This is a genomic window from Butyrivibrio sp. INlla16 (genome assembly GCF_900104155.1).
Classification (GTDB): domain Bacteria; phylum Bacillota; class Clostridia; order Lachnospirales; family Lachnospiraceae; genus Butyrivibrio.
Map to the genome: position 1 here is coordinate 1 of NZ_FMYB01000004.1, position 56707 is coordinate 56707.

Annotated in this window: 63 protein-coding genes; 2 read left to right on the top strand and 61 right to left on the bottom strand. The window is 41.2% G+C overall.

Annotated features, from left to right (window positions below; all coding sequences use genetic code 11):
* Positions 1 to 521: 521 nt before the first annotated feature.
* From BLR42_RS02785 to BLR42_RS24200, 40 genes are all read right to left on the bottom strand, one after another.
* The gene (locus BLR42_RS02785) at positions 522 to 836 is read right to left on the bottom strand and encodes a BrnA antitoxin family protein (protein WP_091866464.1); all 315 of its coding nucleotides are present in this window, start codon (positions 834 to 836) and stop codon (positions 522 to 524) included.
* Positions 826 to 1092 carry a BrnT family toxin gene (locus tag BLR42_RS02790; protein ID WP_091866467.1) on the bottom strand — a complete coding sequence of 89 codons (267 nt, stop codon included), beginning with the start codon at positions 1090 to 1092 and terminating at the stop codon, positions 826 to 828. The genes BLR42_RS02785 and BLR42_RS02790 overlap by 11 nt, the downstream gene beginning before the upstream one ends.
* 60 nt (positions 1093 to 1152) lie before the next feature.
* A complete protein-coding gene (locus BLR42_RS02795) occupies positions 1153 to 3087 on the bottom strand; it encodes a zinc-ribbon domain-containing protein (RefSeq protein WP_091866469.1) in 1935 nt (644 codons plus the stop codon).
* Positions 3080 to 3823 carry a hypothetical protein gene (locus tag BLR42_RS02800; protein ID WP_091866471.1) on the bottom strand — a complete coding sequence of 248 codons (744 nt, stop codon included), beginning with the start codon at positions 3821 to 3823 and terminating at the stop codon, positions 3080 to 3082. The genes BLR42_RS02795 and BLR42_RS02800 overlap by 8 nt, the downstream gene beginning before the upstream one ends.
* Positions 3823 to 5388 (bottom strand): site-specific integrase, encoded by a 1566-nt coding sequence (locus BLR42_RS02805; RefSeq protein ID WP_091866473.1) that lies wholly within the window; start codon positions 5386 to 5388, stop codon positions 3823 to 3825. Before BLR42_RS02805 ends, BLR42_RS02800 begins: the two co-directional genes overlap by 1 nt.
* Entirely contained in the window at positions 5360 to 7234 is a 1875-nt protein-coding gene (locus BLR42_RS02810; protein ID WP_091866477.1) for a hypothetical protein, read from the bottom strand. Before BLR42_RS02810 ends, BLR42_RS02805 begins: the two co-directional genes overlap by 29 nt.
* Positions 7221 to 8531 (bottom strand): site-specific integrase, encoded by a 1311-nt coding sequence (locus tag BLR42_RS02815; protein WP_091866479.1) that lies wholly within the window; start codon positions 8529 to 8531, stop codon positions 7221 to 7223. Before BLR42_RS02815 ends, BLR42_RS02810 begins: the two co-directional genes overlap by 14 nt.
* Before the next feature lie 209 nt (positions 8532 to 8740).
* Complete coding sequence (locus BLR42_RS22600) at positions 8741 to 8902, bottom strand: hypothetical protein (RefSeq protein WP_170832615.1); 162 nt, start codon at positions 8900 to 8902, stop codon at positions 8741 to 8743.
* 239 nt (positions 8903 to 9141) lie between these two features.
* Positions 9142 to 10887 (bottom strand): VirD4-like conjugal transfer protein, CD1115 family, encoded by a 1746-nt coding sequence (locus tag BLR42_RS02820; RefSeq protein WP_091866481.1) that lies wholly within the window; start codon positions 10885 to 10887, stop codon positions 9142 to 9144.
* Positions 10884 to 11360: a PcfB family protein gene (locus tag BLR42_RS02825; RefSeq protein WP_091866483.1), complete on the bottom strand. Its 477-nt coding sequence runs from the start codon at positions 11358 to 11360 to the stop codon at positions 10884 to 10886. Before BLR42_RS02825 ends, BLR42_RS02820 begins: the two co-directional genes overlap by 4 nt.
* 25 nt (positions 11361 to 11385) lie before the next feature.
* The gene (locus tag BLR42_RS02830) at positions 11386 to 12360 is read right to left on the bottom strand and encodes a ParB/RepB/Spo0J family partition protein (RefSeq protein ID WP_091866485.1); all 975 of its coding nucleotides are present in this window, start codon (positions 12358 to 12360) and stop codon (positions 11386 to 11388) included.
* Positions 12320 to 13141, bottom strand: a complete 822-nt coding sequence (locus tag BLR42_RS02835; RefSeq protein WP_091866488.1) for a ParA family protein — start codon at positions 13139 to 13141, stop codon at positions 12320 to 12322. The genes BLR42_RS02830 and BLR42_RS02835 overlap by 41 nt, the downstream gene beginning before the upstream one ends.
* Positions 13089 to 14159, bottom strand: coding sequence for a DUF6017 domain-containing protein (locus BLR42_RS02840; RefSeq protein ID WP_091866490.1), 1071 nt, complete (start codon positions 14157 to 14159; stop codon positions 13089 to 13091). Before BLR42_RS02840 ends, BLR42_RS02835 begins: the two co-directional genes overlap by 53 nt.
* A 1-nt stretch (position 14160) precedes the next feature.
* Positions 14161 to 14376 (bottom strand): hypothetical protein, encoded by a 216-nt coding sequence (locus BLR42_RS02845; protein WP_091866492.1) that lies wholly within the window; start codon positions 14374 to 14376, stop codon positions 14161 to 14163.
* Complete coding sequence (locus BLR42_RS02850; protein ID WP_091866494.1) at positions 14376 to 15395, bottom strand: DUF5688 family protein; 1020 nt, start codon at positions 15393 to 15395, stop codon at positions 14376 to 14378. The genes BLR42_RS02845 and BLR42_RS02850 overlap by 1 nt, the downstream gene beginning before the upstream one ends.
* A gap of 658 nt (positions 15396 to 16053) precedes the next feature.
* Positions 16054 to 17295 (bottom strand): site-specific integrase, encoded by a 1242-nt coding sequence (locus tag BLR42_RS02855; RefSeq protein WP_091866496.1) that lies wholly within the window; start codon positions 17293 to 17295, stop codon positions 16054 to 16056.
* A 13-nt stretch (positions 17296 to 17308) separates the two neighbouring features.
* The gene (locus tag BLR42_RS02860; protein ID WP_026495897.1) at positions 17309 to 17521 is read right to left on the bottom strand and encodes a DUF6462 family protein; all 213 of its coding nucleotides are present in this window, start codon (positions 17519 to 17521) and stop codon (positions 17309 to 17311) included.
* A gap of 146 nt (positions 17522 to 17667) precedes the next feature.
* The gene (locus BLR42_RS02865) at positions 17668 to 17880 is read right to left on the bottom strand and encodes a hypothetical protein (protein WP_022763306.1); all 213 of its coding nucleotides are present in this window, start codon (positions 17878 to 17880) and stop codon (positions 17668 to 17670) included.
* Between the two features lie 3 nt (positions 17881 to 17883).
* Complete coding sequence (locus BLR42_RS02870) at positions 17884 to 18471, bottom strand: hypothetical protein (protein ID WP_091866498.1); 588 nt, start codon at positions 18469 to 18471, stop codon at positions 17884 to 17886.
* Between the two features lie 127 nt (positions 18472 to 18598).
* Positions 18599 to 18823, bottom strand: a complete 225-nt coding sequence (locus BLR42_RS02875; protein WP_170832616.1) for a helix-turn-helix domain-containing protein — start codon at positions 18821 to 18823, stop codon at positions 18599 to 18601.
* Between the two features lie 309 nt (positions 18824 to 19132).
* Positions 19133 to 19690 (bottom strand): hypothetical protein, encoded by a 558-nt coding sequence (locus BLR42_RS02880; protein ID WP_091866503.1) that lies wholly within the window; start codon positions 19688 to 19690, stop codon positions 19133 to 19135.
* Between the two features lie 215 nt (positions 19691 to 19905).
* A complete protein-coding gene (locus BLR42_RS02885; protein WP_091866505.1) occupies positions 19906 to 20367 on the bottom strand; it encodes a helix-turn-helix domain-containing protein in 462 nt (153 codons plus the stop codon).
* Between the two features lie 199 nt (positions 20368 to 20566).
* Positions 20567 to 20785, bottom strand: coding sequence for a helix-turn-helix domain-containing protein (locus tag BLR42_RS24195; protein WP_091866507.1), 219 nt, complete (start codon positions 20783 to 20785; stop codon positions 20567 to 20569).
* 376 nt (positions 20786 to 21161) lie between these two features.
* Positions 21162 to 21830, bottom strand: a complete 669-nt coding sequence (locus tag BLR42_RS02895) for a hypothetical protein (RefSeq protein WP_091866509.1) — start codon at positions 21828 to 21830, stop codon at positions 21162 to 21164.
* Between the two features lie 23 nt (positions 21831 to 21853).
* The gene (locus BLR42_RS02900; protein WP_091866511.1) at positions 21854 to 22297 is read right to left on the bottom strand and encodes a very short patch repair endonuclease; all 444 of its coding nucleotides are present in this window, start codon (positions 22295 to 22297) and stop codon (positions 21854 to 21856) included.
* A 31-nt stretch (positions 22298 to 22328) separates the two neighbouring features.
* The gene (locus tag BLR42_RS02905) at positions 22329 to 23837 is read right to left on the bottom strand and encodes an LlaJI family restriction endonuclease (RefSeq protein WP_091866513.1); all 1509 of its coding nucleotides are present in this window, start codon (positions 23835 to 23837) and stop codon (positions 22329 to 22331) included.
* The gene (locus BLR42_RS23455; RefSeq protein WP_242879163.1) at positions 23834 to 27016 is read right to left on the bottom strand and encodes an AAA family ATPase; all 3183 of its coding nucleotides are present in this window, start codon (positions 27014 to 27016) and stop codon (positions 23834 to 23836) included. Before BLR42_RS23455 ends, BLR42_RS02905 begins: the two co-directional genes overlap by 4 nt.
* 12 nt (positions 27017 to 27028) lie before the next feature.
* The gene (locus BLR42_RS02915; RefSeq protein WP_091866515.1) at positions 27029 to 28069 is read right to left on the bottom strand and encodes a DNA cytosine methyltransferase; all 1041 of its coding nucleotides are present in this window, start codon (positions 28067 to 28069) and stop codon (positions 27029 to 27031) included.
* Positions 28056 to 29372 (bottom strand): DNA cytosine methyltransferase, encoded by a 1317-nt coding sequence (locus BLR42_RS02920; RefSeq protein WP_091866518.1) that lies wholly within the window; start codon positions 29370 to 29372, stop codon positions 28056 to 28058. The genes BLR42_RS02915 and BLR42_RS02920 overlap by 14 nt, the downstream gene beginning before the upstream one ends.
* Positions 29369 to 29569 (bottom strand): MerR family transcriptional regulator, encoded by a 201-nt coding sequence (locus tag BLR42_RS02925; RefSeq protein ID WP_091866520.1) that lies wholly within the window; start codon positions 29567 to 29569, stop codon positions 29369 to 29371. The genes BLR42_RS02920 and BLR42_RS02925 overlap by 4 nt, the downstream gene beginning before the upstream one ends.
* 309 nt (positions 29570 to 29878) lie before the next feature.
* Positions 29879 to 30496, bottom strand: a complete 618-nt coding sequence (locus BLR42_RS02930) for an MT-A70 family methyltransferase (RefSeq protein ID WP_091866521.1) — start codon at positions 30494 to 30496, stop codon at positions 29879 to 29881.
* Positions 30497 to 30750: 254 nt separating this feature from the next.
* Positions 30751 to 32163, bottom strand: coding sequence for a relaxase/mobilization nuclease domain-containing protein (locus BLR42_RS02935; protein WP_091866523.1), 1413 nt, complete (start codon positions 32161 to 32163; stop codon positions 30751 to 30753).
* A gap of 77 nt (positions 32164 to 32240) precedes the next feature.
* Positions 32241 to 32642 carry a hypothetical protein gene (locus BLR42_RS02940; protein ID WP_091866525.1) on the bottom strand — a complete coding sequence of 134 codons (402 nt, stop codon included), beginning with the start codon at positions 32640 to 32642 and terminating at the stop codon, positions 32241 to 32243.
* The gene (locus tag BLR42_RS02945; RefSeq protein WP_091866528.1) at positions 32626 to 32829 is read right to left on the bottom strand and encodes a hypothetical protein; all 204 of its coding nucleotides are present in this window, start codon (positions 32827 to 32829) and stop codon (positions 32626 to 32628) included. Before BLR42_RS02945 ends, BLR42_RS02940 begins: the two co-directional genes overlap by 17 nt.
* A 134-nt stretch (positions 32830 to 32963) precedes the next feature.
* Positions 32964 to 34208, bottom strand: a complete 1245-nt coding sequence (locus BLR42_RS02950; protein WP_091866530.1) for a hypothetical protein — start codon at positions 34206 to 34208, stop codon at positions 32964 to 32966.
* Between the two features lie 5 nt (positions 34209 to 34213).
* On the bottom strand, positions 34214 to 34564 hold the full coding sequence (locus BLR42_RS02955) for a hypothetical protein (protein WP_091866533.1): 351 nt from the start codon (positions 34562 to 34564) through the stop codon (positions 34214 to 34216).
* Positions 34565 to 34578: 14 nt separating this feature from the next.
* Positions 34579 to 34938: a hypothetical protein gene (locus tag BLR42_RS02960; RefSeq protein WP_091866535.1), complete on the bottom strand. Its 360-nt coding sequence runs from the start codon at positions 34936 to 34938 to the stop codon at positions 34579 to 34581.
* 23 nt (positions 34939 to 34961) lie between these two features.
* Complete coding sequence (locus tag BLR42_RS02965) at positions 34962 to 35228, bottom strand: hypothetical protein (protein WP_091866537.1); 267 nt, start codon at positions 35226 to 35228, stop codon at positions 34962 to 34964.
* A gap of 33 nt (positions 35229 to 35261) precedes the next feature.
* Positions 35262 to 35657 (bottom strand): hypothetical protein, encoded by a 396-nt coding sequence (locus BLR42_RS02970; RefSeq protein ID WP_091866539.1) that lies wholly within the window; start codon positions 35655 to 35657, stop codon positions 35262 to 35264.
* A 246-nt stretch (positions 35658 to 35903) separates the two neighbouring features.
* Positions 35904 to 36179, bottom strand: coding sequence for a contact-dependent growth inhibition system immunity protein (locus BLR42_RS24200; RefSeq protein ID WP_170832618.1), 276 nt, complete (start codon positions 36177 to 36179; stop codon positions 35904 to 35906).
* A gap of 442 nt (positions 36180 to 36621) precedes the next feature.
* Here BLR42_RS24200 and BLR42_RS02980 point away from each other — a divergent pair, with 442 nt between their 5' ends.
* Positions 36622 to 37131: a hypothetical protein gene (locus tag BLR42_RS02980; RefSeq protein ID WP_139165096.1), complete on the top strand. Its 510-nt coding sequence runs from the start codon at positions 36622 to 36624 to the stop codon at positions 37129 to 37131.
* A gap of 161 nt (positions 37132 to 37292) precedes the next feature.
* On the opposite strand, the gene BLR42_RS02985 is transcribed toward BLR42_RS02980, so the two are convergent.
* The 20 genes from BLR42_RS02985 to BLR42_RS03080 form a co-directional block, all read right to left on the bottom strand.
* Positions 37293 to 38261: a hypothetical protein gene (locus BLR42_RS02985; RefSeq protein ID WP_242879164.1), complete on the bottom strand. Its 969-nt coding sequence runs from the start codon at positions 38259 to 38261 to the stop codon at positions 37293 to 37295.
* A 332-nt stretch (positions 38262 to 38593) separates the two neighbouring features.
* The gene (locus BLR42_RS02990; RefSeq protein ID WP_170832619.1) at positions 38594 to 39274 is read right to left on the bottom strand and encodes a nucleotidyltransferase domain-containing protein; all 681 of its coding nucleotides are present in this window, start codon (positions 39272 to 39274) and stop codon (positions 38594 to 38596) included.
* 65 nt (positions 39275 to 39339) lie between these two features.
* Positions 39340 to 39672, bottom strand: a complete 333-nt coding sequence (locus BLR42_RS02995) for a hypothetical protein (RefSeq protein ID WP_091866548.1) — start codon at positions 39670 to 39672, stop codon at positions 39340 to 39342.
* 114 nt (positions 39673 to 39786) lie between these two features.
* Complete coding sequence (locus BLR42_RS03000; protein WP_091866550.1) at positions 39787 to 40122, bottom strand: plasmid mobilization protein; 336 nt, start codon at positions 40120 to 40122, stop codon at positions 39787 to 39789.
* A 1-nt stretch (position 40123) separates the two neighbouring features.
* Positions 40124 to 40726: a helix-turn-helix domain-containing protein gene (locus BLR42_RS23885; protein WP_330387259.1), complete on the bottom strand. Its 603-nt coding sequence runs from the start codon at positions 40724 to 40726 to the stop codon at positions 40124 to 40126.
* 7 nt (positions 40727 to 40733) lie between these two features.
* Complete coding sequence (locus tag BLR42_RS03010) at positions 40734 to 41147, bottom strand: hypothetical protein (RefSeq protein WP_091866552.1); 414 nt, start codon at positions 41145 to 41147, stop codon at positions 40734 to 40736.
* Positions 41147 to 42748, bottom strand: coding sequence for an ArdC-like ssDNA-binding domain-containing protein (locus BLR42_RS03015; protein WP_091866554.1), 1602 nt, complete (start codon positions 42746 to 42748; stop codon positions 41147 to 41149). Before BLR42_RS03015 ends, BLR42_RS03010 begins: the two co-directional genes overlap by 1 nt.
* A gap of 127 nt (positions 42749 to 42875) precedes the next feature.
* The gene (locus tag BLR42_RS03020; RefSeq protein ID WP_242879165.1) at positions 42876 to 43676 is read right to left on the bottom strand and encodes a DUF4366 domain-containing protein; all 801 of its coding nucleotides are present in this window, start codon (positions 43674 to 43676) and stop codon (positions 42876 to 42878) included.
* Positions 43663 to 44004: a DUF4315 family protein gene (locus tag BLR42_RS03025; protein WP_091866556.1), complete on the bottom strand. Its 342-nt coding sequence runs from the start codon at positions 44002 to 44004 to the stop codon at positions 43663 to 43665. Before BLR42_RS03025 ends, BLR42_RS03020 begins: the two co-directional genes overlap by 14 nt.
* Before the next feature lie 12 nt (positions 44005 to 44016).
* Positions 44017 to 45771, bottom strand: a complete 1755-nt coding sequence (locus BLR42_RS03030; protein WP_091866558.1) for a C40 family peptidase — start codon at positions 45769 to 45771, stop codon at positions 44017 to 44019.
* Positions 45772 to 45789: 18 nt separating this feature from the next.
* The gene (locus tag BLR42_RS03035) at positions 45790 to 48177 is read right to left on the bottom strand and encodes a VirB4-like conjugal transfer ATPase, CD1110 family (RefSeq protein ID WP_026494174.1); all 2388 of its coding nucleotides are present in this window, start codon (positions 48175 to 48177) and stop codon (positions 45790 to 45792) included.
* Positions 48178 to 48193: 16 nt separating this feature from the next.
* Complete coding sequence (locus tag BLR42_RS03040; protein ID WP_091866560.1) at positions 48194 to 48583, bottom strand: PrgI family protein; 390 nt, start codon at positions 48581 to 48583, stop codon at positions 48194 to 48196.
* A gap of 18 nt (positions 48584 to 48601) precedes the next feature.
* Positions 48602 to 49468 carry a VirB6/TrbL-like conjugal transfer protein, CD1112 family gene (locus BLR42_RS03045; RefSeq protein WP_091866562.1) on the bottom strand — a complete coding sequence of 289 codons (867 nt, stop codon included), beginning with the start codon at positions 49466 to 49468 and terminating at the stop codon, positions 48602 to 48604.
* A 156-nt stretch (positions 49469 to 49624) separates the two neighbouring features.
* Entirely contained in the window at positions 49625 to 49834 is a 210-nt protein-coding gene (locus BLR42_RS03050) for a hypothetical protein (RefSeq protein WP_091866564.1), read from the bottom strand.
* Between the two features lie 53 nt (positions 49835 to 49887).
* On the bottom strand, positions 49888 to 50100 hold the full coding sequence (locus BLR42_RS03055; protein WP_026494173.1) for a Maff2 family mobile element protein: 213 nt from the start codon (positions 50098 to 50100) through the stop codon (positions 49888 to 49890).
* Positions 50101 to 50347: 247 nt separating this feature from the next.
* Positions 50348 to 52111: a VirD4-like conjugal transfer protein, CD1115 family gene (locus BLR42_RS03060; protein ID WP_091866567.1), complete on the bottom strand. Its 1764-nt coding sequence runs from the start codon at positions 52109 to 52111 to the stop codon at positions 50348 to 50350.
* Positions 52108 to 52587 (bottom strand): PcfB family protein, encoded by a 480-nt coding sequence (locus BLR42_RS03065; protein ID WP_091866569.1) that lies wholly within the window; start codon positions 52585 to 52587, stop codon positions 52108 to 52110. The genes BLR42_RS03060 and BLR42_RS03065 overlap by 4 nt, the downstream gene beginning before the upstream one ends.
* Positions 52588 to 52598: 11 nt before the next feature.
* Positions 52599 to 53045, bottom strand: coding sequence for a hypothetical protein (locus BLR42_RS03070; RefSeq protein WP_091866571.1), 447 nt, complete (start codon positions 53043 to 53045; stop codon positions 52599 to 52601).
* A 2-nt stretch (positions 53046 to 53047) separates the two neighbouring features.
* Positions 53048 to 53275: a hypothetical protein gene (locus tag BLR42_RS03075; RefSeq protein ID WP_022766320.1), complete on the bottom strand. Its 228-nt coding sequence runs from the start codon at positions 53273 to 53275 to the stop codon at positions 53048 to 53050.
* Positions 53276 to 53382: 107 nt separating this feature from the next.
* Entirely contained in the window at positions 53383 to 54465 is a 1083-nt protein-coding gene (locus tag BLR42_RS03080; protein ID WP_091866574.1) for a DUF5688 family protein, read from the bottom strand.
* Between the two features lie 476 nt (positions 54466 to 54941).
* On the opposite strand from BLR42_RS03080, the gene BLR42_RS03085 reads away from it, so the two are divergent.
* Positions 54942 to 55340 (top strand): hypothetical protein, encoded by a 399-nt coding sequence (locus tag BLR42_RS03085; RefSeq protein WP_091866576.1) that lies wholly within the window; start codon positions 54942 to 54944, stop codon positions 55338 to 55340.
* Positions 55341 to 55556: 216 nt separating this feature from the next.
* Here the strand turns inward: BLR42_RS03085 and BLR42_RS03090 are convergent, their stop codons facing one another.
* Positions 55557 to 56606 (bottom strand): GTPase family protein, encoded by a 1050-nt coding sequence (locus BLR42_RS03090; RefSeq protein WP_091866578.1) that lies wholly within the window; start codon positions 56604 to 56606, stop codon positions 55557 to 55559.
* Positions 56607 to 56707: the final 101 nt, after the last annotated feature.

Sequence of the window (56707 nt, forward strand, 5' to 3'; positions counted from 1 at the left end):
GAAACCAAAAACGCAGATTGCTGTTTTTTTGTCGTTTTTTGTATTTTTGTACGAAACCCAAATATAAAAAGAGCCGAATTTTGTCTCAAAATTCCACCCTTTCTAACTGCGTTTTTGGCCATCCTCCTTATTCTCAAATGAATTATTTGGGTCTCGCAGTTTCTTTGAGTTTCCATATCTGTCCCTTTCCCGTGTTATAATTTGTACGAGTCTTTGGACTCCCTGCATCCGGTGCTCATAGTTTGCCGACCATCTGCGCCGGGTGCGCTTTTATGGAACTCATTCCAGTATTCAGTTGTCATGCCACATTCCCCTTAACATTGAAATCTCATAGATTCCATTCGTATGCAGCGGGATTCGCCGGTAGGTGCTCTTATCCTCTTCATATTTACCTCCATACAAAAAGGACTGCTATATTTTGCAGTCCTTCATTAACAAAAACTATATTTACTTATCATGTATCTTCAGTGTTTATTAAAGCGGATCACCAGGAATGTTCTTCCTGACAATCCGCTCATTGATTACAAATGACTCTCTATGACCTGGGGATCATCCAACGCATCCTCCAGTATTCTGGAAAGGACACTGGTATACCCTTTGCCAAGAGATTTTGCCTTACGAAGCGCTCTGGGTGTAAGTCTTAACGTGACCGTTCCTTTTCTGCGATCCTCATTCTTTTCCTCGGAAATCCTGCGAAAACGCTTAAGCTGGTCAGGCGTCAGTTCCGGAGAATCCTCATCAAAGGTCACCGGCAGATTTTTTGCTGCCTTTATCATCTCCGTCTGTTTTTTTGTTGGTTTCTTTTTAACATCAATGTTGACCTTCTTAATTGCCATAGTATTCCTCCTGTTCCGCCCTTGTGGCTAATCTGGCAGATATGATGCGATATGTATCAGTCCTCATGGTGTATACGACTGTCAGCACATCATCGACCAACCCAATGGTAATATATCTGTCTTCATAAAGGCTGTGTTCTTCGTCATAGAATTCGATCCTGTCATCATCACCAAATACAAGTGCTGCTGTTGAAAAATCAATTCCATGCTTGATTATGTTTTTCTGTTCTTTTTCCTCGTCCCACTCAAAATCCATATGTCTACCTCTGATTCAATTATCCTATAATGTAAGACAATTTGCAATACTTTTTGTGTTTCATGGAACGAGTCTCGTCCTTGAAGGCAACAGTCCGTAGCAATACGGACATCCATGCCCTTTATTCCTGGCGTTAAGGTTGCTCCTGTAATGATGGCCGTTACTGCACTTCCACCATATCTTGCGATTGCTGAATGGCAGGATCTCCTTGGGGCTTATATCCTGATTTCTTTCAAAATCCCATTCTTTTACAAGTTCCGGCGACACAGTAGCAAGATCATTAAAGCCGCCCAGCGCCTTCCTTCCACCGCAATAAGGACATCCTACCCCTTTATGCCTGCTGTAGACGCTCAGCTTATATGAGTGCCCTTTTCTGCATTTCCAGTTACATACTCTGCCTGTCATATATGTGACATCTTCAGGTCTGAGACCTTCATTTGCCTCATAGTCCCATTCCTCTGCGATATCAGGATGTATGCTCAGAAGATCGTTGCAGCCTGCCATTGCACGTCTATTGCTGCATACAGGGCAGCCGTTTCTTATGACATCTCCGGGTCTTGAATCCCAGACATGACCTTTTTCACAATGCCACCATACCTTTAATCCTGAATTCGAAGCTATCTGAGACGGCATTATATCTTTATTCCTGTCATAATCCCATCTTTCCTGTATAACTTCAGGATACAAAGTCTTCAAGTCATTAAATCCCGGAAGTATCTCTTTTCCTGCACAATAGGGGCAGCCTGTCTTGCTTCTATCCCTTGCTGCAACTGAAGCCTTCCAGCTGTGGCCCTTAGAACATCTCCACCAGACACGCCTTGATGAGCCTGACGTTATCTGCACAGGACTGAATTCATTCTTTTGTATGTCCCACTCATCTGCCAGTGAGGGATTTACTGTTACAAGGTCGTTTACTCCAATAACAACCTTTTTCCCTGCACATACAGGGCATCCATTTCCTCTCACACGGCTTGATATCGCAGCCTTCCATGAATGACCTCTACTGCATTTCCACCATGCAACCTTTGAGCTTCCGGCTGCGACCTGTTCAGGAGACTTATCACTATTTTGCTCATAATCCCACTCAGCAAGAAGATCGGGTCTTACACCTGCAAGGTCATTGACACCGGGAATCAGGATATTACCTGCGCATACAGGGCATCCGCTTCCGGCTTTTCTGGCATATACATATGCATTCCAGCTGTGGCCCTTACTGCACCTCCACCAGACCTTAAGATCTCTGCCTGCAGTCACATCCTTTGGTGTAAGATCATCATTTCTGTCATAGTCCCATTCAGCTGCTACTTCCGGCATTGTAGTTGCCAGATCATTAAAACCCTGCCAGACCTTCTGTCCTGCACAATACGGGCATCCCTGACCTCTGAACATTCTGGCATTTATCGACCTTTGCCATGTATGACCAAGACTGCATTTCCACCATACCACCTGACCGGAGGCGTATGAAAGCTCATCCGGTTCAAACGTATTCTTATCATGATCCCATTCCTGTGCAAGATCCGGTCTGACAGATGCAAGGTCATTTACTCCCTTACGGACAAGCATTGTCAGATTTGCACACTCAGGACATCCATGTCCTTCCTTTCTCTGATATACAGCAGTTTTCCAATGATGCCCCCGTTTGCAGATCCACCAGACTCGTTTATCGCTTCCGCTCAATACGTCATCCGGCTTCAGGTCACCATTTCTTTCGAAGTCCCATTCAGCCGCAACCTCCGGCATTGTCGTTGCAAGGTCATTAAAGCCCGGCCATGCCTTTCTTCCTTCGCAATACGGGCACCCATACCCTCTGACAGCCCTTGTATTAATAACGACCTGCCAGCTGTGGCCAAGACTGCATTTCCACCACGCTCTTTTGCCGGATCCCGGCATCACCATGTCAGGTGTCAGTCCATCATTCTTTTCATAATCCCACTCCGATGCGAGAACGGGGTCAAGCGTTTTCAGGTCATTTACTCCCTGTATCAGCTTACTCAATGGAGTCCACCTGCCCTTCCAGCTCTTTCATGATATTCGTAAGCCTTGTTGCAGGCTTTTTTATCTCTTCCTGCACCCCATCGAATGCCTGCGGTCTTGCAGACTCAAGGAGCTTCTTAAATGCTTCGGGTCTGATGATCTTATCTTCCTTTTCATCAACCTTGATGTTATGATCTCTAAGGAGCTTATTTACCACTTCCGGATATACATTCTCTCTTATGAAGCGCCTGAGCCAGACATTCTGCTGCTTCTCTCTTCCAAGCTCTTTTTTGATATCGGCAAGCTGGTCTCTTGCCTCCTTAAGCTCATCCCTGCACCTTGCCACTTCATCGCGTTCGCTCTGCCTTTCCTTGACCATCCTGCTGTATGATTTCGACATATCCGCAAGTTCGAGATACGACTTCTTCCAGTAGGCATCTATATCTCTCAGATGCTGCTTCAGCTCTCCAAGAGTTGTGCACTGTCTTATAATTCCATCAACATCAAGGCTCTTATAATAGACGATCCCTTTATCTTCCAGTGAATTCGAAAGGCTTTCCTTTAATTCCTCGATCCTTCTTTTGACATCCGGATCTCTGCGAAAATGATAACCCTCTGCATCAATCCCTTTCCCTGATGCGTAATCCGCAATCTTGTTATACATGAGTTTCCTGGGATTTCCATTAACCTCATTTTCAAAGTATTCCTCAACTATCCTGATAAGTTCAGCTGTCTCTGTTTTCCTGGGTCTGCCCATTACCTGTATCCTCCCTTGTATTTGCGTTTAAGAAGATCTCCATAAAGTTCTGCATCTGCATGGAGCTTCAACATAGCAGAAGCAATATCTTCCTGATAGCCCTGTCCCTTTCTGACAAGCTCTATCATCTGCATCAGATATTCACAGTCTGCATCAACTGCCTTTTTCCGCTCATTTATGATCCTGAGCTTAATTCCCTGCTTCTCGGGATAAAAATGTCTGCAGCCCATACAGCTTCCTATAACGTCCTCTCCATCGAAGTCTTTAAAGCAATCCCTGACGCTGCCCGAAATCATGCTTTCCGAATCGCACCATCCTCCCTCTACGGGTATCGTCTTATCCGGGAGCGTCGCATAATACTTCTCAGACCCGGAGAACTCTGTGTCATCACCCCATCCGTTATATTTCTCGTATATAATGCTTTCTACAATTCCCGATAGATTTCCGTAGTAATGAGAACTCATATCTATGCTTTCATGCCCTGCCAGTTCTTTGCAGATCACCGGTGAACCGCCTGAAAGGATCAGGTTGATCATGGCAAGATGTCTCGTATCTCCAAGATGGATCGGATAGTCCTCATCATTCATGACCTCTGCGCACAGGCTTCTGAGCCTGAGTCTGGCCATACCATAGCAGAAATATCCGCTTAAGGGATTTGCAGACGTAAGAAACAGCGTATCAAGTTCAGGTCTCCTATAGCCATGTGCCTCTGCATCATCATGAATCCCCTGATACCATCTGATATCGTTATAGATTCTCTCCGGGATCTCATACTGCATTTTTTCATAATCCGAGGGAACCTTGTATGAAACTCTGTGTCTGCCCTTTTTCATCTTTGTCCTGCGTATCGTAAGATAGAATCTTCCGTTCTTTTCTTCTATGCAGTCATACGGTGTCAGAAGGAATTCGGTTACCCGAAGCGGCAGAATTGCAGTAACCTCCCACCACAGATACATCGGAAAGAAATATATTTTTCTCTCCTCCGGACAGCCCCTCCAATATTTCCCAAGCTCTCTGTCAAAACGGAGATAATACTTAAATTCAGCAAGCGTCCGCCTTTCTGTCGATGCAATACGCAAGCGCTCTCTTTCAAGACTTTCAATCACTTCATCACGAAGCGGGCTTCCGCCTGGCATCATTTTTATCAGTTCCAGCACATATGGTATGTCCTCAGCAGGCAGTTCCAGAACGTCCCCATAGTCCATTTCTGTAAGCCGCCTGTAAAGTGTTGTCATTGTCAAAAGTGTGGATCTTGCCAGAACCCCAAGATTCAATGCTATATATGCCTTTACTGATTCCCTGTATACCTCAAAGCTGCATCCGAGCCATGCTCCGGCATGCCGATCATACACGTCTTCATCCATGGAAAATGCCAGTTCACTGACATGGAGATCATCTGACAATGTCCATACATCCGAGTCATAGATGCCCCCACGTATCACCCCATTTATCCTGAAGCGCCCAAAGTTCGCCCTTGCCGCTTTGATGGTCTTCTTATCAAGGCTTACCAGCTTCAGGGTTTTGGAAAATCCATCCCTATTTTCTTCCGTTATCGCTATCTGCATTTTTCAGTCCCCTTTCTGCTATCTGATATATAGGCTCCATATCCGCATCGGGATAAAGCATCTGAACGCTTGACATCATTTCAGATATCCCCGAAAGCACACCTTCTTTTAAGATGTTTCTGATGCGGTTCTTTTCCTCAGGCGCTGCGGATTTCATTCTTTCACACAGCTTCGCATAGTTATTCATAAGCATCTGCATGGATGTTTTGGTATATATTTCATATCTGCACCCAAAACATCCGCTTCTGGAGCGCTCCGGGCATCCAAGGTCGGCAGCTGTCATCAGGCACAGGAATTTATCGCTTTTCGCAGGAGCTGCGCCTGCAGCGATACGCTGGATCACTTTCCCGATATGATTCCTGTCCTTTCCTTCCATGACTGCCGCAACAACCTCTCCTGCCCTGCTATAAGACCGTGTAACCGTCTCTGTTATCTCTTCAAGCTGAAACGCAGAAAGCCCAATCTCTTTTATAAGCCTTGTCTGATCTGTAACACCGATCCTCTTAAAGTCCTCTCCTGCATACATTTTCAAAAGGAGTACAGGAATAAAGCCAAAAATGCCCCTTTCATACATCTCCATCAATATGAATTCCGGAGTATATCCTGTAAATGCAGCATCTTTCAGATATACCTGTGTGACATCAGATAAGCCTCCGATACTGCACTTATGGCTCCTTGCCAGGGATGCAAGCATATATCCCTTTGGTCTTCCCGGTTCATTGTTCCCTTCTGCATCAATTCCCTGAAGATATGACTTATTAGCTCTTCTTGACAGTATTTTTCCATTCACAGCTTCAGCCAGCTCTTTTCCAAAGAAATCCGTTACATCCCTTGGATCGCTTTCTGTTCCCACAAAAGGATCTCCTTCTTCTCTGTAAGAAAGCGAAACTGACAGGATAATGCCAAGTGTTTCCCGAAGACTGAATGGAATCTGGATCTTAAGATCAGCAATACTCCTGTGTTTACTGCTTTTATGCGGTCTCTTCGGCCGCATTCTTATCCTGAAGATAAGGTCATCTGTTACATCCTGTGCTTCCTGGGCAGTATACTCACCTGCCAGAATCTTCCGTCTGACCTCATCACCGTCGTAAGGCAGTGATGGTATCGGAAGCCTGGAAAAATCTCCTTTCCTCACTGCTCCCATAAAATGCATCGCTGTAAACAGCCATAAGTCAGCAAATCTTCTCCTTGAACATGCCTTTGCTATGAGATCATGCACATCCCAATAACGCTGGTCGAACACAGCATATGAAATAGCCGCAAACTGATTCAAAGTATACGCTGCCCTGTTCTGTGGTACTGTCTGACGTGACTCAAATGTATAACTCCAGTGACTGATTGGATTTCCTTCATAAGAAAAGTCAAGGAATGAATTCAGGAGTTTCATAACAGTCAGATCCATCTCTTTATTTCCGGCTTCTATAATCGCGTCAAGTTCTTCCTGCGAATACAGGATCATGTCCCTGGTAATTGAAGACAGTATAAAATCCGTCATCTTGTATGCTGAAGGAGTCCCCGAAAGCTGATTTGCTTCAAAAAATGCATTGAGACGTCCGCATGTATCCGGATAAGTCTCCTTGTATGCATCAAGCATCAGTCCTATTTTTTCTTCCCTGCTCTTCTTATACGCTTTAAGCCACAAGATTAGCTGGGGTCTGAACTGACTCATAGAATCCACCCAGACATCCCCATCTCTGAACTCAGGCGTCATGCCGAACCATCCGTTCATATCCATAAATTCGAGAAGACTATCTCTGCCGGGAATGGTATCCCTGTAAAGCGAACAGCACTCCTTTGCAGTATTTATAACTTCTCTGTAAAGCGCATACTTATTATTCGAGCCCATACATCTCACCTCCGATCTCCAGAAGTGATGATATGAGCTTTTCCGATGTTATCTCCAGTTCTCTTACGAGGTCGCCCTTGTTCTGAAGATATGTAAAAGCACTTTCCGGATTCTTGTCTCCGCGCCAGAACTGGACTTCTGCAACTTCGCATCCTCTGAGAACCAGCTGTACAGTATACCAGTGTCTGAGCGAATGAGTGCTAAGACTGTTCTCGTATAAGAGCTGCCCGTAACGTCTGAAATCAGGATCCGTACTGCTTATAAGCCATGTACGAAGATGGTCATTGATAAGCACCTTGAACTTGCGCCTGTAGGTCTCATATGACATGGCAAGACCATTGGAATTGACGAACATAGGTGCAAAATCCGCTTCATAATCTACCGTCTTCAGATATGCCTTATGCAGTTCATAGGCTCTCATAAAAGCCTTTATGAAATCAGGGTATACCTGCTGAAAACGTTCTTTTTTGATCTTTCCAACCTCAGCACCATCATTTCTGAGCCTGTATTCGTGTTTCAGATCAATCCTGATTCTCCTGACTGCACCACCTGCTTCTTCAAAGAGAAGCCCTGCTCCGTACTTGCTGGATTCCTGCCTGACATTGCACACCTCTCCGGCTCTGAGACCGGCAAAGGCCTGGAGAGCAATACCAAAAGCAATATCAGGCGCATACTTAAATGCCATCGGCAGAAGCTGTTCCATTACTTTTGCGGGCATATCCCTGAACGGTCCGTCACTCTCATCAAACAGCCCGGTTGCCTGAAACTTGGGGATTTTTCTTACTTTGAGTTTTCCTGTGTGGAGCCTTATCGTTGTTTCATAATAAAGCTCTTCCTTTGTGACTTTAACAAAGCCACCGTACCTACGAGATATCGCATCCATGAAAAAAGTACAGCAGGAAATGCACCTCTCCACCGTCCCCTCTGAATGATACGTACCATCTGAATTGGCAGACATGGCATAATAGTCAAAAAACTCCTGCATCATATCCTTTGTGATGTCAAAGACATGCCTGATCCCAAATCTGCCTCCATTCTCTACCAGTATGTAATTCAGCATCTTACATATGTAGTAGAGCTTTGGCTCCGGGTTGGACTGAAGCGGCTTGTATGTCCGGTATGTGTAAATACCTGCATAATCCTGCAGTCTGGTGAACCGTTCGATTATCCCATACTCGTTCTTGAGTACAATGAATGATCTGTCAAAGCTCTCACCATTCTCTATGCAGTTCCTGACAGTAAAAACAGCATACTTCAGCCTCCTCTCCTCCAACTGATTTTCTCTTACAGTTTCCATTTTTCTCCTTTCCGGCCTATGGCCTAAAGGAGTATTATATGGTAGGCTGTCTTATGAAAAAAAGACAAAACCATTTCGTCTCTTTTTTATTCCGAACAGTTTTGTCTCTATAATGTTTTGTCTCTTTTTTACATCAGCGACAAAACTCAATAAAGCCTGTATTTTCAATGTTTAAGAGGGATTGGGAGGTTTCGTCCTCCGAGAGTTGGTTACGATCTCACCGGGTTACCTTTTATAATAGCTATAGCGAAGGCTAGTGCTACCAGGTGATAAGCTGCGGCATATAGCCTTGCAGCATCACTTAACCCTCCACTGTCTTGCTCTATAGGTAATCCCACGCCCGAAACCTGCACCTCATACTCTACCTTCATACTCTATACTTCATCCATATCACACACTTCATATACCTACCTTCATCCAAAAACTGCGCAAGTTTTCGGACTACTCTCCTTTCTCAAAATAAAATCTGGTTGATAGTTTCGTTATGCCCTTATCCATGTGCACCTGATTTTGGACATAGAAATAGACCAGTAAGTATCGGACGTCTCCGACCTTTGCTGGCCTATGTAAAAATGCCTCCAACTGCTAAAGCTGGAGGCTTCATAATTCATTATGCTTCCACGACATAATACAAGTCGTCATCTTTCAGCGACATCTTGGGATTGAGATTCTTCACAATATCATATGCGTTCTTAGGATCATACTCTGCTGTTTCCTTATAGTGTGGATGCTGAGTTACATCATACTTATCAGAGAAAAACGGTCTCACACCTCGAAGCTGTAGGATGCACTTTCCACCATCCATAACTGCAATCTCATCCATGGTCATAAGATCCTTTCCTGTCTTCTGATAGTTCATGGAATATGAAGGATTATTACCTTTACTCTCACCGGTGTTGTACATGTCTATGGTTTCCTTACCCAAAATTTGATTCAGATCTTTAAGGGTAGTCTGCTCGGTACCACCAAGAAACAGCTGTGAATCCATGTTACCGACAATGGTATCTGCGTTATCTTTGTATATAGCCTTGAGCTGCGATTTTGCCTGCAGAAACAGACATGCGCTTATCTCTCTACTACGAATAGTTGCAACCAGCTTTTCCAAATTTGGAATCTGTCCAATATTGGCTGTTTCATCCACAAGACAGCGCACATGGATCGGAAGTTTCCCGCCATAGACATCATCAGCTCTTTCGCATAGCAGATTAAACATCTGGCTATAGATAAGTGCTATAAGGAAATTGAATGTGCTGTCCGTATCACTCATGATAAGAAATAGCGCTGATTTCTTGTCTCCAAGCAAATCCAGATCAAGCTCATCATAAGCAGTAATCTCACGAAGCTCTGCAATATCAAAAGCCGCAAGTCTTGCACCACAGCTTATGAGCACAGATTTCATCGTCTTGCCTGCAGCTATCTTGAATTTTTTATATTGCCTTACCGCGAAGTGATTAGGCTCTTTCCTCTCAAGATCCCTGAAAAGCATATCCACCGGACTCATATAATCTTCATCATCTTCCCTGACATCAGAAGCATTGAGCAGTTCCAAAAGCGTATTGAAGTTCTGCTCCTCATAAGGTGCCACATAATAGATATATCCGATATATGCGGTATAGAGAAGCGTCTCCGCTTTGGTCCAAAATTCATCCCCTGACTTTCCTTCACCTTTAGTATTTGTGATAAGCGCATTCACCAACTTCAGGATATCCTTTTCAGAGTGGATATAATGCAGCGGATTATAATGCATGCTCTTGGAAAAGTTTATGGTATTGAAAACCTTAATATCATAACCATGCTTTTTCAGGACATTACCGGTCTTAACGATGAGATCTCCTTTGGGATCAGTTATTACATATGAACTGTGCATCTGCAAAAGATTTGGCAATAGAAAAAATCTCGTTTTACCTGAACCGGAGCCACCGACAACCAGAACATTTTTATTCCTGGCATACTTTGGAATCTTCGGTCTGCTATTTAACATAAGCCGTTCTGTCTGTGTGAGTATTACATTATCCTCAAACTTTGGAGCCATGAAAGGTTCTATGTCCTGAGGCTTTCCCCATCTGGCACTTCCGTATTCTTCCCCATGTCTGTATTTCTTGGCGTTTTTACCTTTGAGATATACAGCCAATCTAAATAGACCTGCAAATATTATGCCGATGAGTATATCAAAAGGGTGAATACTTGGCAGAATATCCGCCAGCGCTATGGGCAACGTTCTCATCAGCGAGTTTATCCGTTCAGTAGCATTCGTTCCTAAAGAAAGTCTCCATGCTTCTCCCAGGTTCGTTGCAATAAGTCCTATAAATACATACGGGAGATTCAAAAGAATAATACGCTTTTGTTTTCGCGTCATCTGATCATCTCCTTTACACGGATTTTTGCTTTTACTATCTGCTCCTTGGCCTTTTCTTTATAAATGCCGAGCTGATGCAAAACGCTGGGATGCTCTTTTTTGAATGCCTTCACTTTTTCAAACTCATCCATCACAGCTTCCAAAGCATCCATATCCTTTGCCTTGAAAAACACTGTATATTTCGGCGGATCTACAGCGCTGTCCTTTGTTACTGCAAAATCCACACCATAACGTTTTGCTATTCTCTCAAAATCTTTAATTCCCTCATCACCTACCACCATGCTGGTAGCACCCTGATCCTGACTAAGGAGCTGCTTTACCGTTTGCTTACCTCTGTATCGCTTTGGTCCCATCATCTGTTTTCGTCTTTTATGATTTATGAACGCCCTGACTGCGCCAATAATCACTCTCCATGAAAGCTTTGTCGTTGTTACAGCCAGGTTTATCGTTTTCTGTTCTACCTCCTCCTGCATAAGAAATACCCCCTTTCAAAAAGGATTAACCGAGATGTTGCTCATGCATTCGTTTTTTCTGCCACTGATCAAGCAGCTTCACAATTGTATCCTCCATCTGCTTTGGTGTATAAGACTTTGGAAAATACTTCTTGAGCACATCATTTTTTAACGTAACTCTGTCTACATCTGACTTTTTCTCTTCTGACATGATAACGTTCATATCCTCCTGAGTTATTCCTTCATTCAGCGCCAGTTTCTTTATACGCTGTGCCTGCGATAGTGATGGTGTGGACTGAGAGAAATCCATTGCATCCAGCAACTGCTTCTGCTGATTTTCATCAAGATATGAAAGCTCAACAGCTGGATTGAAGCCTATCTGTTTGTTATCCACCATATCCAATATTTCTGGAAGAAGGTTGGTGAGACGGATATAGCGTTGAACCTGCTTAACACTTTCACCGGCTTCCTGGGCTACAATAGCGTTTGACCTGACACCTTTTAAATTCGGGTCAACTTGGCCCGCATTTTCTAAAGATGGTCTCCCAGCTTTTCTCTTTACAGCATCAAGCTTCATCTTCAAAGCCTTTGCCCTCTCACTCGGAAGAACCTTCTCTCTTTGCATGTTGGCATCCACCATCAAAATAGTAGCGGCATCATCATCCAAATCCCTGATTATACATGGCAATGTTTCTTTCCCAGCAATCTCCGAAGCATGACATCTTCTATGCCCCGACACAATTTCATACCCTCCTTCACTTCTTGGACGAACAATTGCCGGGGTGAGTACGCCGTACTCCTTGATGCTCTCAACAGTTTTAGCCATCTCCTCGTCATCCAGAACTTTAAAGGGATGGTCCTTAAACGGATATAGATCAGATAGGGCAATATCTGTAACTTTCTCCTTACCGGCATCATCGGTTTCTCCCATCCCACTATTATCGCTCCTAGTTTCATCAGCTCCGAGACCGAAAATGTCATCATAACTCGTGAGCTGAACGTTTCCGTGCGATTTCTGCATTTTTCAGCACCTCCTTCGTAAGTTTTCTGTATGCCTCAGCAACTTTTCCCTTGGGATCATGCAGATAAATACTCTTTCCTGCAGCACTGATTTCAGCAGCTCTCACCGAGTGCGGTATCTCCGTTTCGTAAACCTTTATCTTGCCGCCATACACATTTCTTACGAGTTCACTAATCTCCTTGGAGTAGTTGGTTCTTCCATCAACCATAGTCAGAAGAATTCCATCGATCTTTAATCCCGGATTCATCTGTCTTTTCACCTTGCTCACAGTCTGAAGAAGTGCTTCCAATCCCTTTGCGGATAAATACTGCGCCTGCATGGGAACTATAAGTCTGTCTGCAGCTGTCATCGCATTGATTGTCAGCATTCCAAGCGAGGGATTACAGTCAATCAGGACAGCATCGTAATCATGCTTAACTCCGTCGATATACTCTTTCAGGATTCTTTCCCTGCCAAGGGCATTTACAAGCGATACCTCCATACCAGCAAGGGATATATTTGCCGGGAGCAAATCAATTCCTTCGCTATGATGGATTATTCCTTCACCCTGCTCAATTGGAATCTCCTGCAATATATTGCTCATGATGTCCGTTACCGTAACAGGGATATCATCAGTCATCGGATATCCCAGACTGATTGTCAGAGAAGCCTGCGGATCCAGATCCACCACAAGCACCTTCTTTCCCTCATTCGCAAGACCAATTCCTATATTCTCCGTACTTTGTGTTTTACCTGTCCCACCCTTTTGGTTGACCAGTGCATATACTGTTCCTTTGCTCATCTTCATTCTCCTTGGTATCAAAAAAGATGCCCCTCGACATGTCGTGATTTACTTCCGACTCGTAGTGGGCATCTATGGTTAATGGTGCGTTATAAAGTGCAGCTATAAGATACTGCCTTATATTGCGAACTTTTGTGGTATTGCTTTTCAGCGAATCTATCACATAAGCCACATGACTGTAATCGAGGTTCTTGAACTGATCCTTAACCAGTTCAGGATTCTTCCTGGCTCCTCCGATGACGTAATAATCCACATCATCAGATATGACATCTACCATCAGTTTTGTAATCTGATCAATAAGAGGTTGGTTATAGGGAAATCTCTGTTTAAGTCCTTCTACATCGATCTTCTCAGTAACACTCTCCATGACTTTTGTTATTTCAGACAGCTTATCTTTGTCCTTCTCATCTTTTCTCGTCTCATCGCCTTTGTATTCAGGTGGATATATCTTGATAAGATTAGATGAGATAGAGTTATTTTCAGTATTAATAAAATCAGTATTAGTTTTCTCAGTATTAATACATTCCGGTTTCTGGAATTCTTGAGTTCCTGTAACAGTAATTCTAGGGCTCTCATTCTGAGAATTCTCATTTTCAGAATTCTGACTTTCGGAATCCTGAGTTGGAGATGGTTTTCTCGTAGTATCTTTTACTCTTGGCTTTGAGTAATCCGAAAGGATCTTCTTCACATATAACAGCTGTGCTTTTCCCTGCCCTTTGTTTATTTTCTCGACCAGGCCGGCATCCACAAGCTGCTGCAACGTGTTACATGCCTTAGTGTTCGCACATCCAAGCGTATTGATAATCTCTGCAATAGTGAAAATGATATAGACTCTCCCATAAGCATCAAACCAGTTACTTTCAACAGACAAACTCATCCTATCAAGCAAAAATCCATATAAAATCTTCGCATCATTAGACACACTCCTAAACCTGCTATCCGTAAACAAAAGCTTAGGTACCCTTATAAAACTAAACAGATCAGCTTCCTGACCATAGAAATATTCAAATTCAGCCATTTTAATTCATTCCCTCTTCCTTTTCCAAAATCTTACGTGTACACCAGCCGATACACGGCTGGCCTACACTGTAAGGACAATTCTCTTTGCACTTATAACGCGGTTTTTTCTTAGGAGTTACAAGGTAATAACACACATCCCTTGTGCATTCTCCCTTCTTTGTTCCCCAGTAGCAGAACTTGCAGCTCCAGGGCTTATCTTCCGCGTATTTTTCCATCAGATAGCTTCGCCTCCACGATCCTTATGAGGCTTAGGTAATTCCTTGGTCTCCGCGTCCTTAGAAATATCCTTATACTTTGCTGCAACTCTCTCCTCGAACTTTTCAGCAAGTTCAAAGACTTTTGCCTCTGCATCATAGTGATAAACGTGATCTGTGAGCTGATCCTTAATATCTACTGTTGTAGCGTTTACCTCCTTGACCATGTTCTCGAGGCTCTTTGTGTCGAAGCATCCATTATCCGGAATTATAAGTACCTCATGAATACTGCTGGGTAAAATAAAGAAGCTTCCCCTAGCCCTTTCTGCAGCCTGATCCATGAAGTTCTGATAGGCAAGAACACCGGCTCCGTGTACATTACCCTCAACAGAAGCTACAAACATCTGCTCCTGCTCCGGAGGAATATTTAAGCCAAGCAGATCCAGGTCATCAACGCCCATCTGCTTTGCCAGGACTTCAGCCATACCCTCAATAACGAGAGGTCTGATTTCCGGTGCATTCTTAAGCGCATCCTCATGAAGTTTGTCTGCTGAAATGCCATAGTTATCGAGCATCTGATTTGTTACGAGAATTGAACCAACGCCATTATCTGTCCCACCAAGCACAAATCTGTAAACAACTGCCATATCCTCAATTTCTCTATGAGGAACAGTTTCAAGAAGCTCCTTATTTCTCTCTGCTGACACCACCTCTATTGCGAGTGTGTCCTTCATAGTGTCGTAGTCCTTGAACTCCGTGATATCAAACTGCGGTGTATTCTGAAGTGCGTCCGATGCAATATCTGCAGCCTTTGAAACAAGAACACCGTAGTCCGCGCCATCATCGAGTTCCTTATAAAGGCTATCCAGATTAAGATTCACCCCTATAATCTGATCCTGCTGTTTCACTGTAAGAGCCTCATAAGATTCGTTCATCTTATCAACTTTTCTGGTCTCAACCTCATAGGCCTCACCGCTTCTTCGCTCCAATGTGTCCTTTACGTCTGTCGCAAAGGTGTCTTTGAATTCTTCGAAATTCATCTTTTTTCCTCCTGTGATTGAATACTGGTTGTACCCGTTTTCGGGCAAGAAAAAAAGAGCAATTGTCCATTGCTGGATAATTGCTCTATGTAAAAATCATTATTCAATTCTGAAGGAAATCGCCTTATATTATCTTCACGTATCTTCTTATCAGTACTCATGATAAAAAGGCTACATTTTTGGAGCGATTTTCACGTTTCAAAACTAATATGTGGTTTGTAAGAGTATATAAATTCTTACTCCCGATTACGACCTCTCTGAAAAGTTCTTCTAAAACGGGTGTAATTTGGGTGTGTTGGCACCCCGCATGGTTACTGCATCCTCAGATTTTATCGGATAATTATTTGTCTAAGGACTTAAGCGTCGGGATTTTTTCGACCGCTTAAGCATATGGAAGCATTTGAGATCATATACGAGCATCTATCTTCATTACTGTACTTTTGGGGTTACGCATTTGAGAACATCTACGTTCATTTGACTTCCCCACAGATTTGTCAGCTGTTTGTCAAAGGCTATATCAGTCACGATATTTCGTACTTGTTTCAGCGTATACTTTCCGTAGCCTTTTGCGCTTTTCCTTTGACTAATTATGCTCGTTTGTCAGTATGTTGTTTTGTCAATTTTGGTTTGTCAGAAAAATTCTTTTCGGAGTACCATTTTAGAAAACGCCATTAAGCTTTGCTGCAAGCTTATTGATTGATTCTTTGTTTCTCCGATCTGACGAATCAGCATAGATTTCATATGTAGTAGAAATCTGTCTGTGTCCCATCACTGCCTGGATCACTTTTGGATTGTCTTCCACCTCACAGAGCCTTGTAGCAAATGTACGTCTCAGATAGTGACACGTGAAATGCGGAAGTATTATCGGTTCCCTATCTTCCCTAACAGCATCAATCTCTTCCTCATGATTGTAATCATTGTAGATTCTTTTAATTGCTTTATTAACTGAGGCAGCGCTCATTACTGAGCCATACTTGTTTTGGAAAATGAATCCCGAATATCCGTCTACTACAGTCTGATTGTACCCCTTGCCTGCAAGTTGGTTTTCCTTTTCAAATTGGAATGCTTCTTTAACAGCATCCATCATAGGGATTATTCTACAACCTGCTTTGGTCTTAGGTGTTGAGATCCTTAGCTTTGATGTGCGTGAACCCTTCTGAGGGTAGTACGACAGTGTATGATTAACATCTATCCATCCCTCTTTCAGATCGATGTCCTGCCAACGAAGGCCAGTGCATTCTCCAATTCGCATTCCCGTTCCAAGAAGTACAGTAAAAAGCGGCCACCAATGATAATACACCGGGCTCATAGCAACATATTCCATAAAGGCTTTTTGTTGCTCTGGAGTAAGTGCCTGCCTTTCCGTTTCCGTCTTAGGAAGTCTCTTTGCAAGTTCTCTCTTTGCTCCTTCGGTCGGGTTCTTTCTTATTATATCATCTCTTACAGCCAACTCGAATGTCGGATGCAACAATCCATCTACAGATTCAATAGTAGAAAATGAAAGATGCCTTTCCGAATGTAAAAAGGTGTAGAACTGCAACACATCGGAATACTTTACATCAACAAGTTTCTTTTTTCCGAAGTCATCTCTGACATAACGCTCGTAAGTATATTCGTAGTTGCTCTGTGTCGAATCCTTCAAGTCTATTCTTGTTGAAATGTATCTGTCATATGTCGAATTGATGGTTGCAAGGCCTGCAGCATAGATATCAAGTCCATCCAGCTGATCCTTTTTTAATTTGTCCTCTCTCCGTCTAAGTTCTAACAGATTATCTGCATATATGTATTTCTTCCTGCCGATAGGATCAATGTAGATATACATATAACGCTTGTCTGATTTTCTCTGATGTTCTCCGCGGAAGAGGGTGTTACCTTTCAAGTCTTTTCTTGAATTTGCCATTCTTCCTCCATAACTACCGTTTTTTCGCGGTTCGTAAATACTCCTCTACAAGTTCCGGATCCACAAAAACAAGCGTCTTACTATGTGGATAATAAGCTCCGCAGGCTTCTGCCAACTTTTTCATAGTTGCTCTGCCGACCTTAAAATACTCCGAAGCTTCTTTGAGTCGCATCAGTCTTGTTGCCTTTGCTTTAGTCTCTTTTACTGTAGCAATGTCATTGCCCATTTGATTCCTTTCTGCAAAGTTAAAGACGTTTTATGAAATTAGACTTGGCTGTAATTCATGAAAAGTACTTCAGCACAATATTATTATGACTCTATTCGAGCGCTGTAGCAAGAACTAATCTGAATCTGCCAAGTCTTATTCATACGTTACCGATTCTTATGTGACAAAATAAATTCTTCCAATATTGGATAATCAATATACACTGTAGCCCTGTTTATATAGTGGTATGCACCACATGCTTCGGCCATCTTTCTTATTGTTCTCTTATCCCCTGCAATAAGATGTGATATCTCTTCATATGTATATAGACGCTTCGTATTTCCACGCGTCTTCTTTACCATCTCCAACTGATTACTCATTTCTTATGCTCCTTTTTGTTCCAAATATGAGTAAGGTCTCTGCTCCTTAAGCCACTTAAGAGAGTTATCTACCACATCTTTCCTTAAGATTCCAAATCTCTTCTTCATTGCCTCAGAGGTGACCCCCTCAGTACCAGCAATGGCAGCAAGTTTGAACTCACGCTTGAGGTATCTTTTGAATACATCTTTTTCATCACCGAGAGAACCAATTTGCTCTTCTACAAGCCCGTAGATCTCTCTCATGTCCTTCAGCAAAAGAATCTCCCACTTATGTGTTTCAAACTTATCAGCACCACGAAGTGCAGTGATATAGTCTCCAGCTCTGACTGCCTGGCGAACTATCATGTCCTCATCGCCTTCGCTGGATGTAGGGTTTCCAATGTTAGAAGTCTGGACTCTCACACCGGGATCCCCAAGGGCAACTCGTCTGTTATATTCCCGTTCTGCTTTTATAGTTCTGATAAGCCCCGCTTCATAAGCATTTACATATGGCATGAAACTAGAATAATGATCAAGGACTATCTTTATCCTTTTTTCATCAGTAGCTTTCCTATAGTTATCGAGAATACTTGCGTTCATTCTTGCTCCCATTACTGTTTCCCCCTTTTGAAACCGCAGAACTTTTTTCTACATTATTAATTGTAAGTCCTGCAGTATCAAAGGTCATTTTACAATCTGTATAAAACTTATAAGATTTGTATAGTGTGAAGACATACTGCTAACATGCATCACCCTTCAGGATCCAGTCTGTAGATACTGCAAACTTATCTGAGTATGCAACGACTATATCTGTTGGAAGTGGTCTTCTATCATTTTCATAAAATGAAACCACTCCAGCGTTAGCAAGTTTAAAGTCTTTAGCTAAATCTTCCTGCCGGATTCCGGCACTTTCCCTTAGTATCCTTATTCTTTCCCCAACGGTTCTTCCGTACAATTTCTCCATGATAATTTCCTTTCCAAAAGAAGACATTATTATATAGAAGAAACAGAGTCATGGCGGACCGCAAACATAGTAAAAGATTAGTCCCAACAAGGCTTTTCTACCTCCTTCCCTTGAACAATGGCAATGATAGCATCAAAACCGTACTTACGAGTTCGCAGTAAATACGCACCAAGTTCGCGGTCAGTTCAGATTAAATTCGCACCAAGTTCGCACCTAGTTCGCGGCCAGTTCGCAGTCAGTTCGCAATTGTGTACACAATTTTTGAGCAAAATAAAAAGACTGCCGAAGCAGTCCCTACCTTGTTTTGCCTTAATCTATAAGCTCTCCATTTTCATCTATGATGCCTTTATCTTTGTCTTCCTGGTCTCTGCGTTTGCAGTATTTCCAGATCAGCAATCCATACAAGACTATCGCATCCTTTTTTACCGAAAAATACTTTGTGCGCCCCATGTAAAGCTCAATCAGCATTGCATCATTCGTTTTAGTCGTATTCTTTCCTTTCATGTATACCGAATCAATGATATGTGCCAGAATATCGCCACCTTCCACAAAGGCTTTCATCTGCTCCAGTACCAGCCCACTCTTATCGCCATACCATTTCTCACATGCAACTTTCCATGCAAAAGATCTTTTTTCTTTCTGGGAGTATTTCCGTGGCTCTGCAACTATCCGCAGGAACTTAGTCCTGTATGGGATCTTCTTTGACATATTATTTAGCCAGTTTATTCCCATACGTTTTGCAAAAGCTTTTCCATCATTGAATTTTATCAACAATTCTCTAATAACTTTGTACATCTCTTCATAGTCTATCCCCGCTGCGATGCACTCGTTCACGATAATCTCATGTGTTGTAACTCCTATAATCATCCTTATCTCTTCCCTCTATAACAAGAACCGCAAACATCAGTTACGCCCCTCCAACATACACTTTTTGACAAAAGAAAAACTGGTCGGAATAAAGAGCATTCCAGCACCAGTATTTAAGCCTTGATAATTATGTCAAACTGAAGAACCCCAAATAAAAACACGTTTTTAGCAGTAGCATGAAAGCTTCCGGCTCCCGACTGCTTAACGTCAATAAACTATTTCTTATCCCTGCCTTCCGGCCTCATGAGATAAGCAATCATTTTGCCAAACTCCGAATACATATATAATATCTTTTCTGCTCTCTCATCATAGCTGTCTGTATTCTGGATATCCATGATGATATCACTTATCGCAGTACTGAAATCAAACTCATTATCCTCGCTGTGCCTTAGCACATCATAGTTATTATCATTTCCGATAAGCCTGTGAAGATCAGCATTAAGATTGTAGTATAGTATTGACAGCTTTTCCGGACTGATAGCTATTTCCCCACTAACCATTCTGTCATAGCTGCTTGTTCCAACTCCGAGAAGTGCTGCCATCTGAACATTAGTCCAATCGACTTTATCTTGCAAAGTCTTAAGATTAGTACCTGCAACTTTATTGAACTTTTTCCCCTTTAAGCTGTCAGGCCTTTTATCTCTTGTGTCTCTATGCTTTGATTTTTTATATGCCATATTGCTACCTCGAATTATAATCTACACAAAATTACGCGATACCTATACTGCGTAATACGCTTTTATAGCCGCGTAATACGCGGTATTTTCATTGCAGATTAAGCAGTTTTCGAGAACCGGAAGACACAAAAAGGCTTAAAGCACAATAAAGGACTGCAGCCAAGCTACAGTCCCGTCAGATACATCTATTAAATTACAATCAATCTTCGTCCATTGTTATGGGATTTCTTTTACACTCAACAATTTCTTCAATATCACATTCAAGTATGGTACATAGTTTGTCTATTGTTTCCATGTTTACTGACTCGTTTCTTTTAAGACGTGTCAATGTTGAATGACTGATTCCAGAATTCATCAGCTTGTATTGCGTTATGTTATTCTCTTGTATATATTTCCAAAATCTGTCGTATGAAATCATATCCCTCGCCCATCATTAACAGTATTTCATAATAAAATAATGCCTCAGTTACCCTTTTCAGGGTAGTAGCTTAAATGCGGTATTACCCTTATTGGGGATATATTCATAACACAGATATCGAGACAGATTAAAAAAATGGCAATAAAAAAGAACGGCATCACAGAGATGGCGTCCTTCCTTATTTTCCAACTAATTCCGGGTAAAAAACCTTTTGAAGAAACTTTTCTTTTTTTATCAACAGTGGGATGTAATCCTTGAGGCACTGCATTATTTCTTCAGCATATCCGTGATACTGCTCATACCAATCCCACTTCTTTCTAAACTCTTAATTATAAAACAGCTCAATATCTCCTTCTGTCAAATCGGGATTTCTTGATCAGACAAATAAATCCGGGCAATCTCTCCTAAACTTTTCGCTTGGTGAACAATCTCCAAAATCAGGCAATAAACCATCTCCACTACTAATTGGATGTGGTAAATATTTGCATCTAAAATACACACAAGGAAAAGTAAAAATGATCTCCATGTTCCCAAATATTTCATGCATAATATATAGATTAATAATATATAAAGAGCCCAGCGCCATTATGGCATTTTGAAGCGTCGCTGATTGAATTGATAAAGCTTCATCATGCTTTATTGCATTATACGCAAACCACCAATCAAGTCCCTGGACTTTACGATTATTCCCGTTATTTACAACACTTACTTTCCATTCTTGTAAAGGAGTATTAATCCAAAAAGGTGTACTAACCTCAAAAGTTATTATCTTAGGATACTGATTCAGTATAGCATCGCTAATATCTACTATCTGTTTGACTTGCTGTCCATGCAAAGCACATAATGCCTTGCTCATAATTTCAAACTCAGATGCGGCCAATACAATAATCTGCTTAAAAACATCTGAATAGACTTTTCCATGTACTAATTCGATTTCACCATCATGTTCAATTAGTCCATGATCAATGTAATGTTTTGTTTCATCCAACCGCTCCGCTAAAGAGCAGAAGTAATTCCAATGTTGTATTAATTCTGTCTTATCCATCAAAACCTCTAAAAAAAAACAAATTACTCTTCTATATCATCTATTCTGCTATCGAATATAGCTTCCTCTATAACCTTTATACACTCTTCAGGCTTTTTCTTAATATCCGTTCCCCAAAACCGAATGACAGTCCATCCCTCAAATAAAAGCCTCTTGTTTATATCGTTGTCACGCTCACGGTTTCTGGAGATCTTACTGATCCAAAATTCACTATTATTGCTCTTTTCAAGCCTTGGTCTTAATACTTCCCAATCTTTCCCATGAAAAAATTCGCCATCACAAAAAATAGCAATTTTATACTTTGTGATGACGATATCTGGATGTCCCGGAAGCCTATCATAATTCTTTCTATACCGGTATCCTCTTTTCCATAATTCTTTGCGCAGAATAACCTCTATTTTAGTGTCCTTACCCTTAATGTGCTGCATGTTTTTTCTGCGCTGCTCTGGTGTCAAAACATCTGCCATGTCAGCCTCACACTTATGCTTCACAGCATTATTACAATTCTAACAATCCTATATCCATTTTCTGATTTGCAAGATACATTTCCGCAACTTTATCTCCGGGGAGGAGCCTGATCTGTATATTTTCCAGTCCAATCTGCTCAAGTATTGGCATTCTTACCTTGCCATATTTTATGATTTCATCTCCTTCTGTCGGCATAAGAAAGCAGTTTCTTACTTTATTAAATCCAAATACATCTATAAATTCTCTGTATGCCAAGTGATACAGATACTGTTTTGTAACATCACCTACTCCGGGATTTCCCTTGATCACATCACTCCCGTGTCGTTTTTCCAACGTTATGTTATAGTACTTCGCATCGAAGATGATAAACTGCTTTTCACCATCCTTCTCATAGAAAGTAATAAGATCCGGAATAAGTGTCTCCTGTGCCGGAACACTTATTTCTTTTTCCTCATTTTCCCAAATAGGCTTTCCTATAACCTCAATCAGCTGACCATCTATCATGTAATCAACTTTTGGTCTTGGTTGAGCAGTATGTAGCTTAATCAGTTGTAACTGCCTCAATGTCTTATGCAGCTTATTGTCAAAAATCTCTGCACACATTTTTTCCCAGACAGCATGATAGGCGGTAGTACCATACATGCTAAATCCGGAATTATCATCAAACAGTTTCTTATCCTGGGATATGTACGCATATATTGTCTTTAAAAGAATCTGTTTACGGGTATTGTACTGAACATTGAGCTCTTTGAAGATTCTTTCAAGAATATATTCCTTATCACCAAAATCATCCATTTCAGCATCGGATATTTCTGCAGTTTCCAGCCCAAACAGTTCGGTCAGTTCTGCTTCTTTAAGCTGCTTTGAGCATTCTGTAATGACATATTCATGTAGGCGCTTGAAATAATCCATATCATCATCAACTGTCTTCCTCGTATACAGTTCCATGTAATATGGCTTGTTCTCAGATAGCAATGCAAAGCTTTCATCTATAGTTTTTCCCCATAGAATATCGCCCTCTCCATTTACCTCAATTATTTCTTCGCTGTTGGTATATACTCCATACTCAAAATAATCTTTAAGAAGAAAGAGTATAACTGCAAGCAGATTAAAGCTTTTATTATCTCCGTCACCATTATATATGTTTATTATCTGCTCTTCTGAATTACTGTACCGTTCTAGAACCTTTACTATACGGCGCATTTTATCTATTTTTTCTTCTTCAGAATACTTTGATAGTAGATATTTGGGATATACCTTTATTATTCTTCTTCCACATGTGATAACACCAACATACACAAAAACATACAGGCAAACGCCACTCTGTTCAGAGCCATCTGTTATCTCTATATCTTCATCAGCAATATCAGACATTTCCTGTTGTACATCGGTATTTCTTACACTCTTAAGCACACCAAATGTCTTAAGTGTGCGGATAAATCTTTCCAGTGCTTCTTCACTATCAAATTCGAATCTCTTCTTTAATTCATCCTTTGTATATCGTCTCTGTTCCCTGACGAATCTGGAAATCATCCTCATTCAGCATCGTCCCTTTTTTGCTCATAATAACTGCTTATGAAATTAGCTCCGAATATGTTCATTCCTATCTCATCAAAAGCATCACATACAGATGAATACTTGCTGCTATCACACCCATCGAAGAATTTTCTCTTGCTCTGCTTAACAGCATCTTCATAAAGATACATAATCACTTTACTCTTGAATGCATCCATGAATTTCTCAGGATCCTTGATCATTCCATTTTCATCAGAATCCAGTACCTTCTTTGACAGGAAGAATGGTCCCATAAGCTTATCTTCATTGATGTTAAAGTCTTTAGACATCTTAGTATTAATTGCCTTACGAAGTCTGTTCCAAACAACAGGCTCATCATATTTAGCAATATTTACTTTTCCGATATTCTCTATATCTTTTTCTTTCTCATCAATTCCAAGATACTCAAAATTCCATCTTCTCTTGAAAGCAGTATCCATAGGATAAACCCCCTGGTCCGCACTGTTCATTGTTGCCCAGATGAACATATTATTGGGAATTCTGATTTTCTTATACTTTTCTTCTGTACCACCTAATTCTTTTGCCAGATATCTTCTGATATCCTCAGATGCCTGAATCTCATATTCACTGACACCATCGGCATCTCTATCAAGAAGCTGGAATACATCACCAAATACTGCAGCTACTTTAGCTCTGTTGATTTCCTCTATAAGGAGCAAATGTGGCTGCGGAGCCTCTGTGCGGGCACTTTTAAGAGCATCCACATAAACTCTCATAAATGGTCCTGGCACAAAATCATATCGGATACTTCTTCCATCTGAGTCCATTACCGGCTTATATGTTCCAACAAATTGCGAATATGTATAGTCCGGGTGGAATGTAACTCGTTCATATGTACCAACAGTATCATCCAAAAGCCTGTCACAGTCCTGCTTTAGCAAGAAGCTCTTTCCTGTTCCAGGAGCACCAAAGACAATTCTGTTCCTTTCGTATTTTGCTTTTATATTTGTCTTGAATACAACGCTCATATCACTTTCTCCTGTATCGATCACATACTGCAGATACTTTTTTACCGCGCTTCTCTGTGTATTATTCTTTTTCTCTGCGCTGTCTAATTCTGATATAGTCTTCTGAATCAGCTTTATATCCGTAGTGAAAAATACACTCTTTTCGGACATAGAATAAAGAGGAGTATTCGCAATATTGCTCACATACTGATCAATTGAATTGGAACTGTAGGCCTCTCCCGCATCAGAATCTCCTTCTGGCTTAACCTGCCTTTCCATCCAGGATCTGAACATCTTCTTGTTGTATTCTTCCGGATCATTATCATCAACCAGGTCTTGATCGAAATCTTCCGGATAATAATATTTCTTATACAAATAAAGCAGATTGTCTTCATCGCTTATTTCAAAGCACGACGTAAGTTTTCCTTCCGATGGATTCGGAAGATGTTCTCCATTTGCAAATCCCACACACCATCTTCCGGGCTTAATATGTGCAAACTCATCTGAAGAATCATATTTGTACGGCCCAATATTATCAACAAGCCCTTTTAACTCTTGACCTTTGACAGCAACAAAAACAGTATTATCACCTGTATTATAAAATCTTGCCAGCTCTCCTGCCTTTCTGGTAGATGTACTATCATCTCCAGGATAATATTTTTCTTTTAATGCTTCCGCAAGTCCTTGCTTATCAATTCCCTGAGATGTCTCGTACTCCGTCAACGAACCAGTCTGCCCCCATCCAATAGCTACCATGGATTTTTCCTTCCAATCAGAAGCAAAACTTTCTTCACCACTTGAGTTCGTTGTTCCTATTCTTACGAATTGCTTACTCTCACCAAATTTATCCCTTATAGCGTCGATAAATTCCCTGTATCTTAAGCCAGCATAGTTCTGAATCATAGCAATCTGACCGCTTCTTGTATAATATTTTTCACTAGGTCTTATGCAAAAGCACCGAAGAACATGCTTTTGCCACTCATTATTATGAAACGAACTCAGTTTCTCGTTAAAAATAATGCTGTAATATTTATGAAACCATGCCCAATTGTAGAAACGTTCTCCAACCTCATCCTTAAGGTGATCATCTAGTGCCTCATAATCTTCAAGAGAGTTTAATTCTGTTTTTTCTATAATCCTTGCTCCTTTTATAAGCGCCTCAACAATCTCTTTTCCTAAATCCAAAGCTTCCTGTTCAGATAATTCTTTTGGTTTCTGAGGACTACCTGTTGTCCATAACCCTGTATCTTTCTTCTGAAAAAGGCCAAATTTGTACGCAGATCCACCAGAAATGCTTCCAAAATAATTCCTGCATTCTTTATTCATTTCCAAATAGCAACACAATGAATATGTATTATCCCCAGCTGAATAAAACACATTATTTAACAATTCATTTTCAGAAAGTGCTTCTAATATACTCGGAGAAAATCGGCTCAAAAACTCTTGTCTTGCATTCTCAATTTCCGCCCTTGTAGCAGTAAACTCTAATCCCGATTCTGATATATGCTGACTTATGATGCTGGCAGCACGCTGGTATTCATCATTTTCATTTTCACTTTCATTGCTTGCTTTGATCGTAACCTCAAACACAGTTCCATCATTTGCAGCCGTTCCTGATGAATACATATTCTTTCCACTGCCAAGATCAATATTACTCTTTACTCCAAAAGCTTCATATGCTGCAATTTTCTTCCTTTTAGTTATTACTAAATAATCATCCACCTCCAGTAATTCTCGAAGGGGAAGCAAATCATTCCCATAACAAATCTGCAAATTAGGATTACCCTTGCCTGTTTCATCCTGATTAAGTATACGCCGTCTAATCTGAATGGAATCCCCTATCCATTCTTTGCTATCAGAACTTTTACCGCCAATTCTTGCAATGTTTTGACGATTAATACGAACCGGAAGTGATAGTCTCCATCCTTTAAATGACGAGTTTAATGTAAAAGTAGGAAAGAAATCCTCAGTTTTACTAGTCCCGTTTTCGGGTTCTTTTTCACCAGTTAGCTGTATTTGCGTTGCATGACTGGCGTTCTGCTCCTTTTTATTCAAGCTGTCCGTATTTTTGAGTTGAATAATCAGAACACTTATCACATCATCCCACGAAAAAGAATTATCCTCTACGTATGATAATTCTTCCTTGAGAATATCAATATATTTCTGAAAATCGTCATTCAATGTATTTGCAGCCATTATCTTTTACTCCTATGAAATATAACTATCCAAAAAGTGTTTTATAACCGAATATGCCAAATCTACAGGCAAAGCATTTCCTATGAGCTTGTATTGAGCCGAATATGATATTCCTAAATTCTTAGCAATCTCTGCATATTCATCAGGAAATCCTTGTAATCTATATCCTTCCAATGGTGTTATTCTACGGATAGGTTCTGAAGCAAGGTCAACTTCGGGACGTAAATATGGATCCACCCCTTTAATATAACTATCGCTAAAATAATTATCCTGATTTGCTCTATGCCACTTAGACATTGTAGCGGTCAAAGGTCTTGCAATAACATTGTCAATGTCCACATTGCCCTGCCAATTATCTGGCTTAGTAAGAATTGTCTTCCTTGAGCCCTGTGGAATAAAATGTCGTTTGTCCACTTCTCCTTTTTCCAACAAGTGCCATGTTGTTGGATATTTTGCTTTCTTTAAGTCCACTTTGGGAGGCTCTCCAATATCCTTAACATCTGCAATATCTTTTCTAATGCCACAAAAGAATATTCTGTTTCTTCTTTGAGGAAGACCATAATCAGAAGCCATTAAGTCCCACGTATGTAATACATATCCTGGTCCTATATTTGATAATGCAATTTTCATTTCATCTAATAGCGAACCGCCCTTGATGGTATGTATCTTCTGAACATTTTCCAGAACAAAATACTTAGGCTGATAGTAATCCAACATATCAAGAATATAAAAAAACAACTGCCCTCTCGGATCATCGAACCCTTTTCTATATCCTACATTTGAAAATGATTGGCATGGAAATCCGGCAAATAAAATATCGAAATTTGTAACCTCTTCACCTTTAGGGTTCTTTTTTGTCTTAACATTTTCTACGTTGTCAATTCTCTGAACTTGTTCCCCACTGCATGCCTTTTCATATAGCATTTGCGCATTTTTTTCAAATTCACAGTATGCAACATGCTCAAATTTGTAAGCGGAGCTTTTTATTCTCATTGCTCCTTGATAAAAGCCCCCTATCCCCGCAAAGCAATCAAAAAACTTAATTGTCTCCATCTGCATATATCCTTCTTAATACTTTATTCAAAGATTTGGCCAAAACCCTTGCCATCAACGGACTTACCGCATTACCTATCTGTCTATACCATTCATTCGGAGATCCAAGGAAAAAATAATCATCTGGAAATCCTTGAACTCGTGCAGCTTCCCTTGGTGTAAGCCCTCTTGCTTGATTGGGATGTATATACATATTACAGTCATAATACATATGCGCAGTTATCGCTTTACATGGTTCATTTGCCACAAGTTTATCAAATTTATCTCTAAAAATATCTGCCCTGTTTTTATATGGATTAATCTCCTGTATACTTTCAGCATCAGATTTTTCCCCCTGCTGAAGTAATCCATATATCTCGATATCCCTCGCGTTATTATATTTTGATTTATGATTTAAAACAGGTACATCAATCTCAATATCATAATTTATCTTTTTACTATAATCAGAGGATACTATTGGCGTTCCAGAAATAGTGTATCCCCATTTTGCATTTTCTAACCAAGTGCTGTTCTTTTGAGTTTTTGCTTCCAATTTTGGCAAGTCCCCAATAGCATCCCATAGGGTATATTTCTTGTCGCCTTTCTCAGACTCTATTGAGCTTTTAAACAACTCATAATACTCACTCGCCTTAGACTTATATTCATCTTTTATTCCTAAGATAAAGGCTCGCTTTCTGCTCTGAGGAAATCCAAAATCTTTAGGGCTAAGTATTAGAGGCTCACAGGCAGAATATCCTATATTAGCAAAATCACTTTTTATTGCATCGTAAACTTTTAAAATCCCTTCAACATTTTCCATTAGAAATATCTCTGGTTTAGCCTGCTCAACTGCATGTACATAAAACTTATAAAGCTCGTTTCTTTCATCGTGCTCTTTCTTTTGCTTATTAACCACGCTGAATCCTTGACAAGGTGGCCCTCCTACCACAAGTGGCACATGCGGAAATGTATACGAGCTCACAAGCTTTCTGATATCTTCATTTATTATGTTTTCCGATTTCATCCATGGGCGATTAAATCTGTATGTAGATAAAGCAGCCTGGTCCTTATCAACTGCAACGACAGGCCTAAAACCAGCTTGTTCCAGTCCAACAGACAATCCACCCGCTCCGCAAAAAAGATCTATAAAGTCATATTCAAATTTGTCTAAATCATAAGAATCAAATTTTAATTCATAATATTTTAATAGGCGGTCTTTAACATTTTCATTATCTATAGATTTGTCAGTAACATTTGTTTTTTTAGAAACCGCGTTCACCTGCTGATTAATATAAGATAAATCTATTACTTCTTTCTTTTTCATTGGTTCACATTCTCTCTTTTTACATATTTTCCTGTTTTTATCCTAGCATCATGAGGTTTTGTAGCATCACAAGGAATGGCCCATTCATTTCCAAACTTGACCACTCCATCAACTCTGCCAGATACACAAATGGCCTGCACCCGTCTCACAGATATTCCCCATTTTTCAGCGGTTTCTTTGATTGTCATATAATCCATTTCAAATCTCCAAAATCACATAATTTATTATTTTAATTATATTCGTCAATGCGTCATATATCAAATCATTAAAGCAAGGCCTAATGTTAATCATTACCCTAATCACCACTCTTGTTGTACTGCCAGTTGCCTGTTGTACTAATCTTACAAAATAAAGAGTCCAATAATCACACCAACTATATAATATTGGTTAAGGGACATATCAATACCCTTTGATAATTTTTATTATTTACGTTGAACTGATTGGTAGCCTCAAACAAAAAAAGCCGGAGAGCACACTGGTGTTTATACCAATGTCTCTCCGATTTTTTATGCTGCAAGCTCCAGATCATTTTCAAGTTCATTCCCCCAGGAATCCCATCCCAGAGTCTTTTGTCTTGCGAAGAGTTCCACCCGAGGGACATCACCTACAAGTTTTACGATCCGATCTCTTGTCTCTGCTGGCTTCTTACTATGTTCTTCAATGTGACTGATGATAACCTGATGGACTGCTGAGTCGATTCGCTTCGGATGACCTTTGGTTGCAAGTAGGCACACCTCAGCGTTGGATCTTGTCCAATAACCCATGCCCCAGAAAAGTGAATCCGATTTTTTATTTTGTTTCACCCAGACGAAGGCCACGGTCTTGTAATCGAATCCCCAGGCATCGATCACATCAAACGCCTCTTTCAGATTCGGAAACGTTGCCCACATGAAAAGAATCGAATCGTCTGCAGCAATTTCTTTTACCGGAAGCTTGCAGATGTCCTCCAGCTTCATTGTCGGATAATGATTCTCTGCGCTCCTGCCTTTCCCTTTTTCTGTTCTGACTCGGAACCGCCAAGGTGGATCCGCATAGATGACTTCATATTTTTTCTTCAGTGCCGGAGTCTTTTCTTTTACCCCGTCATCCGTTTTGTTGTTACCCTTTACAAATTCCCTGATCATTTTTATTTGTTCCTCCCGCAAAAGTCCCGCGCGTCATCCCCATCCCCAAAGGGGTAGAGTAAAGTGGCAAGTGGGGTTTCGATATATACCCATCGAAACTCACTTGTTGGGGCACATCCCCAATCCCCTCGCTTCAGATTAAAATCTGACTACGCTCCTTCCGGAGCTGAAAGAAATTCCGCCAAGAAGATGGCAAATGACGCACGGTTGATTGTTAATAGAAAGAGGCAGCCACGATGGACTGCCCCAAAAGATTATCGCGAACGTTCACGATTTTTATTCTGTTCCTGTTCTTTTCCAATACCAAGTATCTGGTCGATATCATATTTTGCAGTCTGATATGTCTGCATATCTTTTCTGACTTCCTTGTACTCGGCATAGGCAGCTCTCTTTTTTGAAAGCACTTTGTCATACTCAGCACTGAGTTCTTTGTAAGATGGAAACTTACCTTTGTATTTATCGAAAGCATCTTTCGCAGCTTTATGAGTCATAATTTCTTCTTTATGCTCTTCAAAAAATTTCCTGTTGTAGCCCGACTGCCAGTACTGCTGATATATTTCTTTTGTACTAGAATAATCTTTTATGACTTTCTTTTGTTCTGAGATTTTCTTCAGCTTGCTCTCATACCCTTTGATGTCATCGGAGAGCTGGGAGAATCTGTCAGAAGTATCTCCTGCCATTTTTTCCAGCTCTGCATAAGTCCTGAGTCCCTTCTCCTGAAAAAAGAGAATCGCCTTCATGACATTTTTCACATTGAACTTCTTCGCCCACATCTCATAGCCAGGACCTTTTCCTTGGGCGATGATGTCCTGGATGTTTATCAGAAGGTCAAACTTATCATCCCTGTAAAATGGTTTCTGTTCTTTCTTTATAGTCTCTTCCTTAGGAGCTGTTCCCTTCTCGACTCCTTCCAGCTTTTTCATCAGGTCTTTTTCCGTGTAACCATCTCCCAGGGAACGGAAACGGATAAATCTCTGCTGACCATTTCCTCTGACAGAAGTATGCTTGCCTCGTTTTATTTCATAGCCCTGCCTGGAAAGTTCGGACAAAAGATCTTCAAAAGAGCCTGGCTTTTTGGAAAGAGCAACATCGATTGACTCCCTGAGCTTGTCCCTGAAAGTAGGACCTCGCTCTTCATGGATATAGGTTGTCTTGCTGTGATATGGCTGCGGAGCAATTACAGATAATCCATTCTCCATGCAGATAAGATTGGAAAGTCTTCCAAGCGCCATGCCTGACAAAAGAAAATCCTTAAACTTCCTGTCACCACTAAGGGCTGTGGAGTTGAAAATAATATGATTATGAACGTGGGCCTTGTCAGTATGAGTCGATACTACAAAGGCATGATTGCCTTTTGTAAATCTCATAGCTGTCTCATATCCGATTCGGTTTGCATCCTCCGGTGTAATCTCTCCGGGCTTGAAGGACTGCCTTATCTGATATGCAATGACATCATTCTTGGGATGCTTGCCTGTAACACGTTCATATTCTCTTTTGGATAAAATAAATTCTTCCACCACAGTCTTAGGATCACAGGCATAGGATGAAACGTATTTTCCTTTTTCTGTTTTATCCGGGTTCATTTCATAATCCGTCCTGTCCTTCAGACACTTGGCAAGAGTCATTCCCTTGTTCATGTGTAATGAAATAAGTCTTGTAGCTGCCATAATATTTTCCCCCACAAAAATAAGTGCAGCTCCGAAGAGTTGCACTTAAACAATAAGTTCTATGTTTTCTGTAATAGTCACACAGCCTCTATGTTTTCTTTCTTTTTCCTGATCCTATCCTTTACCACTACGATAACAGCTCCTATTGCAAAGCCCGTCATCACAAATATCCCGTAGACAAAAACGACAAATGCACCGATTATAGGAGCATCATCAGCAGCGTGAATGAAATAATAGTAGTAATATGTAAAGCCTATCATCCCAATGGCGCAGGCAAGCAACAGCATCAGCGATGAAATGATATGCTCCTTCATATTCCTTGATACAAAGCCACTCATTACTCCAAGAGCTGCCACAAGAAACAGTGGTGCCCTATGAAGTACAGTGCCAGTCTGATAATACATCAAGGCAAAAAAGAAAAGCGGTATCAGGTTTAGAAGTTTCAAATGTCTCACAAAGAAATCATGCCTCATTTTCATCTTTGGAAGCCTTCTTCATAAATACTCTGTAGTCCCAATAACACAAAGCTGCTCCAATTGCTCCCATGAGTGCACCGACAAAGTACGGATTGACTCCTGGTGCTTTGGAAAGAGCTACTGTCATAAGGGCAGCAAACAGCGGCACCCACATTACATTGACTAAAAAAGCTTTTTCATTCTTTTTCATACTCATTAGACTCCTTTTCCCCAAACATTAAAATATATTCAGATTGAACTCACTAACCGATCTTGATGTTCCATGATAAAAAAGGTCAAGAAATTCTTATCACGAGCGCTTATGTTTTATATCCATTTCGCTCTTTACTTATTCTTATCGTAAGTTGATGTTACTTCCCAGCCGGTTACCAATTCTATAGTTCCTCTATATACAACAGGATCCCAATTGACATCAAGTCTCGTTTCCACTTTGCCATCATATAGGTGGTTACGTGATCTGTATTTCTGACCATCACATACATAGTAATAGTTATTGAATGTTCTTGAATAATGATACTTATTAGCGCTCCGTGAACTTACAGGATCAGCAGCCAATCCACATTGATCATATCCAAATTCATATTCTTTTCCGTCTATGCCTTTTAATTTATAGTGATACCAGTCACCTTCTACATCCCAGCCTTGTCGCTTAAGTAGTTTGTAAAAAGATGATATTGGAAGGTTTCCCTTATGATCAGAGTATATTTCCTCCGACTCATCAGTTACTACTCCGTCCACAACCGCATAGTACAGTTTGTAGCTAGACTTAGCACCAATAGCCTGAAGCCTTTCTTTATAAGAAAACTGTAAATATATGTCAATCAGACCATCTTCCATAGCCCAGGAAAGATATCTTTTTCGTATCTCATCCATGGAGTTATCGGATTCAAAAAGACCGTAGCTGTCTGAATTTATACTTTTAATAGACTTCATTTCAAACAGTGCTTGATATATAAGTTCTTTAGGAACATTATCCACGTATTTCGAAGAGACCGTGATTCCATCAACCCTCTCTGTATCAACAAATTTTCCCTCAACATGCATCCAAGGAATCATATCCGTCCCAAACCCATGTTCTTCATACGTCTCTTTTATCTCTTCCAGAGCATCAGCGGTAGCTTCAATATCTTCCTCAAAAGATAAGGGATCAATCCAGAAGCTATATCCGTTGTATTCATTAAAAACTCTTGAGCGTACATCTATGGGATATAACACATCGAACAGACAATCCTTGACGTCATTGCTCCAATATATCGAAACACTACCAATAGCACTTGTACTTGAATCCTCATAAACGTGAAATGTAAGCTCTTCACCCAGCCCATAATGATCCGTAGTAACCTCATAAACAGGAGTTTTTCCCTCTTCACTCACTTTCACAATCTTGCAAAGCTCAGGGTCAATTCCCAATTTATCATAAAGATGCATTTCAACACTTTTTGCGCCATATTTTTCTTCTAATTCACCGCCTCTGCCCATGCGTTTGCAGCCGACACACAGCACGGGAATCGCTAGAATGATTAAGGCTATAGTAATTCTTTTTCCCACATAACGATGTATATTACTCATTGTTCTCAGTTATCCTCTATCCAAAACCCCGGCCAGTAACAACCATGATAGTTTTTATCTGAAGGCCATGTCCTGTTAAAAAACTCCCTATACGACTCGTTATCACCCAACCGGATAATATCATCCATTGGTATTTCACTAAACCAGCCATCAAAATATACTGATTTTGGTCCGCCCATCCCACAAGGAATATGTCCCTCTGTAACATGACACCACCATGTAAAGCCTTCAATAGTAGTGCCCTCTGCACAGCAAAGATCAATGAATTCATCCACACTATCAGGAGGACAGATCAGATCAATCTTTCCGCCACCTACTGCTTGTATCTTCAACCTTGACAGGATCTGGCTTTCCATCCGTTTCTCCTCATTTAAAAAGGCAATCCATCAAAATTCCAAACATCACTAAGAAATCCCGCGACAATAGAAATAATTATAATGATGCCTATCACAATTGCCACAATATATGTCAGGGCAACCTTTCGGGCGAAGCTACTCTTTGAAAAAACGCCCCAGATTATCAGGGAAAACAATAATCCGACTATCAAAAACAGTGCCGAAGCAATATAGTTCTGGGAGAGAATCTGCACTAAAGCAAATAGGCCTATCAAAACTGCTATCAAACACAGTGGAACAGCTTTTTCGTTCTCCTCGTCATAAGACCTCTGAAGTTTTTCATAGTCGTACTCAAAGGGATTCTCTTCGCGCTGATTATCCAAATCGTTACCCATCTATCTTCCTCATTAAAGCTTGTTTATAGTCCTTTTACTGACTTCTTCCCAATAAGATACACAATTACTCTTCCGATAACACCTGCAATAGAAATGATAGCCCCATCTTTTATAAGTTCATCTCCGATGCCCATATTTACAGCATATTGAATCCTTAATTCTTCCGGTGGATCCTGATATGGTATCCCGGCCTTTATAACCCAGTAGTACATGCCAATAGTCAGGATAACAACCCCTGCTATTATCAGGCTATGAAATATGCTCTTTACGATATTTCTCAGCTTGTTCATTTTTTCCCCTTAGCTTGGCATCCAATGATATATCTATCTCAACATATCTTCTTCAGAATTATAAGCCCGCAGATCCTTTGCATCTGGAAACCGCTTCATGAACTCATTATATAACCCGTGGTCTCTTGTTATAAACAATGATGAACTGCTATCCCAAGCTACCAGCTCAAAATCTGCCAACGGGTGTTGTATTGACAAATCCGGCTTCCAAAATCCTTCATAACCATCCGCATATGGTCCGGGATAACCAAGCACATCTTTCTCTGAAATAACGGGATTAAAACCCGACAGCACCGCCCACACCCACTGAAAATCATCGTTCTTGACAATTTCTGTCAGTTCTTCTCCACTTATCCATACATACCGGTCAGGATTATTGAGCTTTTTATAAATCTCTTCGTGATCTGGATAGGCCTCTATAGTAAGCACTCAACCACGAGTACCTTATAATACTACCACGTTTATGAGATGATTTCTTTAAATACTATTGGTCGATTTGCGCGATTCGCGCAATTCGTCTCATCAGCTTAAGGAGGTTCATCCCATGAACACAAAACAAAAGATCCATCAGGCCAAGATGGCCAAATGGGCTGTCATTATCAAGGAGCAGTCCGACAGCGGTCTCACTGTCAGGCAATGGTGCAATGAAAAAGGTTACACTATTCATGCCTATAACTACTGGAAGCATCTGTTAAAGGAAGAGGCTCTAAAAAGTATCTCACTTCCTGAAATTGTCCCTTTACAACAACCTGAAACAGACATGCTGCAACTTCCAGCTTCCCATTCGCCTTCAAAAGGATTCTTGTCCAAAACATCTATCACAAAAGGTACCGCAGTTTGTAGCAGAACTTTTTGCCTTAACATCCGGGACAAATCAAAGAGCGAGAGCTCTTCATCATGTTTATTAATTATGTCCTGATACCAGCGCTGTAATGGCTTTTGTTCATTCATTCAGCAATTCCCTTTTTATCATCATTAAGAATGCACGTCCGTGCTCTCCTGTAGATTATACAATTGAGGTCTTCCTTTTGTTGCATGACTCAAAAATTTTTAGAGGGCTTTAAAAATCTCATTCCATTTTGTGTTATTCACTCTATACGCACCGTCCTTTTCATTCTAAACGCTATAGCTGCAGCTATGGCAAAAGAAATAATTCCTCGTCATGCTTTCCTTTCATAAAAGCCCATTTATATCGTACTCAGAGTTTTCCTTCATCTTTATAACACATTGCAATATAAAAAAGTTGCACATATAATATATTTTCACAGAAGCAACACAACTTTTCAAATATGTGTTATATACGAGGGGTTAACTAATGAATAATAAGAGAAATACGTGAATTATTCCTGTGGTAGTTATCGGAGTCGTAGCTTTTTCTATTGCTGGATGGGTTATGTTTTTCAAACTTTTCAGACATGAAGATAATGATTATCGCAATATAGCTGAATCCGAGGAACATTCTGCCGATGTTACGTCTACAGACATTACATCCACAGATGAAACAGATGATATAAGTGGCGTTATTGGTGGTTGGGAGAGTAAAGCCTACTATGAATTTAGAGAAGACGGAACTTATGGTTGGTACAAAAGTTCTCAGGATCTGAACGACAACTATTATTCAGGAACCTACTCAGTAATAAGGGGCTATGAAGCATGTGAACATCTTGGAATTACTTTTGACAAGATTATTACGGTCATAGTTAATTCAGAAGGTCAGATAACGCTTGATGACATCTATTGCATAACATGCTCACCCACATATCTTGTGAGCGGTGGTGTTGATAAATCCGATACTCTTAATGGGATGAGCTATGAAATGCTTTTTGTTGTTACCGGAGAGAAAAGCGCACAGGGCAAGCTTATAAGCAATTACGATACCTACTATTTCACCAAAATAAAATAACTCTTGGCATCAAGGAGGTGAAAAATGATCAAGAAAAAATCGAATAAAGGCGCCAAAATTAGCAAGCCTTTAGTCAATCCTTAACACAATGAAATCAATCCCAATCCCTATTGCCCTTATTATTCGGTGTCCCAAAGATGAACTGCGCCTGCAAATCGTCCTCACTGCGCAGTAAATGTTATTGGATCAGTGTACTTAATAGTATTGTGTGAAATTGCTTCGTAGATGTGGAACCTAAGCTCTACCTCTTCAATTGCAGCAATACCATTTTCTTCTAAATCTGATGGCGTGATTTTAATATCATCAAATGCCTTCTTGCCATCATATACACTAGTTACGGAATATTTTTTTATCACACATCCGTTGATTGACATTTCTTTTATACTGATTTCAACATTTTTTCGGGAATTATTCTCAATGTACAGAAGGATAGCAGTCCCCCAGAAGCTGTTCTCATCAACAGTCTTACCAACAATTCTGATTCCGCCTTCATTAAAGAGCTCGAATCCTGAATCATCTGCAGATTTGTCCATGTGCTTATATGCAGATGTCTTTATTGTTACGAAATCATGCATAAGAACGCCGGTCCAGTCATCTGAATCATGTATTAAGAAGTATACTTCTACCTTTCCTATAGATTCTATTCCAACTGCTTTCAACTCTGAGCTCGAAAGATACATTGTCTCATTTGCCTTCGTTCCAGCTGCGACCTCAGAAGCGAACCGATCCGAAATCATAAAACCATTTACAATGAGCTCTTCGCTGTAAACTGTAAGATTCTTATCTGAGTCATTTTCAAGTAACAGCTTAATACCATCGCCCAAAATGCTATCTGTTTCATAGGAAATAGCAGTAATCTTCATTCCGCCCCGGTCAAATAAAACCTGCTCTTTTATGGTTATTTCTTCTGCCTTTGTGTTAGATTTTGAATTGGAAGATCCACAACCAATTGCCATTGACGCAAAAAGACATAGACATAAAACCACTGCTAAACATTTTGTTTTGTTTCGCATACCGTCATTAGTTTTAAACTGATTTGTATACTTTATATCTTTGGATCTGTTCCCCAACTCGTCTGGATGCATCAGCCAGTCTATTACCGCTTGTTTTTCTTCCTCAATGCTTCTCATTATTTAGCTTTTCTCCCGTATCTTTCATATCTATCTATAATACAATACTCCATAGACATTTGTTGCATATTCTTAGGGAATAAAGTTCCCAAGAAATCTTTTCTCTATCGATACAACTGTGGCGCAGGCACGCCACCTCCAGCACACCTGCGCCGCAATATGCGTAAAAATTATAAAATAAGGCGTCTTTATCTTGATTGTTTCCATATGATAAAGACGACTTATGTCGTACATTTTGTCATCATGTAGTCAATTCAACATTAATAATAATCAAGAAAAAGCGAGCTAAAATCCCCAAAGTCGGCAAGCCTTTAGTCGATTAAACTGAAATTTTATTTGTACCCAGACGTTCTTTTCAAAACATTTTTACACCAATCCAATAACAAATCTAATTTCTGATCTAGGTTATCATAAGTGACATTCTCCGAGAAACATTCCCAAACCTGAAGATCAATCCCTTTAACTATAGAAGGCACCTCAGATTTTTTCTCAATAAAAGTATTCTCTTCGAGAAAACAAAGATTCTGAATAATAAAGAAAATATCTCTTTTAGCTAAAGCCAGTTTATTAACGTTCTTTTCCATTTCAGAATGAATACGTCTGTGACAAAGCATATGATATAAATTTCCGACACTCATCTTGATATAGTCCGCCACATCCTTTTTACTGTAATTCGGTACTATATCACTAAGTTTGCCATATATATCCGAAGTGGTATGAAGTACATGGCAGATTTCTTCAGGTAACCAGTTCAACAATTCATTCCTTCCGCAGACGAATCCACATGCACGATTATATTCACCAAGTTCTTCCAGTATCTGGCGATAAACATTTAAATCTTTTGCATGTATCTCATCCAATACCAACATAATATCAATGTCGCTCTCAGGCGTAGCTTCGCCTCTAAGATAACTTCCTTGAAGTCCAACATATAAAAGCCTTTTGCCAAACTTCATTTTCAATTCTTCTGTCAATCTTTTCGTATAATCTTCTATATCCACTAGATTATTCATTTTTATATCACCTATTATTTGGAAAAACTGCATTTGCCACTTTTAACTGGAATATAAGAATTCCATTATCTATATACTGCGCAAAACATTTCGTCAATTCCAAGGCTTTTCACCAACCGATCTCCGCCCCTTATTTCAACTTTTGAACACCGATTCTCAGCCTTGTGTATGAATGCCACCTTCTTATCAGGGTCTTCTCGCTCAGCTATAGGTTGATTCTCGTTTGAGCCAGCAAAGATAACCCATATTGTCACTCCGTCTCTGGAATAAGGCAGATAATCAGCAACTTTATATCTTAGAAACGACGAAAGCATTTCACCCTCCTGGTATTCCAAGGAATTATATTTCTGATCATCATCCCCATTACACACGCTCTCTCTTGTTACATCAATAACCATTACTCAAGCCTCATTCTAAAAAATCTGGAACAACATTTAGAATCATTATACCATCAAACAGAATCAGAAAAGCGGCCACAAGAAAAGATATAACCTTTCCCATGGCCGCAAAACCTAAGCTATATTTCCTAATCTTTCTAGTATTCCTCTTACAGCTTCCCAGATCTCTTCCTGTTGTGATTGGAGCTTCTTTATGTCCTCCAGAGAAGCAGCACCGCTCTCTTCTGCCTTTTGGACATACTGTGTAAGAGCGTCACTGTTTATTCTGAGCAGACGAATCACCTCTTTAATGTCAGACAAATCAAGCATGATGACGTAACCATCCCTTGCCATCTTTCTGATATAAGCACTACGATTCTTTATACCAGCCTGTTCCATCTTGGCTTTTATAGCATTGATATCCTCCGGAGTCATTTTGATAAGGATGCTTTCACCATATGTGATTCCCATATCACAGTACCAGTTCAGGATGTAATGCCCTGTGAGAACGTTCTGAAGGTTCCGGGATGCAATCGCGCAGCTCCTTCAGGAGAGATGTCTTTTCTTCCTTCTCAGCCACACTTACATGAAATGGTTTGCTCTTTTCATGTGATGCCACCGTACCAAGTTCTTCCTGTTCATCAGGAATGCCATTGGCGTTGTCATCCTTCATGTTCTCTACAGTATTCTGAGTAGCAACATTGTTGATCACACCATCACCAATCATATTGTCGTTCTGCTCCAATTGGTCCTCAAGACCTCGTCTGACATTACCGATTGTGTTGGGATCAAGTTCCTGGGGAACTCTTAAACCAAACTCAGCAGTAACCTTATACTCGATAAGAGCAAAAACATAATTTGGCATGGTACGTGCATCACGTTCCCAGTCCTGCATTGTTCTGTAAGGAATACCGAGATAATCTGCAAACTCTGTTCTGTTCATGCCTGTACTCTCGCGGAGCTGAATAAATCTCTCGCCCTGTGACAGATCATTTACAGAAACAGAGGTTACATCTGTAGTCTTACCATTAACATCATCCCACTTTTCAATGGGTGTTCCTGTTCTTCTTTCCATAACGATATCACTCCCTTCTGCGTCCGCCTTTGGGAAATCGGATCTCGAAATGAGCTTTTCCCTCCTCGTCAGTTGTAAGGTCAACGTAGCAGCTGAATGTATTTCCAGTTCTCTGTGACTTGCAGTCAATGAGTTTAACTGTTCCACCGTTCACAAGGTCATCCGCAACTTCTCTGGTCATTTCTTTTCCGATAGCCTGGAAGAATCTATTATTCTTCCAGACTGCAAAGTTGCAGTCCATATTGTTGCAGAAGAATCCCTTTTCACGTTCTACAACATGAGTACCACACACAGGACAGTTGCCGACAATATCATCAGCCTCATACGCCTGAGTGGAACCACTGCCATCTTCAAATTTTCCTAAAGGAAGCTCATCTGAAAAATCAGAAGCATCCTTCCATCCATCATCTACTGTCCCCATCAGATTGTCACCCCCTTTTCATCCTTACCGGTATTTCCGGTTATTCTATTTTTGATTTTTTCCTTTTCAACTTTCAGCGAGTCCAAAAGAGACTGTTTCTTTCCTCCGGCACCATCGGGCAGTATACGTACTGTTCCAATGGTCTTTTTCTTTGGGATTATTTGTCCATCTCTATCCACCGCAATAAAGCTTTCATTCTTATATTTTTCCTCAAGATACTTTATGCACTCACTTCCACTTTTAAAGCTTCCTTCATTCCTAACGCTGATCTTATATGCTCCTGTGCATACGCCATCAAGGTCGAACAGCACTTTGCCATTTTCCATTATCGTTGTCGTGGCACTGAAATCTTCATATCCACATTCATAGGTGTGTCCAATGAAATCAATCTGTCCCTTTTCAGACAGAAAATGGAACTCTTTAGGGCCACCATACCAGGCATTAGTCTGAGCAATACCATAACATTTCGTAACTTCTTCAATGGGCTTTATATCCACGCCCGGTTCTTTCATTAGTTCCGTAACAAGTATGGCTGCTCTTTCTGCAATCTCCTTTTCTTTCGGTAGTGTTGCAACATTTGATATAGGACCTTTATTGCTGGTGCTGATTTCTTTTTCATCACCCCCCCTCATCTTCCCGGAAGAATCTTTCTCCGGCTCGTTATCCGGCACAATCTCAGGATTTCTGTCCTTGTAGATCTCTCCAAGCTTATCCTCAATCTTCTTGATGATTCTGGATGAAGTCTGTCTGATTGTTCCAAGCGAAGCCTTGAGCTCTTTCATATCTGCGTCCGATGTATATCCACAAAGATATGGATAACTGTAATCATCTGTGTTATAGCCCATGAAAGACAACACAATACTTGCTGTACCTTCCGCTTCAAGTTCCTTCCTATTCTTGCTGATATCGGATGCATTTTCCCCATGAAGCATTGCATGAGTAATCTCATGGATGCAGGTCTTAAGAGTCTGCAACTCACTCATACCCTGTTGTATTGCAATTCTCTTATCCTCTGTGTGGTAATATCCCTTGGCTCCACTCTTGATGTCCTCAAATCCAATTGGGACAGGGCTGATATCATTGAGAACTCCCATAAGGACCTCATACTTATCAATGCTGCCCTTAAGCTCATCAACGCCTACTCTGGGAAGTTCCTTTCCTTCCGTCTGCGAAACATCAAAAGTTGTCTCTGCCTTGAATCCCATAAGATTAAGTTCCTTTGTCTCTTTCACAGGCTCTCCATCATGATCAAGAACTGGTCTGCCATTGGAATCCAACACATCCACTTCCTTTTGGATTGTATAAGGGCTTGGTGCTATGACCTTTATTCCCTTCTCACCTTTTCTTACATAACGCCCCATCTTTTTCCAGGCATTATATCCCTGACATAAAGTTGCATCGGGCTTTTGCATCGCTATAAGCATACAGTTGTTCAAGGAATAATGCGGGAACTTTGCCATTGTAGCAAGGAGCTTCTTGTATTCTGCACTGTCACGAACTGCCTTAACGCCATCCTGCAGCTTGTCCGTCAGTTCTTTCAGTCTTTCTTCGTTGGACAGCCTTTGGAAACCGCCACCGGTCTTTCCTTTGTTTTCATCCATAGGCATCCCCCTTACTTTCTTTCGCCCTTAACGCCAGCAGGAGCCTTGACCGGCTCCTGCTTCTTTGTTCCCTTCACATTTTTTCTTGCAACCTTTGCATAGGCAACATATCTTGATTTTCTTGCCATCACTCATCACCTCCATCACCTGAAGACTCATCAGCCTGCTCACTATCAAGCTGGATCTCATCATCGTCAGCATCTGAACTCATGCTCTTAAGATAGTCCTCGTCTTCATAGTCCTGATCCGGATCCTCACCGCTGGACTTCTTCTTTGAATTCTTTGTTGATGTGTAATACATGAATCCACCTACACCACCAAGTGCAAAAATAAGGATGATCGCCATGATTCCTGTTACATTCACAGGCTCTTTCTCTGGCTTTTCTTCAACTGGTTCAGGTTCCGGCTCAGGTTCGGGCTGTGGTTCGGGTTTTACAACCTCAGGCTCTTTTTCCTCTTCCTTACCTATTCCTGTAACTTTGATATATTCACTGACCTGGTCATCATCCATCAGAGATAAAAGATCTGATTCATCAACCATGTTGAGGAAGTGGACCTTCTCATTACCGTCATCATCACGGTCAATAATGATGTAAAAGTAGTTGCCGTTCTTGGTCATAACAGTAATGAACTGCTTGCCACCGGCTTCAAGACTTCCGTAATCATCAACAAGTTCCATGTTTCCATCCGGAGTAAGTGGTCCCCACTTTTCCTCTATCTCAGGCTCCTTGCCCTCGCAGTTACGATAGTCCTTCTTGCAGAGTTTGCAGTTTTCATCAACATGATCCTCAGTACACTTAGTCTCACAGGTGCAGTCATATCCACCTGCAAATGCAGTTACCGGTGTAAAACAAAAAAGTGACCCCATAAGAGCCACTGAGCAGCCAAGGACTTTTGCCTTGGCAGTTATTAACTTAAAAGCTTTCATTTAAGATATCCTCCATAATTCCATCATTTCCAGTATCACGAGCATCTGTATCCTCTGTAAAAGGCAGTGGCTCGGCATCTTCATCCTTCGTAGGCTTTGCTTCTTTTTTCTTACTCTTGGATGAAGCAGTCTTTTCCTTATCAGCTACGCCAAGGTGCTCTGCAAGCTGTTCCGGTGTGAAGTCTTTTCGTGCAACCACATCAAGTATGCTTGTAGCCAGCTCTGCATTTAGCTTTTCTTCTGCTTCCTCATACTTTGCCTTGGCTTCTTCTAACCTTGCCTTGGCCTTTTCATGCTCAGTTCTTAGTTTATTCAGTTTCTCAAACATATCTGTCCTCCCTTAACCGCCAATTCTGCCAAATTCAAGGAAATGGCTCTGCCAGTATGGCGTGTTGATCGATGAGTATTTCACAGGATTACCTGCATGGATCATCATTCCGTTGCCGACATATATTCCGACATGACTGGCCCCGGCTGTATCATATGTGCCCTGGAAAAAGATAAGATCACCTGGCTTTGCTTCTGAAGTTGGAACATAGTCTGTTCTTGCCCTGAGTCCGTTTGCAGTAAGTCTTCCAAAGTTCCATCCGTTACCGCAGTGATTTATTACCCAGCTCACAAATCCTGAGCAGTCAAATCCCGAAGGACTGTAACCGCCCCAGACATAAGGTGTTCCAAGATGGCTCTCTGCTTCATGAAGCATCCTTGCAAACTGCTCATCTGTAAGGTATTCCCCCGGCACATGGTAGTCGTCCCTGTCTCCGGGATGATCATCTGGGATGTTGTAATAATCTTCCTCGCCAAAGAGATACTTCTTGTTACCATAGGTCTCAAGCAGCACTTCGTAACGTGCCATCTCATCATCAGTGAAGCCAAGCTCTTCAACCACTTCATCAAGGGTGTGATTTACAAGATAGACATTCAGGATGTAGTACTCATATTCTTCGGTATAGGTATACTCTTCCCAATAGCCGCCATCTTCGTAGGAATCATCTTCAACCCACCTTACGTCTTCGACCTCTCTTTCCCTGGTCTCAACAACTTCTTCCGTAGTGATCTCATACTGTAGTTCAAAGATTTCCTGTAGTTTAGCCTGGACCTCATCCCTTGTATAAGCCTCAAAAATCACAGTAAGTATCGCTGCAAGCTGATATGGATTGTGCCCTACTTCATCAAGATAGTAATTAACTTCGTCATATCCATCCGTATCAATCTCATCTATCTCGTCCTGAAGCCCATCTTCCAGTTCCTTGTAATCATCTTCTACCGCAAGGATATCCTCATCCTTTGCAGTATAAGAGGTTACTATGGTCACATCGCCTACTCCGGATCCGATTGCTGCACAGGAATTAAGAAATCCAGCGCATACAAGTACTACAAGAAGTATCAGAACCACGATTATACTGATCACGGGATGCTCTTCGGCAAAGTTCTTCATCCACTCACCGATTGCACTTACTACATCACTGGCCTTTTCTCCTACCTTTTCACCAAACTTGGCACCGCCTTCTGCAGCCTTGGCCTGCTTCTGTATCATTTTCCTCTGAAGTTCTTTCCTTGCTCTTTCCTTGGCAGCATCTGTACTTCCACCAGAAAGCTCTCTTTTCCCATGTACTTTCTTGCTGTACTTACCGCTTTTTACCTTCGAAGTAACGTGACTGACTGCACCGCTGGCAACATATCCGCCAATATCAAAAACTTCCTCAGCAACGGCAATCTCTCCTTTGCCATCATCCGTAGAGTTCACAACATCTGACATGACTCCGACTCCAGCTGCGGTTTTCGATGCTGCATCCGAAAGATTTCCCGAACTTTTACTCACATTTCGGTCCTTCTTCTTTGCTTCCTCTGCTTTCCTTGTCTTTTCGACCTCTGCAGCCTTCTTCTGCGTCTGCTTCTTTATCTTGTCCCTGTGCTGTTTCTCCTCCGGTGTCATGCTGTTATCAGCTTTACCGGTACGGAGCTTCTGTTCGTAATATCTTCTGGCAGAATCCTTATTCTTTAATTTGTTTCCATGCACTCTCGGAACTTTATCCTCCGGAGATGCAGAATCCTCCTCACCCGGAGGATTCCTTGTATATAATCCGTCTTCCATAACTCATCTCCTGTCTGTTTAAGCAGCTTTATCCTCAGAAGATTCTGAGAACTTGGTGGAAATCGCCTTATAGATCTTGGTGTCCTTAGGGAACCTGTCTATAAACGGCAGAATGACATTTCCATAAAAAATAAGTCCTTCACCTTCTCCCGAATGTGTTACATACGAAAGCTGATGCGGACTTATATTCAGCTGCTTGGCAAGAAGCTGTCTGTCACCAATAGCCTGATTAAGCATGATAATAAAGTCTGAGTTTTCAAAAATATTGGAAACTTCAGCACTTGCAAGAAAGTCTTTGACGTTCTGTGTAACACCTGTCGGGATGCCTCCCCACTTACGGAATCTCTTCCAGATTTCCACTGTGTAGGCTGCAGTCTGTTCCTCACGTAATAGCAAGTGCATCTCATCCATGATATACCTTGTGGATCTTCCCATTTCCCTGTTGGCTGAAACTCTGCCCCATACCTGGTCCTGAATAATAAGCATACCTATCTTCTTAAGCTGCTTACCAAGATCCTTGATGTCGTAGCAAACAAGCCTTGAATTGATATCCACGTTTGTCCTGTGGTTGAACACGCTGAGCGAACCACTTACATAGATTTCAAGAGCAGTCGCAACATACTTGGCTTCCGGTTCATCCTGTTTTAAAAGCTCATTGTAAAGGTCTTCCAATATCGGAATGTTCTCCGGCACAGGATTCTCAAGGTATTTCCTGTAGACCGCCCTTGTGCATCTGTCGATGACTGTTCTTTCTGTAGGCTGCAGACCATCCCTTGAACCCATGATAAGCTCCATGAGCGAAAGGATAAAATCAACCTTCAGCATGACCGGGTTATCATCATCAGAATAGTTCATGTTGATATCCATGGGATTTACATACTGCGTGGATGTAGGACTGATCCTTATCACCTGACCGCCAAGGTAATCCACCAGAGCTTTGTACTCCTGCTCAGGATCCGAGATGATGATGTCATCGTCTGTTACAAGGAAAGAATTTACAATCTCCCTCTTTGCAGCGAAAGACTTACCGGAACCTGGTGTACCAAGGATAAGTCCGTTAGGGTTCTTAAGCATCTTTCTGTCTACCATGATAAGGTTGTTTGAAAGTGCATTAAGTCCATAATAAAGAGCTCCCCTGTGATCCTGGAAAAGCTCCTGTGTGGTGAAAGGCACGAAAATAGCTGTGCTTGAAGTTGTCATACCACGCTGGATATCAACTTCGTTATATGCAAGAGGAAGTGTGCTTACAAAGCCCTGCTCCTGCTGGAAATCAAGTCTTATCAGATTACAGGAATGCTTCTGTGCTATGGATGAAGCCTGGAATAAGTTATTATCCAGCTCTTCCTTTGTCTTTCCTGTATTCATGATAAGGAAAGTCAGAAGGAACATTCTCTCATTCTGTGACTGCAATTCCTTAAGAAGTGCCTTTGCATCCTTGCCATAAGTCGCAAGATCACTTGGTATGATCTCCATATCATATCCGGCTCTTACTGCCTTTTTCTGTTCCTCTATCTTGCTTCTGTCAAGCTCAGTGATCGTGTGCTTTACAGTCTTAATAGCCTCGTTCTGGTCTACTGACTTAAGATGCATTGTGACGATCTGACTGGATTCCATTCCAAGGAAATCCGCAAGCATCCTGTCGCTCACATCGGAAGCATCGATTGAAAGAAAGCTCATGGCACACCATGTATCTCCCATCTTGAAATATCTTCCATTAGGAAACTCAAATGAGCTTGGAGCCACGAAGTCTTTTACTGAAAGACCGCTGCCAGCAAGATACTTCCAGTCGAAATGGAACTTTGCATTATCTCCCATATGAGTCTGTCTGTGCATGAGTTCAAGTCGCTGTGCACCGTTAAGAGTCTCAGCTATTACTCCCAGACGTTTGAAATTGTTAAGGATATCCATTTCAATATGGATCAGCCTTGGTTTAGCGGACTTCATTGAATCCGCATGGATACCGAAAGTAATATACTTTACTTTTGTAAGTCCGTTATTACCTGCCTGCATGTTCTTTAAGAGTATTCCAGAATACTCATCCCTTACATCGTTGAACCCGTCTTCCTGATGGGGAATTGCTATCTTTTTCTCAAAATCCCCTATCTCTGTTGCGAAGTTCATGAATGAAAGCTGGAACTGAACCGAACTGTCAAAGAAGTTCAGAAATCCACACCATTCCTCAAATATCTCTGTTTTATCCTCCTGCTGTGCAAGCTGGTAGTTGATGTCCTGGAACTGTATCGTCTTTGTGTAGAAATCCCCTCCTACTCTGCAGATACCATCCGGGAACATTCTCTCAAAAGGAAGTGTCTGCTGGGCTGATCTTGGAGTCCCATCGTCCTTCCTTGCATTTTTTATGATTACTTTTACTTCTTCCTGTTGTTTTCGTGATAATCCTTCGGGCATTTTAAATTCCCTGGAATTATCTTTTTTCTTCCATGGAAGCACGAACAATTTTCTCCACCTCCTTCTGCGTAGCAGCACATCTCTCCAGTGCTGCATAATAGTTATCCGTTTTGTACGGACGTTTCTTTGGTCTTATGAAAACGGCCTGTATAAAATGGCCAAGATAAACTTCCAGAGGTCTTCCGTTCTTTTCATAAATGGCAAAAAAGAATATCGGCATCATAAGTACCATCATTCCCATTACTGCCACATTGACCGCAGCCACGCTCTTTATAAGAAAAAATGACGGTACTCCTATGAGTGCCGCCACTGTAAAACATATGAGCTGTCTTTTGGTCAGATTCAAGAACACCTTGCTTTTGACCTTTGTTAAGTCTCTTGGCACGCTTATGTACGAAGCTGCCATATCTGTTACTCCTTTCCCTTAAATACACTGTAATACCGACTTTGCAACTGTGCTTGTCTTAAATAGGGACAATGCAAGCAGAAGCGTATAGCCCACAACTCCCCAGAGGGATCCGACTATATCTCCCGAAAATGCTATGGACTGTATAAGCACCGCGTAGATACCAACACATATCATGATTAAAAATCCTTGGAAACCAAGGGCAAATAGACTCTTCACGTAGTTCATTCCCAAAGCACTCTGCTCCCTGTTTCCGAATGTTGCAAATGGGATTGGAGCCATGGAAACGTACATATAGATCTCGATCATCCTCACATAAATGATCACGAATATTATCTTGGATAATATAAGGGTTGTTATGAAGATGATGGACACCTGAAAATACAGTCCGAAAAGTTCAAAAATATTCATGGCTTCAAGCGTGGACTGCAGTGATGAAAGTGCAGAGGAATCTATTGCTGTGGAAGCAGCTATGACTCCACCCGCGCTTGATATCACATGATTAGCCACATCAAATACAGCCATTGCAAAATCAAAGGTGTGTGTGATGATCTCCACTGCAATTGCTGTCTTGAATATCCACTTGAAGATAAACCATGTCTCGAAGTTCGCCAGATTGTTGTAGCTGATTATAAGTTGTATCAGCTCATAACACGCGACAAACGTCAGTATTATGCCTGCAATCGGCATTATCACATTTTCCGAAACATTCCTTACCATGCCAAAGACCGATGGTGAAAAAGCCGATGGGGTCATTGCAACATCAGAAGCAATACCACTGACTTCATCATTCACATATCCAAACATGGTCTGGAACAGCGTCATAAGGGAAGGGATTATGTACTCTTTGAGATGTTCTTCCAGTTCCTGCCATACTCTTTCCAAAATATCCCTCCTGTTTCTTCTGCCAGCTTACCGCTGGACTTTTAATTGTTTGTTGAATCAAAAAAGGACTGGCTATGGGATTTCCCACACGACCAGTCCATGAAAGTATTTACTATATTCAGTTGTCATTATCTTTCAGGATGCAGGCTTTCCAGGTTACTTGGATGACTTTTTACCCACACTTGCTTTCTTCATTATGCTTTCGACCGCTTTATCATCTACTGTGGTCAGATCAAGCATCAGATATTTAGGGGCATTATTTTTAAGGATAAGAGCAGATCCATGCTCTTCCACTATCTTCGTAACTCTGGAAAAGTTGTGATTTACATCAGTGATTGAAACAAGCGTCTTCGTGTCTATATTCATGATAGTACCTGCCTTTCATGAATATAGTAGCACGAATTATACGCATGGTCAAATCAAAGAAGTCCTGCAAGAAGAGGTACTACTGTAGTACCGATAAGAGCGACACCGCCGCCAGCCATGAGCTGCTTCATTCCCTGTGATTTTGCACCGGGATTGTCGTTGCCGTAACCCTCAAGAAGGTTGATTCCGCCCCACACACCGAGGCCTGCGCCGAGGGCGATTACGATTGTCTGCAATGTTGTGATTGAACTCTGAAAAAATGCCATAGTAGCTATTATTCTACCGTACTATAATAGCCCTTTAAATATCTATAGGTATTATAGCACAGTATCTCCTTTCTGCAAATAGTTTTTGTTTGTCAGCGACACCACTCGTTTTGCTGTGATGCCGGTTAATAGTTGCTGCCGGAAATCCGTCGACTAATTCCCGGCGTGTGGCCACACCTGCCCTTTTACAGGCGTTTATAGGAAAAAGCCTTTAGAGCCACGCCCTTTATCGACGTAGCAATAGACCTTAATCCTCATCTGTTACCTCAATGACTTCATATTCGTCATCAGGTTTAAGAACTACTCTGTGGCTAAGGAACTTCTCCACATCAAACCAGTTCTTTTTATCTGCATCCGCTGTGTACTTGTAGTTCGGATGCTGCGTAAGATCATATTTGTCTGACAGGAAAGGTCTTACGCCCCTTACCTGCACAATACATTTTGAGCCATCCATTACGGAAAGCTCATCAATGCTCATAAGGTCATGACCAAGCTTCTGGTAATTCATGTTGTAGCTTGGCTGGCTTCCCCTGGACTCACCTGTGTTATACATATCAATGGTCTCTTTTCCGAGAGTAGCGTTTATATCTTTAAGCGTTGACTGCTCGGATCCTCCAAGGAATATCTGCGAATCGCAGTTTGCACAGATGGTCTCTGCATTGTCCTTGTATATCGCCTTCAGCTGTGACTTTGCCTGCAGAACCAACGCTGCTGATATCTCACGGCTTCGTATGGTAGCCATGAGCTTTTCCAGGTTAGGTATCTGGCCGATATTCGCCGCCTCGTCAATGAGGCAGCGAACGTGTACCGGAAGCTTACCCCCATACACATCATCAGCCTTTTCACAAAGAAGGTTGAACAATTGGCTGTAGATGATACTGATAAGGAAATTAAAAGTACTGTCCGTATCTGACATGATAAGGAACAGTATCGTCTTCTTATCCCCAAGCGTATCAAGCTCCAGCTCATCATAACTCATAACTTCACGAACCTGCTCAATGTCAAAGCAGGCAAGCCTTGCACCGCATGAAACCAAAATAGATTTCGCAGTCTTTCCGGCAGCTAATTTGTATTTGTTATACTGCCTTACTGCGAAGTGATCAGGATTCTTTTTCTCAAGCCTTGAAAACAGGATATCCACTGCATTCTGGAATGATTCATCATCCTCCCTTACCTCCATGGAATTGATCATTTCAACAAGTGTATTAAAATTCCTCTCTTCCTCAGGAGCCTCATAATAGATCATGCCGATAAGTGCTGTATAAAGCAGCTTCTCGGCTTTCTCCCAGAAAGGATCTCCGGGAGTGCCCTCACCCTTGGTATTTGCCATGAGTGTTGTTACAAGCTTCAATATGTCAGACTCCGAATGGATATATTGGAACGGATTGAAATGCATGCTCTTCTTGAAATTCACAGTATTGAATATTTTTATCCTGTAGCCAGCCTGTACAAAAGCGTTACCAACTTCATTGATGACGGTTCCCTTGGGATCAGTCAATACATAGGAACTGTGGAACTGTAAGAGATTCGGTTTTATGAAAAACCTTGTCTTACCGGAACCAGAACCACCTACCACAAGGACGTTCTTATTCCTTGCAAGTTTGGGATCCTTTGGCCGGTTGTTCATGGTAATGCGTTCTGTCTGTGACAGGATCACATTATTTTCAAACACCGGGTCCTCAAACGGTTCTATATCCTCTTGTTTTCCCCATCTCGCTGATCCATACTCCTGTCCGTGGCGAAAGTTTTTGGCATTCTTACTTTTGATATAGACTGCAAGCCTAAGACCTGCTCCAAAAGCAATGCCAATACATAGGTCAAAAGGATGAATGCTGGGAAGCATGTTTGCAAATGCCTTACTAAGGCCACCATAAAGGACAAGTCCCTGGACCTTTTCAGACATATTGCTCCCCCAGGCTATTCTCCATGCTTCACCAAGATTGGTACAGAAAAGCCCCACAGCTACATACGGGATATTAAGGATGATTTTCTTCTTTACCTTTCTGTTCACCTGACTTTCTCCTTAAATCTCGTCTTTACCTTGCGAGGTTTCTTTGAGATTTCTTCCTTAAGCTTACGGAGCTGCTGGACAAGGCTGGGCTTTTCTTTCTTCTGCCCTCTTTTTACGATTTCTGCAGAATACTCTTTTACCACAGCTGTAATAGCATCCATGTCCTTAGCCTTGAAAAAGCACATATAACGAGGCGGATCTGCTGTCTTGTCTTTTACAATCGCAAAATCCACTCCGTATTTGTTAGCAATTTTCTTGAAGGTTCCGATGCTCTCACCGCTTACTTCCATGCTTGAAGCACCCTGCCCCTGTTTAATAAGTTCCTTTACCGTCTGCTTACCTTCTTTCGGAGCATTATGTCTCTTTTCATGGTTCCTCATATAGATCTTTATTCCCTTTATGAGGCCACTCCCGGAAACTCTGGCAACATTTATCACAAACCTTATGGCTTCCTTTGAAGTCTCACCATTATTCATAGGCAGTTACCTCATGCAGCTTCGCCATAGTCATGTTCAAGCGGAAATGCTTTAAAGCTGACTGATGCGCAGCTCAGCTTTACAAGACTCCTCTCAAACAGAGTTCTTATCGCCTTTATGTCCAAATCTGAAAGTTCCTTTATCCTGGAATCTCTGCCCGTCTTCATAAACACGGCACTTCCCACAAGATAGTTCCCAAACTCTGTATATACTATGGCTTTGCTCGAAAATACCATCATATAATCATCACAAAGAGAATATGCCAGTCCATCATCCCCCAGAGCCTCCAGCATCCTGTCTAACTCTCTGGTACTCACTGTACGAAAATTACTATCCGTTCCTACCACAAGAGCCATCGGATTACTGATATCGCTCTTTATTTTTCTTGTGTTCCCCGGAAACTGGATTATCTTGTCATTGACCGGATCCAGCTCTATCTGTATTTTTAGCTCTTCCATCTTTAAGCCGCCTTTCTTGAATTTCTATGTTCGTCCATGATCTTAGCCATGCATGGATAGCAGAATGGTTTTCCTGTTCCATATGAACAAGGCGTTTTACAATTCTGCGGCTTGATCCCTCCCTGCGGAATTGGATTCAAATCCCTGCAGCTAAACCTTGAACAGTTCAGCGCTTTTCGCTCCTGAGCCTTCCTTTTGTTGGCTCTCTGACGTTCTCTGCCTTTACTCATCCTCTTCTCTCCCCGTTCTTAGAAAATGTCTTTAAAAACAGCGCCAGGCTTAGTGTGCACATCAGCCCGGCGCCGTTATCTTATTCCCATATTAGTGAATGGTTTTATCAGAGTGTTGCTTCACCCTTTGTCTTAGTGCCGATTTCAGCAGCATCCTTGTGAGGTGTCTTTGCCGCCTCATCCTTGGCTGCCTTAAGGTCTCCAAGAAGTGACTTCTTCTCAGAAGCTTCGTGAATCTTTGTCTCCTTTTCAGCCTGACGCTCTACAAACTTCTCACCAAGCTCAAATACCTTGTCCTGAGCATCGTAGTGATATACGTTGTCTGTGAGCTGGTCTGCAGGATCCACAGTTGTGGCATTTACCTCTTTTACCATGTTCTCAAGGCTCTTGAGGTCAAAGTTGCCATTGTCAGGGATGATCAAAAGCTCATGTATAGAGCTGGGCAAAATGAAGAAGCTCTGACCTCCAACTCTTTCAGAAGCCTTGTCCATGAAATCCTCATAAGCCAGAACTCCGGCTCCGTGAACGTTTCCTTCTACAGATGCAACAAACATCTGCTCCTGCTCAGGTGGAATGTTAAGACCAAGCATCTCAAGGTCCTCAACTCCCATCTGCTTGGCAAGTACTTCTGCCATGCCCTCGATAACAAGAGGTCTGATCTCAGGAGCATTCTTCACAGCATCCTCATGGAGCTGGTCTGCAGTGATTCCGTAATTATCTATCATCTGATTTGTCACAAGGATTGTTCCTGTACCCTGGGCTGTATCTCCGATCACGAAGCGATAAACCACTGACATGTCCTCAATATCCTTATGAGGAACAGTCTCAAGCAGGTCCGCATTTCTGTCTTTGGAAACAACCTCCATGGCAAGTGAATCCTTCATCTTGCTGTAATCACTGAATGCATCCACATCAAACTCAGGTCTGGACTTAAGAGCGTTGTCCGCCATATCAGCAGATCCCTCTACAATAGAATCGTAAGATCTTCCGTCCTCATACTCCTTGTAAAGAGCTGTTGCGTTAAGATTTACTCCGATGATGCTGTCCTCCGGCTTTACAGTGATTGCCTCGTAGGTCTCGTTCATCTTATCTACAGTTCTGGTCTCTACCAGTGTGTCTCCACCGTTTCTTGCATCAAGCGCTTCCTTAACGTCCCTTACCAGATTCTCTTTAAATGTTTCAAAATCCATGTTGTTTTCCTCTCTCTTTTCAAATAATTATTGGCACGAAAAAAGCACCGGTCATGACGCATTCGTCACAACACAGTGCCGGAACAAAAACATATTCTTTTGCAAAAGAAAAACGCCTCGTGGTTCGGACTTCATTTTGTAATCCGTATCACTTGGCGCATTATAATAATATCATGCCTAAAATCGATTGAAAAGTGACGAGAGGGGTAAACTTGGGGTAATATCAGGGTAAACTTAGGGTAAAGTTGAGGTAAACTTTTCAAAAATTTTTTCACCTATCTTCATTAATCCAAGAAATAGAATTTCAATTACGATAATTTTTTATCCAAAACCTCTTTACATTACTTTTTCATTTTGATAAATTGTTACATGCGTCAATTCACAGGCGCGGTTATTACGATCGTAATAATCTTCATTCCACACACATAACACACTTACACACAAGAACTATAACTATTTTCACGAAAGGAATATCTATGTTTACATTCGAAGATCTGCAGGCAATGCAGTACACATTTTTTGTCCCTTTTTCAAAGCACAATCTTAAATCCGGTAAGATCAATTATGATCCTGAAAAACAGTATTTCACTGTACTATCTAGAGATGGCAGAAGCATGGAACTTCAGTCCAACAATACCGGTCACTGCTGGAAGCTTGTCTATGAATATGGTGGCTATACCTTTTACCACAAACATCATATCGAAGAAGAATACCACTACCAGACCGATCTTGGCACCCTCTACGATACTATCCTCTATATTGTCGGCCATGACGAATACCAGATGAGAAACAGAAATACCATAAGCGTTGATGAGGAAAAGAGAAGCGATTCATACTTCTGGAGGCTGATTGATACTTATGGAATTGTGGCATAAAGAAAGGCTCCAAAGATTCATCTCCTTGAAGCCTCATTACTTATTTTTATCGTCCAAACAATTCATCAAACTCTGGTAAAGGTCCTAGTTTTTCTTCCAAAAGTAATGCTCCCTTTTTCGAGCAATTATATTTATCCAGATATGCATATTCTCCGCTCTGTCCAGAATAAATATTTGCAGGAAGCTCTATCTCCTAAAGCCCTTGCAACAAATGAATTATGACGCTATTGCCTTAATTACTCCAGCCACTCCGCCAATAACACCACCGATAACAGCGCCAACTATCATTCCAGGGATTCCAAGTAAATCACCGCCTATATCACAGCCCGTGTCCATACCTTCGCCAAGACAGTCTACAACAATATCTCCAAAATCCTTTTTCAGACTTTCAGAATATTTGACATCCTCATTGTAGGCCCAATTAGCGCTATCATTGTTTAGATTTTCAGCGATAGTCAGCCTCTTTGCCTTTGGCGCCGCCTTTACAATGTGGTAGAGAAGCTTTGTAAGATTGTAAGGCTTTCTCTGAACTCCATTCTCTGAATATCCTGCGCAGTAACATACAGGCTTAAGGTCAAGACCAGTGTTTTCTTTGATTCTTGCTCTGACAGACGCTGCCTTTTTCTTCAAAAACGTTTCAAGTACATCATCCGGCTTGTTATTCTCAGAATCCCAATGTGTGCCTTTCATAGCTATATCTGACTGGTTCAATGCGATTACAATCTTCTTACTTGCCAGGTCTCCAAATTCTGGGATGAGAATATCATTTATGATGGTATAGTAGTTTCCGAGATCCTTTGAAGATGCATCCACAACCATGATTACCAAATCAATAAGCTGCTCACCTTCAGAATCTTTTTCCTGTAGTTTTAGGAGAATCTCATCTGCTATTTCCTGATCTTTCTCAACTCCATCTCCCAAACCTGGTGTATCCCAAACAGTAAGATTATCAAGCTGGAACTCCGTAACCTTCCTAGTCTCCGGATCAACTCCTTCGCCCACCTTTGCAACGCTCATATCAAATAGAGCATTTACTGTAGAGCTCTTACCGCTTCCCGTTGCTCCAACAAGCATTACATTCAACTGTTGTTTTTTAAGTTTTGCCAGCTTCTTAAGCTTCCTCTTCTTTGCCTCATCTGATATATCCATCGATTTGATTTCTTCTTCTATCAGTGAATATATGCTCTTTTTAGTTTCTGTAGTTGATGTGCCACTTGTGGTTGAAGTAGTGGCCTTCTCTTCTGAATTCATGTTCTCCGTATTCATGATTCCCTCCTCGTTATAATCTTGCAAGCACTTCTTTTCAGTGATTATTGTGCTTTAACTGTGTTTTATATATGAAGGATAACAAACAAGGCAGACAAAAT

What these genes read in the sequence shown, in the direction of transcription:
- BLR42_RS02885 (WP_091866505.1), bottom strand. Translation starts at nt 20,367, where the DNA reads ATGGCATATAAAAAATCAAAGCATAGAGACACAAGAGATAAAAGGCCT.
- BLR42_RS02880 (WP_091866503.1), bottom strand. Translation starts at nt 19,690, where the DNA reads ATGATTATAGGAGTTACAACACATGAGATTATCGTGAACGAGTGCATC.
- BLR42_RS02930 (WP_091866521.1), bottom strand. Translation starts at nt 30,496, where the DNA reads ATGATCAGGGAATTTGTAAAGGGTAACAACAAAACGGATGACGGGGTA.
- BLR42_RS24195 (WP_091866507.1), bottom strand. Translation starts at nt 20,785, where the DNA reads ATGATTTCATACGACAGATTTTGGAAATATATACAAGAGAATAACATA.
- BLR42_RS03080 (WP_091866574.1), bottom strand. Translation starts at nt 54,465, where the DNA reads ATGGATTTTGAAACATTTAAAGAGAATCTGGTAAGGGACGTTAAGGAA.
- BLR42_RS03085 (WP_091866576.1), top strand. Translation starts at nt 54,942, where the DNA reads ATGTTTACATTCGAAGATCTGCAGGCAATGCAGTACACATTTTTTGTC.
- BLR42_RS02940 (WP_091866525.1), bottom strand. Translation starts at nt 32,642, where the DNA reads ATGAAAATGAGGCATGATTTCTTTGTGAGACATTTGAAACTTCTAAAC.
- BLR42_RS02830 (WP_091866485.1), bottom strand. Translation starts at nt 12,360, where the DNA reads ATGCAGAAATCGCACGGAAACGTTCAGCTCACGAGTTATGATGACATT.
- BLR42_RS02925 (WP_091866520.1), bottom strand. Translation starts at nt 29,569, where the DNA reads ATGGATTATATGACAATCAAAGAAACCGCTGAAAAATGGGGAATATCT.
- BLR42_RS02900 (WP_091866511.1), bottom strand. Translation starts at nt 22,297, where the DNA reads ATGGCAGATGTTTTGACACCAGAGCAGCGCAGAAAAAACATGCAGCAC.
- BLR42_RS24200 (WP_170832618.1), bottom strand. Translation starts at nt 36,179, where the DNA reads ATGAATGAACAAAAGCCATTACAGCGCTGGTATCAGGACATAATTAAT.
- BLR42_RS02990 (WP_170832619.1), bottom strand. Translation starts at nt 39,274, where the DNA reads ATGAATAATCTAGTGGATATAGAAGATTATACGAAAAGATTGACAGAA.
- BLR42_RS03055 (WP_026494173.1), bottom strand. Translation starts at nt 50,100, where the DNA reads ATGGCATTTTTTCAGAGTTCAATCACAACATTGCAGACAATCGTAATC.
- BLR42_RS02800 (WP_091866471.1), bottom strand. Translation starts at nt 3,823, where the DNA reads ATGGGCAGACCCAGGAAAACAGAGACAGCTGAACTTATCAGGATAGTT.
- BLR42_RS02820 (WP_091866481.1), bottom strand. Translation starts at nt 10,887, where the DNA reads ATGACGCGAAAACAAAAGCGTATTATTCTTTTGAATCTCCCGTATGTA.
- BLR42_RS02865 (WP_022763306.1), bottom strand. Translation starts at nt 17,880, where the DNA reads ATGAGTAATCAGTTGGAGATGGTAAAGAAGACGCGTGGAAATACGAAG.
- BLR42_RS02960 (WP_091866535.1), bottom strand. Translation starts at nt 34,938, where the DNA reads ATGGGTAACGATTTGGATAATCAGCGCGAAGAGAATCCCTTTGAGTAC.
- BLR42_RS03050 (WP_091866564.1), bottom strand. Translation starts at nt 49,834, where the DNA reads ATGAATATAGACACGAAGACGCTTGTTTCAATCACTGATGTAAATCAC.
- BLR42_RS02965 (WP_091866537.1), bottom strand. Translation starts at nt 35,228, where the DNA reads ATGAACAAGCTGAGAAATATCGTAAAGAGCATATTTCATAGCCTGATA.
- BLR42_RS02955 (WP_091866533.1), bottom strand. Translation starts at nt 34,564, where the DNA reads ATGGAAAGCCAGATCCTGTCAAGGTTGAAGATACAAGCAGTAGGTGGC.
- BLR42_RS02945 (WP_091866528.1), bottom strand. Translation starts at nt 32,829, where the DNA reads ATGAAAAAGAATGAAAAAGCTTTTTTAGTCAATGTAATGTGGGTGCCG.
- BLR42_RS02785 (WP_091866464.1), bottom strand. Translation starts at nt 836, where the DNA reads ATGGCAATTAAGAAGGTCAACATTGATGTTAAAAAGAAACCAACAAAA.
- BLR42_RS02915 (WP_091866515.1), bottom strand. Translation starts at nt 28,069, where the DNA reads ATGGAGACAATTAAGTTTTTTGATTGCTTTGCGGGGATAGGGGGCTTT.
- BLR42_RS02835 (WP_091866488.1), bottom strand. Translation starts at nt 13,141, where the DNA reads ATGAGCAAAGGAACAGTATATGCACTGGTCAACCAAAAGGGTGGGACA.
- BLR42_RS02980 (WP_139165096.1), top strand. Translation starts at nt 36,622, where the DNA reads ATGTTTTTCAAACTTTTCAGACATGAAGATAATGATTATCGCAATATA.
- BLR42_RS03015 (WP_091866554.1), bottom strand. Translation starts at nt 42,748, where the DNA reads ATGGATGAAAACAAAGGAAAGACCGGTGGCGGTTTCCAAAGGCTGTCC.
- BLR42_RS02860 (WP_026495897.1), bottom strand. Translation starts at nt 17,521, where the DNA reads ATGGGCAATGACATTGCTACAGTAAAAGAGACTAAAGCAAAGGCAACA.
- BLR42_RS02805 (WP_091866473.1), bottom strand. Translation starts at nt 5,388, where the DNA reads ATGCAGATAGCGATAACGGAAGAAAATAGGGATGGATTTTCCAAAACC.
- BLR42_RS02935 (WP_091866523.1), bottom strand. Translation starts at nt 32,163, where the DNA reads ATGGCAGCTACAAGACTTATTTCATTACACATGAACAAGGGAATGACT.
- BLR42_RS23885 (WP_330387259.1), bottom strand. Translation starts at nt 40,726, where the DNA reads ATGGAAAGAAGAACAGGAACACCCATTGAAAAGTGGGATGATGTTAAT.
- BLR42_RS03010 (WP_091866552.1), bottom strand. Translation starts at nt 41,147, where the DNA reads ATGGGGACAGTAGATGATGGATGGAAGGATGCTTCTGATTTTTCAGAT.
- BLR42_RS02810 (WP_091866477.1), bottom strand. Translation starts at nt 7,234, where the DNA reads ATGGGCTCGAATAATAAGTATGCGCTTTACAGAGAAGTTATAAATACT.
- BLR42_RS02840 (WP_091866490.1), bottom strand. Translation starts at nt 14,159, where the DNA reads ATGGCTGAATTTGAATATTTCTATGGTCAGGAAGCTGATCTGTTTAGT.
- BLR42_RS03075 (WP_022766320.1), bottom strand. Translation starts at nt 53,275, where the DNA reads ATGAGTAAAGGCAGAGAACGTCAGAGAGCCAACAAAAGGAAGGCTCAG.
- BLR42_RS02825 (WP_091866483.1), bottom strand. Translation starts at nt 11,360, where the DNA reads ATGCAGGAGGAGGTAGAACAGAAAACGATAAACCTGGCTGTAACAACG.
- BLR42_RS03035 (WP_026494174.1), bottom strand. Translation starts at nt 48,177, where the DNA reads ATGCCCGAAGGATTATCACGAAAACAACAGGAAGAAGTAAAAGTAATC.
- BLR42_RS03065 (WP_091866569.1), bottom strand. Translation starts at nt 52,587, where the DNA reads ATGAATAATGGTGAGACTTCAAAGGAAGCCATAAGGTTTGTGATAAAT.
- BLR42_RS03030 (WP_091866558.1), bottom strand. Translation starts at nt 45,771, where the DNA reads ATGGAAGACGGATTATATACAAGGAATCCTCCGGGTGAGGAGGATTCT.
- BLR42_RS02895 (WP_091866509.1), bottom strand. Translation starts at nt 21,830, where the DNA reads ATGGATAAGACAGAATTAATACAACATTGGAATTACTTCTGCTCTTTA.
- BLR42_RS03000 (WP_091866550.1), bottom strand. Translation starts at nt 40,122, where the DNA reads ATGGGAATCACATATGGTGAAAGCATCCTTATCAAAATGACTCCGGAG.
- BLR42_RS02845 (WP_091866492.1), bottom strand. Translation starts at nt 14,376, where the DNA reads ATGGAAAAATACGCGGAAGATAAGCCCTGGAGCTGCAAGTTCTGCTAC.
- BLR42_RS03090 (WP_091866578.1), bottom strand. Translation starts at nt 56,606, where the DNA reads ATGAATACGGAGAACATGAATTCAGAAGAGAAGGCCACTACTTCAACC.
- BLR42_RS23455 (WP_242879163.1), bottom strand. Translation starts at nt 27,016, where the DNA reads ATGGCTGCAAATACATTGAATGACGATTTTCAGAAATATATTGATATT.
- BLR42_RS02870 (WP_091866498.1), bottom strand. Translation starts at nt 18,471, where the DNA reads ATGGGAGCAAGAATGAACGCAAGTATTCTCGATAACTATAGGAAAGCT.
- BLR42_RS02855 (WP_091866496.1), bottom strand. Translation starts at nt 17,295, where the DNA reads ATGGCAAATTCAAGAAAAGACTTGAAAGGTAACACCCTCTTCCGCGGA.
- BLR42_RS03025 (WP_091866556.1), bottom strand. Translation starts at nt 44,004, where the DNA reads ATGTTTGAGAAACTGAATAAACTAAGAACTGAGCATGAAAAGGCCAAG.
- BLR42_RS22600 (WP_170832615.1), bottom strand. Translation starts at nt 8,902, where the DNA reads ATGAAGGTAGAGTATGAGGTGCAGGTTTCGGGCGTGGGATTACCTATA.
- BLR42_RS02920 (WP_091866518.1), bottom strand. Translation starts at nt 29,372, where the DNA reads ATGAAAAAGAAAGAAGTAATAGATTTATCTTATATTAATCAGCAGGTG.
- BLR42_RS02850 (WP_091866494.1), bottom strand. Translation starts at nt 15,395, where the DNA reads ATGAATTTCGAAGAATTCAAAGACACCTTTGCGACAGACGTAAAGGAC.
- BLR42_RS02985 (WP_242879164.1), bottom strand. Translation starts at nt 38,261, where the DNA reads ATGAGAAGCATTGAGGAAGAAAAACAAGCGGTAATAGACTGGCTGATG.
- BLR42_RS02995 (WP_091866548.1), bottom strand. Translation starts at nt 39,672, where the DNA reads ATGGTTATTGATGTAACAAGAGAGAGCGTGTGTAATGGGGATGATGAT.
- BLR42_RS02815 (WP_091866479.1), bottom strand. Translation starts at nt 8,531, where the DNA reads ATGGAAACTGTAAGAGAAAATCAGTTGGAGGAGAGGAGGCTGAAGTAT.
- BLR42_RS02905 (WP_091866513.1), bottom strand. Translation starts at nt 23,837, where the DNA reads ATGAGGATGATTTCCAGATTCGTCAGGGAACAGAGACGATATACAAAG.
- BLR42_RS02950 (WP_091866530.1), bottom strand. Translation starts at nt 34,208, where the DNA reads ATGAGTAATATACATCGTTATGTGGGAAAAAGAATTACTATAGCCTTA.
- BLR42_RS02875 (WP_170832616.1), bottom strand. Translation starts at nt 18,823, where the DNA reads ATGGAGAAATTGTACGGAAGAACCGTTGGGGAAAGAATAAGGATACTA.
- BLR42_RS02790 (WP_091866467.1), bottom strand. Translation starts at nt 1,092, where the DNA reads ATGGATTTTGAGTGGGACGAGGAAAAAGAACAGAAAAACATAATCAAG.
- BLR42_RS03040 (WP_091866560.1), bottom strand. Translation starts at nt 48,583, where the DNA reads ATGGCAGCTTCGTACATAAGCGTGCCAAGAGACTTAACAAAGGTCAAA.
- BLR42_RS03020 (WP_242879165.1), bottom strand. Translation starts at nt 43,676, where the DNA reads ATGAAAGCTTTTAAGTTAATAACTGCCAAGGCAAAAGTCCTTGGCTGC.
- BLR42_RS03070 (WP_091866571.1), bottom strand. Translation starts at nt 53,045, where the DNA reads ATGGAAGAGCTAAAAATACAGATAGAGCTGGATCCGGTCAATGACAAG.